The 55,182-nt window shown below is 72.0% G+C and carries 55 protein-coding genes (2 of these 55 only partly in view); 17 read left to right on the top strand and 38 right to left on the bottom strand.

The features are described 5' to 3' along the window. From ACIQ8J_RS10355 to ACIQ8J_RS10345, 3 genes are all read right to left on the bottom strand, one after another. Positions 1 to 90, bottom strand: the 5' end (the start) of a protein-coding gene (locus ACIQ8J_RS10355) for a TetR/AcrR family transcriptional regulator (RefSeq protein WP_403266102.1). It extends 462 nt beyond the left edge of the window; only the first 90 of its 552 coding nucleotides appear in the window; it begins with the start codon at positions 88 to 90; its stop codon lies off the left edge, out of view. A 69-nt stretch (positions 91 to 159) separates the two neighbouring features. Next, a complete protein-coding gene (argH, locus tag ACIQ8J_RS10350) occupies positions 160 to 1,587 on the bottom strand; it encodes an argininosuccinate lyase (protein WP_403266100.1) in 1,428 nt (475 codons plus the stop codon). Positions 1,588 to 1,691: 104 nt separating this feature from the next. Next, positions 1,692 to 2,888 (bottom strand): argininosuccinate synthase, encoded by a 1,197-nt coding sequence (locus tag ACIQ8J_RS10345; protein WP_403266097.1) that lies wholly within the window; start codon positions 2,886 to 2,888, stop codon positions 1,692 to 1,694. A gap of 163 nt (positions 2,889 to 3,051) precedes the next feature. Between ACIQ8J_RS10345 and ACIQ8J_RS10340 the strand changes: the two genes are divergently transcribed. Next, entirely contained in the window at positions 3,052 to 3,639 is a 588-nt protein-coding gene (locus ACIQ8J_RS10340) for a pyridoxamine 5'-phosphate oxidase family protein (RefSeq protein ID WP_403266094.1), read from the top strand. 93 nt (positions 3,640 to 3,732) lie between these two features. Beyond that, positions 3,733 to 4,422 carry a L,D-transpeptidase gene (locus tag ACIQ8J_RS10335; protein ID WP_403266092.1) on the top strand — a complete coding sequence of 230 codons (690 nt, stop codon included), beginning with the start codon at positions 3,733 to 3,735 and terminating at the stop codon, positions 4,420 to 4,422. Positions 4,423 to 4,471: 49 nt separating this feature from the next. Here the strand turns inward: ACIQ8J_RS10335 and ACIQ8J_RS10330 are convergent, their stop codons facing one another. The 7 genes from ACIQ8J_RS10330 to ACIQ8J_RS10300 form a co-directional block, all read right to left on the bottom strand. After that, positions 4,472 to 5,014 (bottom strand): arginine repressor, encoded by a 543-nt coding sequence (locus ACIQ8J_RS10330; protein WP_403266090.1) that lies wholly within the window; start codon positions 5,012 to 5,014, stop codon positions 4,472 to 4,474. A 7-nt stretch (positions 5,015 to 5,021) separates the two neighbouring features. Next, positions 5,022 to 6,179, bottom strand: a complete 1,158-nt coding sequence (locus ACIQ8J_RS10325; protein ID WP_403266603.1) for an acetylornithine transaminase — start codon at positions 6,177 to 6,179, stop codon at positions 5,022 to 5,024. Between the two features lie 35 nt (positions 6,180 to 6,214). Continuing rightward, positions 6,215 to 7,117, bottom strand: a complete 903-nt coding sequence (gene argB, locus ACIQ8J_RS10320; RefSeq protein ID WP_403266087.1) for an acetylglutamate kinase — start codon at positions 7,115 to 7,117, stop codon at positions 6,215 to 6,217. Continuing rightward, the gene (gene argJ, locus ACIQ8J_RS10315) at positions 7,114 to 8,271 is read right to left on the bottom strand and encodes a bifunctional glutamate N-acetyltransferase/amino-acid acetyltransferase ArgJ (protein ID WP_403266084.1); all 1,158 of its coding nucleotides are present in this window, start codon (positions 8,269 to 8,271) and stop codon (positions 7,114 to 7,116) included. Before argJ ends, argB begins: the two co-directional genes overlap by 4 nt. Further along, complete coding sequence (gene argC / locus ACIQ8J_RS10310) at positions 8,268 to 9,299, bottom strand: N-acetyl-gamma-glutamyl-phosphate reductase (RefSeq protein WP_403266081.1); 1,032 nt, start codon at positions 9,297 to 9,299, stop codon at positions 8,268 to 8,270. The genes argJ and argC overlap by 4 nt, the downstream gene beginning before the upstream one ends. An 85-nt stretch (positions 9,300 to 9,384) precedes the next feature. After that, on the bottom strand, positions 9,385 to 10,626 hold the full coding sequence (locus tag ACIQ8J_RS10305; RefSeq protein ID WP_403266079.1) for an RNA polymerase sigma factor: 1,242 nt from the start codon (positions 10,624 to 10,626) through the stop codon (positions 9,385 to 9,387). After that, positions 10,626 to 10,991, bottom strand: coding sequence for a YciI family protein (locus ACIQ8J_RS10300; RefSeq protein ID WP_403266076.1), 366 nt, complete (start codon positions 10,989 to 10,991; stop codon positions 10,626 to 10,628). Before ACIQ8J_RS10300 ends, ACIQ8J_RS10305 begins: the two co-directional genes overlap by 1 nt. Before the next feature lie 243 nt (positions 10,992 to 11,234). Between ACIQ8J_RS10300 and ACIQ8J_RS10295 the strand changes: the two genes are divergently transcribed. Together ACIQ8J_RS10295 and ACIQ8J_RS10290 are read left to right on the top strand one after the other, a co-directional pair. Next, the gene (locus ACIQ8J_RS10295; protein ID WP_403266073.1) at positions 11,235 to 12,065 is read left to right on the top strand and encodes an SDR family NAD(P)-dependent oxidoreductase; all 831 of its coding nucleotides are present in this window, start codon (positions 11,235 to 11,237) and stop codon (positions 12,063 to 12,065) included. A 51-nt stretch (positions 12,066 to 12,116) separates the two neighbouring features. Further along, positions 12,117 to 12,674, top strand: coding sequence for a sugar O-acetyltransferase (locus ACIQ8J_RS10290; protein ID WP_403266070.1), 558 nt, complete (start codon positions 12,117 to 12,119; stop codon positions 12,672 to 12,674). 28 nt (positions 12,675 to 12,702) lie between these two features. Here ACIQ8J_RS10290 and ACIQ8J_RS10285 read toward each other — a convergent pair whose 3' ends face one another. Further along, positions 12,703 to 13,134 (bottom strand): GNAT family N-acetyltransferase, encoded by a 432-nt coding sequence (locus tag ACIQ8J_RS10285; protein ID WP_403266068.1) that lies wholly within the window; start codon positions 13,132 to 13,134, stop codon positions 12,703 to 12,705. Between the two features lie 158 nt (positions 13,135 to 13,292). Next, on the bottom strand, positions 13,293 to 14,729 hold the full coding sequence (locus ACIQ8J_RS10280; RefSeq protein ID WP_403266065.1) for a PLP-dependent aminotransferase family protein: 1,437 nt from the start codon (positions 14,727 to 14,729) through the stop codon (positions 13,293 to 13,295). On the opposite strand from ACIQ8J_RS10280, the gene ACIQ8J_RS10275 reads away from it, so the two are divergent. Continuing rightward, on the top strand, positions 14,728 to 15,648 hold the full coding sequence (locus ACIQ8J_RS10275) for a DMT family transporter (RefSeq protein WP_403266063.1): 921 nt from the start codon (positions 14,728 to 14,730) through the stop codon (positions 15,646 to 15,648). The genes ACIQ8J_RS10280 and ACIQ8J_RS10275 overlap by 2 nt on opposite strands. Positions 15,649 to 15,686: 38 nt before the next feature. Next, positions 15,687 to 15,881, top strand: coding sequence for a DUF1918 domain-containing protein (locus tag ACIQ8J_RS10270; protein ID WP_403266061.1), 195 nt, complete (start codon positions 15,687 to 15,689; stop codon positions 15,879 to 15,881). Between the two features lie 39 nt (positions 15,882 to 15,920). Here the strand turns inward: ACIQ8J_RS10270 and ACIQ8J_RS10265 are convergent, their stop codons facing one another. Then, complete coding sequence (locus ACIQ8J_RS10265; protein WP_403266058.1) at positions 15,921 to 17,183, bottom strand: glycoside hydrolase family 10 protein; 1,263 nt, start codon at positions 17,181 to 17,183, stop codon at positions 15,921 to 15,923. A 164-nt stretch (positions 17,184 to 17,347) separates the two neighbouring features. On the opposite strand from ACIQ8J_RS10265, the gene ACIQ8J_RS10260 reads away from it, so the two are divergent. Together ACIQ8J_RS10260 and ACIQ8J_RS10255 are read left to right on the top strand one after the other, a co-directional pair. Beyond that, a complete protein-coding gene (locus ACIQ8J_RS10260) occupies positions 17,348 to 18,208 on the top strand; it encodes a 3-hydroxybutyryl-CoA dehydrogenase (RefSeq protein ID WP_399051219.1) in 861 nt (286 codons plus the stop codon). Between the two features lie 190 nt (positions 18,209 to 18,398). Further along, complete coding sequence (locus ACIQ8J_RS10255; protein ID WP_403266055.1) at positions 18,399 to 18,656, top strand: hypothetical protein; 258 nt, start codon at positions 18,399 to 18,401, stop codon at positions 18,654 to 18,656. A gap of 19 nt (positions 18,657 to 18,675) precedes the next feature. Here ACIQ8J_RS10255 and ACIQ8J_RS10250 read toward each other — a convergent pair whose 3' ends face one another. The 10 genes from ACIQ8J_RS10250 to infC form a co-directional block, all read right to left on the bottom strand. Continuing rightward, positions 18,676 to 19,212, bottom strand: coding sequence for an NUDIX domain-containing protein (locus tag ACIQ8J_RS10250; protein ID WP_329466143.1), 537 nt, complete (start codon positions 19,210 to 19,212; stop codon positions 18,676 to 18,678). Positions 19,213 to 19,263: 51 nt separating this feature from the next. After that, on the bottom strand, positions 19,264 to 20,604 hold the full coding sequence (locus tag ACIQ8J_RS10245; RefSeq protein ID WP_403266052.1) for a transcriptional regulator: 1,341 nt from the start codon (positions 20,602 to 20,604) through the stop codon (positions 19,264 to 19,266). 248 nt (positions 20,605 to 20,852) lie between these two features. Continuing rightward, on the bottom strand, positions 20,853 to 21,920 hold the full coding sequence (locus ACIQ8J_RS10240) for a PP2C family protein-serine/threonine phosphatase (RefSeq protein WP_403266049.1): 1,068 nt from the start codon (positions 21,918 to 21,920) through the stop codon (positions 20,853 to 20,855). Positions 21,921 to 22,128: 208 nt separating this feature from the next. Continuing rightward, positions 22,129 to 24,657, bottom strand: a complete 2,529-nt coding sequence (gene pheT / locus ACIQ8J_RS10235) for a phenylalanine--tRNA ligase subunit beta (RefSeq protein WP_403266047.1) — start codon at positions 24,655 to 24,657, stop codon at positions 22,129 to 22,131. Further along, the gene (gene pheS, locus ACIQ8J_RS10230) at positions 24,657 to 25,808 is read right to left on the bottom strand and encodes a phenylalanine--tRNA ligase subunit alpha (protein WP_403266045.1); all 1,152 of its coding nucleotides are present in this window, start codon (positions 25,806 to 25,808) and stop codon (positions 24,657 to 24,659) included. The genes pheT and pheS overlap by 1 nt, the downstream gene beginning before the upstream one ends. Before the next feature lie 174 nt (positions 25,809 to 25,982). Then, a complete protein-coding gene (locus tag ACIQ8J_RS10225) occupies positions 25,983 to 27,095 on the bottom strand; it encodes an ATP-binding protein (protein WP_403266042.1) in 1,113 nt (370 codons plus the stop codon). A gap of 66 nt (positions 27,096 to 27,161) precedes the next feature. Beyond that, positions 27,162 to 28,016 (bottom strand): TrmH family RNA methyltransferase, encoded by an 855-nt coding sequence (locus ACIQ8J_RS10220; RefSeq protein WP_403266040.1) that lies wholly within the window; start codon positions 28,014 to 28,016, stop codon positions 27,162 to 27,164. Positions 28,017 to 28,115: 99 nt separating this feature from the next. Beyond that, positions 28,116 to 28,502: a 50S ribosomal protein L20 gene (rplT, locus tag ACIQ8J_RS10215; RefSeq protein WP_114037952.1), complete on the bottom strand. Its 387-nt coding sequence runs from the start codon at positions 28,500 to 28,502 to the stop codon at positions 28,116 to 28,118. A 104-nt stretch (positions 28,503 to 28,606) separates the two neighbouring features. Further along, positions 28,607 to 28,801 (bottom strand): 50S ribosomal protein L35, encoded by a 195-nt coding sequence (gene rpmI / locus ACIQ8J_RS10210; protein ID WP_403266036.1) that lies wholly within the window; start codon positions 28,799 to 28,801, stop codon positions 28,607 to 28,609. A gap of 102 nt (positions 28,802 to 28,903) precedes the next feature. Beyond that, positions 28,904 to 29,587 carry a translation initiation factor IF-3 gene (gene infC, locus ACIQ8J_RS10205; protein WP_403266601.1) on the bottom strand — a complete coding sequence of 228 codons (684 nt, stop codon included), beginning with the start codon at positions 29,585 to 29,587 and terminating at the stop codon, positions 28,904 to 28,906. Between the two features lie 348 nt (positions 29,588 to 29,935). Between infC and ACIQ8J_RS10200 the strand changes: the two genes are divergently transcribed. Continuing rightward, positions 29,936 to 30,295 carry a DUF1844 domain-containing protein gene (locus ACIQ8J_RS10200; RefSeq protein ID WP_403266033.1) on the top strand — a complete coding sequence of 120 codons (360 nt, stop codon included), beginning with the start codon at positions 29,936 to 29,938 and terminating at the stop codon, positions 30,293 to 30,295. A 29-nt stretch (positions 30,296 to 30,324) separates the two neighbouring features. Here the strand turns inward: ACIQ8J_RS10200 and ACIQ8J_RS10195 are convergent, their stop codons facing one another. Genes ACIQ8J_RS10195 through ACIQ8J_RS10185 form a run of 3 tightly spaced genes read right to left on the bottom strand, consistent with a single transcriptional unit; the run spans position 30,325 to position 33,357 of the window. Continuing rightward, on the bottom strand, positions 30,325 to 31,053 hold the full coding sequence (locus tag ACIQ8J_RS10195) for an SseB family protein (protein WP_403266030.1): 729 nt from the start codon (positions 31,051 to 31,053) through the stop codon (positions 30,325 to 30,327). A 58-nt stretch (positions 31,054 to 31,111) separates the two neighbouring features. Beyond that, on the bottom strand, positions 31,112 to 32,305 hold the full coding sequence (gene mycP, locus ACIQ8J_RS10190; protein ID WP_403266028.1) for a type VII secretion-associated serine protease mycosin: 1,194 nt from the start codon (positions 32,303 to 32,305) through the stop codon (positions 31,112 to 31,114). Further along, positions 32,302 to 33,357, bottom strand: coding sequence for a hypothetical protein (locus ACIQ8J_RS10185; RefSeq protein ID WP_403266025.1), 1,056 nt, complete (start codon positions 33,355 to 33,357; stop codon positions 32,302 to 32,304). The genes mycP and ACIQ8J_RS10185 overlap by 4 nt, the downstream gene beginning before the upstream one ends. Before the next feature lie 162 nt (positions 33,358 to 33,519). On the opposite strand from ACIQ8J_RS10185, the gene ACIQ8J_RS10180 reads away from it, so the two are divergent. Continuing rightward, on the top strand, positions 33,520 to 34,722 hold the full coding sequence (locus tag ACIQ8J_RS10180) for an amino acid deaminase/aldolase (protein ID WP_403266022.1): 1,203 nt from the start codon (positions 33,520 to 33,522) through the stop codon (positions 34,720 to 34,722). A gap of 1 nt (position 34,723) precedes the next feature. Here the strand turns inward: ACIQ8J_RS10180 and ACIQ8J_RS10175 are convergent, their stop codons facing one another. The 5 genes from ACIQ8J_RS10175 to ACIQ8J_RS10155 form a co-directional block, all read right to left on the bottom strand. Then, positions 34,724 to 35,659 (bottom strand): DUF2510 domain-containing protein, encoded by a 936-nt coding sequence (locus tag ACIQ8J_RS10175; RefSeq protein WP_403266020.1) that lies wholly within the window; start codon positions 35,657 to 35,659, stop codon positions 34,724 to 34,726. A 22-nt stretch (positions 35,660 to 35,681) separates the two neighbouring features. After that, positions 35,682 to 36,911: an HAD family hydrolase gene (locus ACIQ8J_RS10170; protein WP_403266598.1), complete on the bottom strand. Its 1,230-nt coding sequence runs from the start codon at positions 36,909 to 36,911 to the stop codon at positions 35,682 to 35,684. A 165-nt stretch (positions 36,912 to 37,076) separates the two neighbouring features. Continuing rightward, on the bottom strand, positions 37,077 to 37,859 hold the full coding sequence (locus ACIQ8J_RS10165; protein ID WP_403266019.1) for a 3-oxoacyl-ACP reductase: 783 nt from the start codon (positions 37,857 to 37,859) through the stop codon (positions 37,077 to 37,079). Between the two features lie 5 nt (positions 37,860 to 37,864). Then, positions 37,865 to 39,235, bottom strand: a complete 1,371-nt coding sequence (locus tag ACIQ8J_RS10160) for an aldehyde dehydrogenase family protein (protein ID WP_403266016.1) — start codon at positions 39,233 to 39,235, stop codon at positions 37,865 to 37,867. Positions 39,236 to 39,243: 8 nt separating this feature from the next. Then, entirely contained in the window at positions 39,244 to 40,608 is a 1,365-nt protein-coding gene (locus tag ACIQ8J_RS10155; RefSeq protein WP_403266013.1) for a glutamine synthetase family protein, read from the bottom strand. 77 nt (positions 40,609 to 40,685) lie between these two features. Between ACIQ8J_RS10155 and ACIQ8J_RS10150 the strand changes: the two genes are divergently transcribed. The 4 genes from ACIQ8J_RS10150 to ACIQ8J_RS10135 all read left to right on the top strand — a co-directional run bounded on the left by ACIQ8J_RS10150 (position 40,686) and on the right by ACIQ8J_RS10135 (position 44,743). After that, positions 40,686 to 41,441: a FadR/GntR family transcriptional regulator gene (locus tag ACIQ8J_RS10150; protein ID WP_403266010.1), complete on the top strand. Its 756-nt coding sequence runs from the start codon at positions 40,686 to 40,688 to the stop codon at positions 41,439 to 41,441. A 138-nt stretch (positions 41,442 to 41,579) separates the two neighbouring features. Beyond that, the gene (gene eat, locus ACIQ8J_RS10145) at positions 41,580 to 43,031 is read left to right on the top strand and encodes an ethanolamine permease (RefSeq protein ID WP_403266007.1); all 1,452 of its coding nucleotides are present in this window, start codon (positions 41,580 to 41,582) and stop codon (positions 43,029 to 43,031) included. Between the two features lie 29 nt (positions 43,032 to 43,060). Next, a complete protein-coding gene (locus ACIQ8J_RS10140; RefSeq protein ID WP_403266004.1) occupies positions 43,061 to 43,747 on the top strand; it encodes a gamma-glutamyl-gamma-aminobutyrate hydrolase family protein in 687 nt (228 codons plus the stop codon). Positions 43,748 to 44,059: 312 nt separating this feature from the next. Then, entirely contained in the window at positions 44,060 to 44,743 is a 684-nt protein-coding gene (locus tag ACIQ8J_RS10135; RefSeq protein WP_403266001.1) for a GNAT family N-acetyltransferase, read from the top strand. 20 nt (positions 44,744 to 44,763) lie between these two features. Here the strand turns inward: ACIQ8J_RS10135 and ACIQ8J_RS10130 are convergent, their stop codons facing one another. After that, a complete protein-coding gene (locus ACIQ8J_RS10130) occupies positions 44,764 to 45,693 on the bottom strand; it encodes a LysR family transcriptional regulator (RefSeq protein ID WP_403265998.1) in 930 nt (309 codons plus the stop codon). Between the two features lie 70 nt (positions 45,694 to 45,763). Between ACIQ8J_RS10130 and ACIQ8J_RS10125 the strand changes: the two genes are divergently transcribed. Next, positions 45,764 to 46,876, top strand: a complete 1,113-nt coding sequence (locus tag ACIQ8J_RS10125) for a TDT family transporter (protein WP_403265996.1) — start codon at positions 45,764 to 45,766, stop codon at positions 46,874 to 46,876. Between the two features lie 5 nt (positions 46,877 to 46,881). On the opposite strand, the gene ACIQ8J_RS10120 is transcribed toward ACIQ8J_RS10125, so the two are convergent. The 4 genes from ACIQ8J_RS10120 to ACIQ8J_RS10105 form a co-directional block, all read right to left on the bottom strand. Next, positions 46,882 to 47,595 (bottom strand): helical backbone metal receptor, encoded by a 714-nt coding sequence (locus ACIQ8J_RS10120; protein ID WP_403265993.1) that lies wholly within the window; start codon positions 47,593 to 47,595, stop codon positions 46,882 to 46,884. Further along, positions 47,595 to 48,149, bottom strand: a complete 555-nt coding sequence (locus tag ACIQ8J_RS10115) for a helix-turn-helix domain-containing protein (RefSeq protein WP_403265989.1) — start codon at positions 48,147 to 48,149, stop codon at positions 47,595 to 47,597. The genes ACIQ8J_RS10120 and ACIQ8J_RS10115 overlap by 1 nt, the downstream gene beginning before the upstream one ends. Before the next feature lie 204 nt (positions 48,150 to 48,353). Beyond that, positions 48,354 to 50,153 carry an ABC transporter permease/substrate binding protein gene (locus ACIQ8J_RS10110; protein ID WP_403265987.1) on the bottom strand — a complete coding sequence of 600 codons (1,800 nt, stop codon included), beginning with the start codon at positions 50,151 to 50,153 and terminating at the stop codon, positions 48,354 to 48,356. Continuing rightward, on the bottom strand, positions 50,146 to 51,213 hold the full coding sequence (locus ACIQ8J_RS10105) for a glycine betaine/L-proline ABC transporter ATP-binding protein (RefSeq protein WP_403265984.1): 1,068 nt from the start codon (positions 51,211 to 51,213) through the stop codon (positions 50,146 to 50,148). The genes ACIQ8J_RS10110 and ACIQ8J_RS10105 overlap by 8 nt, the downstream gene beginning before the upstream one ends. Positions 51,214 to 51,445: 232 nt before the next feature. On the opposite strand from ACIQ8J_RS10105, the gene ACIQ8J_RS10100 reads away from it, so the two are divergent. Both ACIQ8J_RS10100 and ACIQ8J_RS10095 read left to right on the top strand, forming a co-directional pair. Next, on the top strand, positions 51,446 to 52,354 hold the full coding sequence (locus ACIQ8J_RS10100; protein ID WP_403266596.1) for a 5'-3' exonuclease H3TH domain-containing protein: 909 nt from the start codon (positions 51,446 to 51,448) through the stop codon (positions 52,352 to 52,354). A 49-nt stretch (positions 52,355 to 52,403) separates the two neighbouring features. Continuing rightward, positions 52,404 to 53,249, top strand: a complete 846-nt coding sequence (locus tag ACIQ8J_RS10095; RefSeq protein WP_403265981.1) for a siderophore-interacting protein — start codon at positions 52,404 to 52,406, stop codon at positions 53,247 to 53,249. A 408-nt stretch (positions 53,250 to 53,657) separates the two neighbouring features. Here ACIQ8J_RS10095 and ACIQ8J_RS10090 read toward each other — a convergent pair whose 3' ends face one another. Together ACIQ8J_RS10090 and ACIQ8J_RS10085 are read right to left on the bottom strand one after the other, a co-directional pair. Further along, positions 53,658 to 54,467 carry an ABC transporter permease gene (locus ACIQ8J_RS10090; RefSeq protein ID WP_403265979.1) on the bottom strand — a complete coding sequence of 270 codons (810 nt, stop codon included), beginning with the start codon at positions 54,465 to 54,467 and terminating at the stop codon, positions 53,658 to 53,660. Next, positions 54,464 to 55,182, bottom strand: the 3' portion of a protein-coding gene (locus tag ACIQ8J_RS10085; protein WP_403265977.1) for an ATP-binding cassette domain-containing protein. It continues 337 nt past the right edge of the window; only the last 719 of its 1,056 coding nucleotides appear in the window; its start codon lies beyond the right edge, outside the window — the gene reads right to left on this strand; its stop codon occupies positions 54,464 to 54,466. The genes ACIQ8J_RS10090 and ACIQ8J_RS10085 overlap by 4 nt, the downstream gene beginning before the upstream one ends.

Below are 55,182 nucleotides of genomic sequence, written 5' to 3'. Positions count from 1 at the left end.
GGCGCGGGCGACCTCGTCCATGGTGGCGGTGGCTTTGCGGGTGAGCAGGGCGGCTGCGGTGCGGAGCACCTGGTCTCGGTCCACGGTCATGAGACAACCATAGCCATGGTGAGACACAAATGTCTCACCATGGCTATGGGGCGCCGGGAGCCGGGGCGGCTACTTCTTGGCGGTCGCCCAGGCGTGCTGGACCGTCAAGTCGGCCTTGATTTCCGCCAGTTGGACGGCCACCGCTGAGGGGGCGGTGCCGCCACGGCCGTCACGGGAGGCGAGCGCGCCCGCAACGTCGAGGACCGTACGGACCTCCGGCGTCAGGTGCTCGGAGATCTTCGCGAACTGCTCGTCGGTGAGCTGGTCCAGCTCGATGCCGTGCGCCTCGCACTCCTTGACGCACTCCCCCGCGACCTCGTGCGCGACCCGGAACGGCACGCCCTGCTTGACCAGCCACTCGGCGATGTCGGTGGCGAGCGAGAACCCTGCCGGGGCGAGCTCCTCCATCCGCTCCCGGTTGACGGTGAGCGTGGCCATCATGCCGGTGAAGGCGGGCAGCAGGACCTCCAGCTGGTCGCAGGAGTCGAAGACGGGCTCCTTGTCCTCCTGGAGGTCCCGGTTGTACGCGAGCGGCAGCGCCTTCAGGGTCGCGAGCAGGCCCGTCAGGTTGCCGATCAGGCGCCCGGACTTGCCGCGCGCCAGCTCCGCGATGTCCGGGTTCTTCTTCTGCGGCATGATCGACGAACCGGTGGAGAAGGCGTCGTGCAGGGTCACGAAGGAGAACTCCTTCGTGTTCCAGATGATGACCTCCTCGGCGATCCGCGACAGGTTCACGCCGATCATCGCGGTGATGAAGGCGAACTCGGCGACGAAGTCCCGCGAGGCGGTGCCGTCGATGGAGTTGCCGGCCGAGCCGCGCTCGAAGCCCAGGTCGGCGGCGACCGCCTCCGGGTCGAGCCCGAGCGAGGAGCCCGCGAGCGCGCCGGAACCGTACGGCGACACGGCGGTCCGCTCGTCCCACTGGCGCAGGCGCTCGGCGTCCCGGGACAGGGACTGGACGTGGGCCAGCACATGGTGGGCGAAGAGGACCGGCTGGGCGTGCTGGAGGTGCGTGCGGCCCGGCATGGCGACGTCCGCGTGCGCCTCGGCGAGACCGACCAGCGCGTCCTGGAGCTCGGCGATCAGGCCGCCGATGATCCGGGCGTGGTCGCGCAGGTACATCCGGAAGAGCGTGGCCACCTGGTCGTTGCGGGACCGGCCGGCCCGCAGCTTGCCGCCGAGGTCGGGGCCGAGGCGCTCAAGGAGGCCCCGCTCCAGGGCGGTGTGCACGTCCTCGTCGGCGATGGTGCCCACGAAGGAGCCGTCGGCGACGTCCCCTTCGAGCCGGTCCAGGCCCGCGATCATCCGCTGGAGCTCGTCGGCCGTGAGCAGCCCCGCCTTGTGGAGCACGCGGGCGTGGGCGCGGGAGCCCGCGATGTCGTACGGCGCGAGCCGCCAGTCGAAGTGGACCGACGCGGACAGCTTCGCCAGCGCCTCGGCGGGCCCGTCGGCGAAGCGGCCGCCCCAGAGCCGGACGTCACCGTTGTTGCTGCTCACAGCTATTGCTCCTCAAGCCTGTGGATGTGCGGTCGCCTCCCCGCCGCGGAGGAACGGGGAGGCGACACGTATAACGAGTCGTTGTTGCGCGAGGTCCCGTCGGGCTATGCCCGCAATTGACGCTGTGCGGCGATCTTCGAGGACAGGCCGAAGATCTCGATGAAGCCCTGCGCCTTGGACTGGTCGAAGGTGTCGCCCGAGTCGTAGGTCGCCAGGTTGAAGTCGTACAGCGACTCCTTGGACTTCCGGCCGGTCACGACGGCCCGGCCGCCGTGCAGGGTCATCCGGATGTCGCCGGTGACGTGCTGGTTGGCCTCGTTGATGAAGCCGTCCAGGGCGCGCTTGAGCGGGGAGAACCACAGGCCGTCGTAGACCAGCTCGCCCCAGCGCTGCTCGACCTGCCGCTTGTAGCGGGCCAGTTCGCGCTCGACGGTGACGTTCTCCAGCTCCTGGTGGGCGGTGATCAGCGCGATCGCGCCCGGCGCCTCGTACACCTCGCGGGACTTGATGCCGACGAGCCGGTCCTCGACCATGTCGATCCGGCCGATGCCCTGGGCGCCGGCCCGCTCGTTGAGCTGCTGGACCGCCTGGAGGACGGTGACGGGCACGCCGTCGATGGCGACGGGCACGCCCTCCTTGAAGGAGATGACGACCTCGTCGGCCTCGCGCGGGGTGGCCGGGTTCGCGGTGTACTCGTAGATGTCCTCGATCGGCGCGTTCCAGATGTCCTCCAGGAAGCCGGTCTCGACGGCCCGCCCGAAGACGTTCTGGTCGATGGAGTACGGCGACTTCCTGGTGGTCGCGATCGGGAGGTTCTTCTCCTCGCAGAAGGCGATCGCCTTGTCCCGGGTCATCGCGTAGTCACGCACCGGGGCGATGCACTTCAGGTCGGGGCCGAGCGCGGAGATGCCGGCCTCGAAGCGGACCTGGTCGTTGCCCTTGCCGGTGCAGCCGTGGGCCACGATCGAGGCGTCGTGCTTCTTGGCGGCGGCCACCAGGTGCTTGACGATGGCCGGCCGCGAGAGGGCCGAGACCAGCGGGTAGCGGTCCATGTAGAGGGCGTTGGCCTTGATCGCCGGGAGGCAGTACTCGTCGGCGAACTCGTCCTTCGCGTCGGCGACTTCGGCTTCCACGGCACCGCAGGCGAGTGCGCGCTTGCGGATGACGTCCAGGTCCTCGCCACCCTGGCCGACGTCCACGGCGACAGCGATGACCTCGGCGCCCGTCTCCTCGGCGATCCAGCCGATGGCGACGGAGGTGTCCAGACCGCCCGAGTAGGCGAGTACGACGCGCTCGGTCACTTGATTCTCCTTACCCCGCATGCACTGATGGGCATAACTATGCAATAGTCCGTATGTTTTGTCAATGCGCTCGGGGCGGCTCCGGGACGCGGGCCGCCCACCCGGGCCCCAGAGCCCGGAATCCGCCTGCCGGTCCGGCCCCTCACGACGCATAATCCAGGCCATGGGAAAGACCTACGAACGCATAGACGGACGACTCAGGACCTTCATCGAGGAGCAGCACATCTTCTTCACCGCGACCGCTCCGCTCGACGGCGAGGGGACCATCAACCTCTCCCCCAAGGGCCTGGGCGGTTCCTTCGCGGTTCTCGACGACAAGACCGTGGCCTATCTCGACTTCGCCGGCAGCAACGCCGAGACGATCGCCCACCTCCGCGAGAACGGCCGCATCACCCTGATGTGGTGCGCCTTCCAGGGGCCGCCGAACATCGTGCGGGTGCACGGCAGGGGCGAGCCCGTCTTCCGCGACGACCCGCGCTTCGAGGAGCTGCTCGCCCGCTTCACCGGCATCGACCCGACGCCGCACGGCCTGCGCGCCATCGTCGTCGTCACCGCCGAGCTCGTCCGCGACACCTGCGGATACGCCGTGCCCACCATGTCGTACGACGAGGACCGCGACCTGCACGCCAAGCGCTTCGCGCGCGAGGACGACGAGAGCCTGAGCGCGTACTTCGCTAAGAAGGAGCACGTCGCCACCAGCATCGACGGACTGCCGGGGCTGCCGCTCCCGCTCCCCCGCCGCATCGCCTGACCGCCCGGTCGCCCCGGGCCCGGATCCCGCATACGGAGCAACCCGGGCCGGGTCGACCGGCCCGGCAGGGCGGCGGCGCATACGGTCCGGAGCATGCGTATCGCCGCTCTGCTCCTCGCGTCCCTGCTGATCCCGATGACCGCGCCCGCGCACACCGAGCCGCTGCCCGAGCGGATGGCCCGCACCGGTGGCGGCAGTCAGCTCCTGACCGCCGAGGCGCCCGCCGCCGGGGCCACCACGGGCCGGCTCACCTGGTGGGACCGGCGCCGCGGGCGCTGGGTGGCGGTGGGCTCGGCGCCGGCCAGGTTCGGCGCGAACGGCCTGGCCGAGGGCGACCGGCGCACCCAGGGCACCGACACCACACCGACCGGCCTGTACCCGCTCCCGTACGCCTTCGGGGTCGCGGCCGCCCCGCCCGGCACCTGGTATCCCTACCGGCGTGCGACGGACCGCTCCTGGTGGTGCCAGGACAACGCGTCCCGCGCGTACAACCGCTGGGTGGAGGGCCTGCCCGCGGACTGCCGGGCCACGGAGTCCGAGCATCTGACGGCGTACGCGAGCCAGTACGCCCACGCCCTGGTCATCGGCTTCAACTACCACCACCGGGTGCGCGGCCGGGGCGCCGGGATCTTCCTGCATGTCAACGGGCGCGGCGCGACGGCCGGTTGCGTGTCGGTGCCCGCCGAGGCGATGGCGCGGGTGCTCGCCTGGGTGAGACCCTGGCGGCGCCCGCACATCGCGATCGGCACGGCCGGCGGCCCGACCGCGATCACTCGTTACTGAATCCGTGCGCAGCGGGCCAGTTGGGGGACTGGAACCCCCAACTGCCTTGCTAGCGCGACTCGTTCTGGGCGAGGCGCAGCAGATGGTCGGCCAGCGCCTGGCCGCCCGACGGGTCGCGGCTGATCAGCATCAGCGTGTCGTCGCCCGCGATCGTGCCGAGGATGTCGTGCAGTTCGGCCTGGTCGATGGCCGAGGCGAGGAACTGCGCGGCTCCCGGCGGGGTGCGCAGGACCACCAGATTGGCGGAGGCCTCGGCGGAGATGAGCAGCTCCGCGGAGAGCCTGCGCATCCGCTCCTCCTTCGCCGACTCCCCCAGCGGCGCCTTCGGCGTGCGGAAGCCGCCCTCGCTGGGCACCGCGTAGATCAGCTCGCCCCCGGTGTTGCGGATCTTCACCGCGCCGAGCTCGTCGAGGTCGCGGGAGAGCGTCGCCTGGGTGACGCTCAGCCCGTCGTCCGCGAGCAGCTTGGCGAGCTGGCTCTGGGACCGCACCGGCTGCCGGTTGAGGATGTCCACGATCCGGCGGTGGCGGGCGGTGCGGGTCTGCGGTACGGCGGGGCCGCCCGGCTCGGAGTCCTGCGCCTCGTCGGTCATCGTCGTCTCATTCTCCGGATCGTCCGTCCCCGCCTGCTGCTTCGAGAACGCCGGGCAGCGCCCCGAGGAAAGCGTCCACCTCCGCGTCACCGATGATCAGCGGCGGCATGAGCCGTACGACATCGGGGGCGGGCGCGTTGACCAGGAAGCCGGCGTCCTGAGCCGCCTGCTGCACCTGAGGTGCGAGGGGCTCGTTGAGCACGATACCCAGCAGCAGCCCCGCACCACGGACGTGGGAGACCAGCGGGTGGGCCAGCGCCTCGATTCCGCCGCGCAGCTTCTCGCCGATCCGCTTGACCCGGTCGAGCACTCCGTCGGCGGAGAGCGTGTCGATCACGGCGAGACCGGCGGCGCAGGCGACCGGGTTCCCGCCGAAGGTGGTGCCGTGCATCCCGGGCTTGAAGAGGTCGGCCGCCGCGCCGAACGCGACGGTCGCACCGATCGGCAGACCGCCGCCGAGGCCCTTGGCGAGCGTGACGATGTCGGGGTCGACGCCCTCGTGCCGCTGGTACTCGAACCAGGCGCCGGTCCGGCCGATGCCGGTCTGCACCTCGTCCAGGACGAGCAGCGTGCCGGTCGCGCGGGTGATCTCCCGGGCGGCCTTGAGGTAGCCGGCCGGCGGGACGACGACGCCGCTCTCGCCCTGAATGGGCTCGATGATCACCAGCGCGGTCTCTTCGGTCACCGCGGCCCGCAGCGCCTCGGCGTCCCCGAACGGTACGTGGGTGACGTCGCCGGGCAGCGGCCGGAACGGCTCCTGCTTCTTGGGCTGGCCGGTGAGCGCGAGCGCGCCCATCGTCCGGCCGTGGAAGCCGCCGTCGGTGGCGACCATGTGGGTGCGCCCGGTCAGCCGGCCGATCTTGAAGGCGGCTTCGTTGGCCTCGGCGCCGGAGTTGCAGAAGTAGACGCGTCCGGGCCGGCCGAAGAGCTGGAGCAGCCGTTCGGCGAGCGCCACCGGCGGCTCGGCGACGAACAGGTTCGAGACGTGGCCGAGCGAGGCGATCTGCCGGGTGACGGCCTGCACGACGGCGGGGTGGGCGTGGCCGAGCGCGTTGACCGCGATGCCGCCCACGAAGTCGGCGTACTCGGCGCCGTCCGCGTCCCAGACCGTGGCGCCCGCGCCGCGCACCAGCGACAGCTTCGGGGTGCCGTAGTTGTCCGCCATGACGTGCTGCCAGCGCTCTGCGAGTTCCTGGTTGGTCACCGCGCTCCGCCTTGTCCGTCGGGCACGACCATCGTGCCGATGCCTTCGTCGGTGAAGATCTCCAGCAGGATCGAGTGCTGCACCCGTCCGTCGATGACGCGCGCGGTGTTGACCCCGTTGCGCACGGCGAACAGGCAGCCCTCCATCTTGGGGACCATGCCGCTGGAGAGTTCGGGCAGCAGCTTCTCCAGCTGAGAGGCCGTCAGTTTGCTGATCACGTCGTCGCTGTTGGGCCAGTCCTCGTACAGGCCCTCGACGTCGGTGAGGACCATCAGGGTCTCGGCGCCCAGCGCAGCCGCAAGTGCCGCAGCCGCCGTATCAGCATTGACGTTGTAGACATGTCCGTCGTCCTGGGAGCGGGCGATCGAGGAGATGACCGGGATCCGGCCGTCGTCCAGGAGCGCCTGGATGGCGCCCGGGTCGATCGCGGTGATCTGGCCGACCCGGCCGATGTCGACCAGTTCGCCGTCGATCTCGGGGCGGTGCTGGGTGGCGGTGATGGTGTGGGCGTCCTCGCCGGTCATGCCGACGGCGAGCGGACCGTGCTGGTTGAGCAGCCCGACCAGTTCGCGCTGCACCTGCCCGGCGAGCACCATGCGGACCACGTCCATGGCCTCGGGCGTGGTGACCCTGAGGCCCGCCTTGAACTCGCTGACCAGGCCCTGCTTGTCGAGCTGGGCGCTGATCTGCGGTCCGCCGCCGTGCACGACGACGGGCTTGAGGCCGGACTGGCGCAGGAACACCACGTCCTGGGCGAAGGCGGCCTTCAGCTCCTCGTCGATCATGGCGTTGCCGCCGAATTTGATGACCACGGTCTTGCCGTGGTGGCGGGTCAGCCAGGGCAGCGCCTCGATGAGGATCTGCGCCTTGGGCAGTGCGGTGTGCTTGCGAGTGCTCATGAGCTGTACGCGCTGTTCTCGTGGACGTAGTCGGCGGTGAGGTCGTTGGCCCAGATGACGACGGGCTCGCAGGCGCCGGCGGCGAGGTCGGCGGTGATCCTGACCTCGCGGTAGCGCATGTCGACCAGGTCGCGGTCCTCGCCGACGGAGCCGTTCTTGCAGACCCAGACGCCGTTGATGGCGACGTTCAACCGGTCGGGGTCGAAGGCGGCCTTGGTGGTGCCGATGGCGGAGAGCACCCGGCCCCAGTTGGGGTCCTCGCCGTGGATGGCGCACTTGAGGAGGTTGTTGCGGGCGATGGACCGCCCGACCTCGACGGCGTCGTCCTCGTCGGCGGCGTTGATCACCTCGATGCGGATGTCCTTCGACGCGCCCTCCGCGTCGCCGATGAGCTGGCGGGCCAGATCGTCGCAGACGGTCCGTACGGCCTCGGCGAACTCGGCGTATTCCGGGGTGACTTGGGAGGCGCCCGACGCGAGCAGCAGGACCGTGTCGTTGGTGGACATGCAGCCGTCGGAGTCGACCCGGTCGAAGGTGGTGCGGGTCGCGTCGCGCAGCGCCTTGTCGAGGGTGGCCGCGTCCAGGTCGGCGTCGGTGGTGAGCACCACGAGCATGGTGGCGAGCCCGGGGGCGAGCATGCCCGCACCCTTGGCCATGCCGCCGACCGTCCAGCCGTCCCTGGTGACCACGCTCGTCTTGTGCACGGTGTCGGTGGTCTTGATGGCGATGGCGGCCTTCACGCCGCCGTGCGGGGAGAGTTCGGCGGCCGCCTGCTCGATGCCGGGGAGCAGCTTGTCCATCGGGAGCAGCACGCCGATGAGCCCGGTGGACGCGACGGCCACCTCGCCCGCGCTGTGCCCTTCGAGCACCTCGGCGACCTTCTCGGCGGTGGCGTGGGTGTCCTGGAAGCCCTTGGGGCCCGTACAGGCGTTGGCGCCACCGGAGTTGAGGACGACCGCGCCGACCGCGCCGCCCTTGAGCACCTGCTCGGACCACAGGACCGGGGCCGCCTTGACGCGGTTGGAGGTGAAGACGCCCGCGGCGGCGCGGCGGGGCCCGGTGTTGACCACGAGGGCCAGGTCCGGGTTGCCGTTCTGCTTGATCCCGGCGGCGATGCCCGCCGCCGTGAACCCCTTGGCTGCCGTCACGCTCACGGCGCAACTCCGATCGTCGTAAGGCCCGTCGACTCGTCGAGTCCCAGGGCGATGTTCATGCTCTGCACCGCGCCGCCGGCGGTGCCCTTCGTGAGGTTGTCGATGGCGCTGATGGCGATGACGCGCCCCGCGCTCTCGTCGTACGTCACCTGCACCTGAACGGAGTTGGACCCGTACACGGAGGCGGTGGCGGGCCACTGCCCCTCGGGGAGCAGGTGCACGAACGGCTCGTCCGCGAAGGCCTTCTGGTACGCGGCCCGTACGCTCTCGGCGGTGACGCCGCGCTTCGCCTTCGCGGAACAGGTGGCGAGGATGCCGCGGGACATGGGCGCGAGGGTGGGCGTGAAGGAGACGGTGACGGCCTCGCCCGCCACGGCGCCGAGGTTCTGGATCATCTCGGGGGTGTGCCGGTGCCCGCCGCCGACTCCGTACGGCGACATGGAGCCCATGACCTCGCTGCCGAGCAGGTGCGGCTTGAGGGCCTTGCCCGCGCCGGAGGTACCGGTGGCGGCGACGATCACGGCATCGGGCTCCACGAGTCCGCTCTGGTACGCGGGGAAGAGCGCGAGGGAGACGGCGGTCGGGTAGCAGCCGGGGACGGCGATGCGCCGGGCCGACTCCAACGCGGCGCGCCCGCCCGGCAGTTCGGGCAGTCCGTACGGCCACGACCCGGCATGCGCCGAACCGTAGAACTTCTCCCAGTCGGCCCGGTCGCGCAACCGGAAGTCGGCCCCCATGTCGACCACGAGGACGTCGTCGCCGAGTTGCTCGGCGACCGCCGCGGACTGCCCGTGCGGCAGCGCCAGGAAGACGACGTCGTGCCCGGCAAGCACCTCGGCGGTGGTCGGCTCCAGGATGCGCCCGGCCAGCGGCACGAGATGCGGCTGAAGCGTGCCGAGCGGCTGCCCGGCGTTGGAGTTCGCGGTCAGCGCCCCGATCTCGACCCCGGGATGCCCGAGCAGCAGGCGCAGCAGCTCCCCGCCCGCATACCCACTGGCCCCCGCTACTGCCGCACGTACCGCCGCCATCGAATCCATCCTCCTCGGTGATGGCATGACTATACGCAGCAATGCAGTTTTATGCAAAGGTTTGCGGTGCGGACCCCGGCCGATGTCAGCTCCCGTCGCCGCCCAGCTCCCCCAGCCTCCGCTCCAGGAAGGCCCGCTCGGCCGCGTTCCGCGTCCGGTCGAGCGCCCGCTCGTACGCCCGGGACGCCTCCTCGCTCCGGCCCAGGCGGCGCAGCAGGTCCGCCCGGGTGGCGTGGAAGAGGTGGTACGGGTCCAGGTCGAGCGCGTCGACCAGGGCGAGGGCCTCGGCCGGGCCCTCGGTCTCGGCCACCGCGACGGCCCGGTTCAGGGCCACCACCGGCGTCGGAGCGAGGGCGAGCAACTGGTCGTACAGCCGCCGGATCTGGTGCCAGTCCGTCGCCGCCGCCGTCGGGGCGTCGCTGTGCACGGCGTTGATCGCGGCCAGGATCTGGTACGGGCCCGGCCGGTTGCGGCGCAGGCAGCGGCGCACCAACTCCTGTCCCTGCGCGATGAGTTCGTGGTTCCAGCGGGTGCGGTCCTGGTCCGCGAGGAGCACGAGCCGGCCGTCCGGGGTCGCGCGGGCGGCCCGGCGCGACTCGGTGAGCAGCATCAGCGCGAGCAGACCGAGGGCCTCGGGCTCGTCCGGCATGAGCTCCGCCAGGAGCCGGCCCAGGCGCAGGGCCTCCGCGCAGAGGTCGTCCCGTACGAGGCGCTCGCCCGAGCTCGCCGCGTACCCCTCGTTGAAGATCAGGCAGACGACGGCGAGCACCGCGCTGAGCCGGTCCGGGAGGTCCGCCTCGTGCGGGACGCGGTACGGGATGCGGGCGTCGCGGATCTTGCCCTTGGCCCGCACCAGGCGCTGGGCCATCGTCGGCTCGGGCACCAGGAACGCGCGGGCGATCTCCGCGGTGGTGAGCCCGCCCAACAGCCGCAGGGTCAGGGCGACTTGGGCGGTCGGGGCGAGTGAGGGGTGGCAGCAGGTGAAGATCAGCCGGAGCCGGTCGTCGCGCACGGGGCCCTCCTCGGCGGGGTCGTCGGCGGCGTACGACTGGGCCCGCCGGGCGGCCTCGGCCTGCCGCTCCGCTCGGGTCGCCTCCCTGCGCAGGCGGTCGACGGCCCGGCGGCGGGCGGTGGTGATGATCCAGCCGGCCGGGCTCGGCGGCGGCCCGTCCTCGGGCCACCGGGCCACCGCCGTCGCGAACGCGTCCTGCACGGCCTCCTCGGCGAGGTCGATGTCGCCGAGGGCGCGGACCAGTACGGCCACCGCGCGGCCGTACTCCGCGCGGAAGACGGCCTCGATCGCGGCCTCCCCCAGGGGCTCGCCCATCAGTCCTCGGCTTGGCCGTGGAAGGGCCGCACCTCGATGGGGAGCGTCGTCGCGCGGTGGGCCCGGCGGCCCCATTCCAGCGCGGCGTCGAGATCGGGCGCCTTCACGATGCACAGCCCGCCGAGGTACTCCTTGCTCTCGATGTAGGGGCCGTCGGTGGTGAGCACGTCGCCGTTCTTCGCGCGGAGCACGGTGGCCGTGCTCGGGGCGGCGAGCCCCCCGGCGAACACCCAGGCCCCGGCGTCCTTCAGCTCCTGGTGGAACACCTCCAGGTTCGCCACGATGCGCGCCATCTCCTGAGGCGCGGGCGGGGTCCCGTCGGCGGGCTGGAGCACGCTGAGCAGATAGTGCTTCGAGTTCGTCATCGCTGTTCGTCTCCTCGGACGGTGGCGCCCCGTCGGGGCGGCCTTCACTCCCTATACGAACGGGCGCGCGCCGAATCGACACGGGACGCGGCCGCGCGGCGATATTTTTCTGCGCCCGGACCGGCTTTCTGCCACGGATCCGATGACTTTCCGGCGCGGGCGCGGTCTGCACGAGCAGTACGGGGCCGTACGAGCCGTACGGACAGGTACCGAGCCGTAGGACCACCGAGTCGGGAGACGCACATGACGACGGACAGCAGCGCCGGGCAGACGGCCGCGACCGGGCCCCTCGCGGGCCGGAACGCCGTGATCTACGGGGCCGGGGGCTCGATCGGTTCGGCCGTCGCGCGAACCTTCGCCCGCGACGGCGCCCGGGTCTTCCTGACCGGCCGGACGCGGCAGAGCCTCGACCGGGTCGCCTCGGAGATCACCGCGGCGGGCGGCCGGGCCGAGGTGGCGGTCGTGGACGCGCTCGACGAGAAGGCGGTCGAGGAGCACGCCCGGCAGGTGGTCGGGCGGGCGGGCAGCCTCGACGTCTCGTTCAATCTGATCGGGCGGGGCGACGTGCAGGGCGTCGCGCTCACCGACCTGCCCACGGCGGACTTCCTGCGCCCCATCACGAACGGCATCACCTCCGGCTTCATCACGGCCAGGACGGCGGCCCGGCACATGGCAGAGCAGGGCTCCGGCGTCATCCTGGCGCTGAACAGCGGCTCGGGCCGGGCCGGCAGCCCGATGATGGGCGGCACGGGTCCGGCGGACGCCACGCTCGACGTGCTCGTCCGCAACCTCGCGATGGAGATGGGGCCGCGCGGCGTACGAGTGGTGGGGATCTGGACCGCGGGCCTGCCCGAAACCCTCTCCCGCGAGAAGCTGAACGCCGTCAACGACCAACTCCAGCTGGACGAGGCCGGGTTCGAGGCGCTCCTCGGCCAACTCGCCGCCATGCGCATGCTGCGCCGCAGCCCCAAGCTCTCGGAGATCGCCGAGACCGCGGCCTTCCTCGCGTCGGACCGGGCCGGAGCCATCACGGCCACCTTCGTGAACGTGACGGGCGGGATCTTCGCCGACTGACCGACCGGCGGATGTCGTACGGTTCCGGGCAACCGAGCTGGGAGGACACCCGTGGGTGAGAACAAGCGGCTGATGCTGGCCGGCGAGTGGTACGTCCCCGACGACCCCGAACTCCGCGACGACACCGAGCGCCGCATCGAGCTGTGCGCCGCCTACAACGCGGCCGCTGCGGCACCGCCCGCCGACCGGCACAAGATCCTGGCGGAACTCCTGGGTTCGGTGGACGCATCCGTACGCATCAGAGCACCGTTCCAGTGCGACTTCGGCTACAACATCAGCATCGGCGCCGGTACGTTCGTGAACTTCGGCGGGGTCTTCCTCGACACCGGCCGGATCACGGTCGGCGCCGATGTTCAGATCGGCCCGAACGTCCAACTCCTCACGCCCACCCACGAGTTGGACGCCGAGCGGCGACGGGCGGGCTGGGAGAAGGCCGAGCCCGTCACCATCGGGGACAACGTGTGGCTGGGCGGCGGGGTGATCGTCTGCCCCGGCGTGACGATCGGCGCCAACACGGTGGTGGGCGCGGGCGCCGTCGTCACGAGGGACCTGCCACCGAACGTTCTGGCCGTCGGCAATCCGGCCCGGGTCGTCCGCGCACTGCCCTGAGCCGGAGAGGGAAGCGGGTGGCACGGGGCTACTGCACGCCCAGCGCCATCCACTTGTCCGTCGTTTCCAGCGCGCGGAATCCGATCTTCTCGTAGACGCCGTGGGCGTCCGCCGTGGCGAGCAGGATCCGGCGCAGCCCGTCCGGCTCCAGCTGGTCCCGGACGGCGCTCACCAACGCGGTGCCGAGCCCCTTGCCGCGGGCGGCGGGGTCGACGTACACATCGCAGAGCCAGGCGAAGGTGGCGTGGTCGGTGACGATCCGCGCATAGGCGAGCTGCTCGCCCGAAGTCCGGTCGTACGCCCCGAAGTTGAGGGATCCGGCGATGGCGGCATCCTGCTTCGCACGACTGCGGCCGAGCGCCCAGTAGGCGTCGGTGGAGAGCCAGTGGTGGACCCGGGCCGGGTCGAGGCGCGCGGGGTCGCTGGAGATCACGTACTCACGGAAGATCACATCGCTCATACCGGGAGCCTCGCAGGCGGCGATCCGATTGTCAGTGGCGGATGCCACGCTGTCCTCATGAATCCAGCCGCGACGGACCACCGCTGCCCCACCGGAACTGCTCGACGGCACCGAGTTCCGATGCGCCCTCTATCCCACATGTCCCGCATATCCCGCCCCTAGCCCAGCACTTCATCCAGTGCCGTGCGCAGCCTGCGTACCCCCTCGGTGATCTCCGTGCGGCCCGTCACGCCCGCGAAGCTGAGGCGGATGTGGGCGGCGGGGGGTTCGGCGCTGAAGTAGGGGCGGCCGGGGGTGACGGCGACGCCCGCGCGCAGGGCGGCGGAGAGGAAGGCGGGCTCGGGGGCGCCGTCGGGCAGGCGGAACCAGAGGTGGTAGCCGCCGGACGGGACGTGGGGCAGGGCGAGTTCGGGGAGGTGGTGCAGGACAGCGGCGGCCAGGGTGTCCCGGCGTGCCGTCAACTCGGCGGAGACGGCACGCAGATGGCGGCTCCAGGCCGGGGAGCCGACGAGTTCGAGGGCGGTCTCCTGAAGGGGGCGCGGGACGAAGAACGAGTCGACGACCTGGATGGCGCGCAGCCGTTCCCGTACGGGCCCGCGGGCGGCGAGCGCGCCGACCCGCAGGCTCGGCGAGGTCGCCTTGGTGAGGGAGGAGACGTGCACGACGACGCCGTCGGGGTCGTCGGCGGCGAGCGGGGCGGGCAGCGGGGGTGCGTCCTCGTGGACGAGTCTGCGGCCGAAGTCGTCCTCCACGACGAACGCGCCGAAGGAGTGGGCGATGCGGACCACTTCGCGGCCGCGGTCCGGGGCGAGGAGGGCACCGGTCGGGTTCTGGAAGAGGGGCTGGCAGATGAAGACGCGGGCGCCGGTGGCCCGGAAGGCCCGGGAGAGGAGTTCGGGGCGCACCCCGTCGCGGTCGACCGGCACCGGCACGGGGCGCAGGCCCGCCGCGCGGGCGATGGCCAGCATGCCGGGATAGGTGGGTGATTCGACCAGGACGGGTGCGCCGGGCGCGGCGAGCGCGCGCAGGGTGGTGGTCAGCGCGGTCTGGCCGCCAGCGGTGATCAGCACATCGGCGGCGGTGACGGTGCCGCCGATCTCGCGGGCGAACCACTCGCGCAGCTCGGTGAGCCCGTCGACGGGCGGTCGGCCCCAGGCGCCGGGGCGGCGACCGGCCCGTGCGAGGGCCGCGGCCATGGCCTGCTCGGGCCGCAGCCCGGGGTCGAGGTAGCCGCCGCTGAAGTCGATGACACCGGTCGGCGGCATGGTGAGGCTGACCAGGACTCCACCCGCGTCGACCGCGCGCGGCGCCGGATCGGTGGCGCCGTCGGCGCTGAGCGCGACCTCCTGCCAGGAGGTGTCACCGGGTCGCGCGGTGACCGTGCGCGGCTCCGCGCGGTAGGCGCCCGCGCCGGGGCGGGTGACGACCAGGCCCTCGGCGACGAGCCGGGCGAGCGCGCGCGAGACCGTCACCGGGGAGACCCGGTAGCGCTCGACCAGGACCCGGCTCGACGGCAGCTTTCCGCCCACCGAGTAGCGGCCGAGCTCGGCCCGCAGGGATTCTGCCAATTCGGCCACACTGCTACGCTCATGCATGACAGCACAGGATAGCGCTACTCCCCTTACGTCGATAGCGGTCAGCAGCGGCGGCAGTCCGGCCCTGCCGCGCGGGACGGTGCTCGCCGCACTCGGCGTGGTCTCCTTCTCGCTCACCTTCCCCGCCACCGCCTGGGGCCTGGAGAGCTTCGGGCCCTGGTCGCTGGTGTCGCTCCGGATCGCGCTGTCCGCACTGATCGCCGGTGCGCTGCTGCTCGGCCGGCGGGTGCCGTTCCCCGACCGGGCGCACTGGCCCGGCCTCGCGGTGGTCGCGGGCGGCTCACTGGTCGGGTTCCCGCTGCTCACGACGATCGCGTTGCAGACCTCCACGACCTCGCACGCCGCCGTGGTGATCGGGCTGCTGCCGCTGGCCACCGCGGCGCTGGGCGCGGTGCGCACCCGGCGGCGGCCGTCGCGGGCGTTCTGGCTGGCCGCGCTGGCCGGGGCCGCGGTGGTGGCGGTGTTCACGGTGCAGCAGAGCGGCGGCGCCCTGTCCACCAGCGATGTGTACCTGTTCGCCGCACTGCTCGTCTGCGCCGCCGCCTACGTCGAGGGCGGCAGGCTGGCCGCGGTCATGCCGGGCTGGCAGGTGGTCGGCTGGGCGCTGGTGCTGTGTCTGCCGCTCGCCCTGGCCGGGGCCGCGATGGCGCTCGCGTACGAGCCCTGGCGGCTCACCGCGCACGGAGTGACCGGGCTGCTCTGGGTGGCCGCGGGCTCCAACTTCTTCGGCCTCTACGTCTGGTACCGCGGCCTCGCGGCGATCGGCGTGCCGAAGGCCAGCCAGCTCCAATTGGCCCAGCCGCTGCTCACCCTCGTCTGGTCGGTGCTGCTGCTCGGCGAGCGCCTGTCCCCGGCCGCCCCGCTCGCGGCCGTCGGGGTCCTGGTGTGCATCGCGGTGACCCAGCGGGCCAGATCCTGAGCGGTGGCGACTTCCGCGCACCGTCCTAGACTGGCCGCATGCGAGCAAGCGTGGGCGACCGAATCCTTGTACACGGCAGGACCGTCGGCCAGCACGACCGGCAGGCCGAGGTCATCGAAGTGCTGGGCCCCGACGGCAGCCCCCCGTTCCGCGTGCGGTTCGAGGACGGGCACGAAACCCTGATGTCACCGGGCCCGGACACGGTGGTGCGCCACATCGCCGAGGACGCGTAGCGGCGTACGGCCCCGGGCCCCTCAGTGACCCCGGGCCCCTCAGTGGCCCCGGGCCGCGTAGTGGTCGGCGACGACGCGGGCCATGGCTCCGGCGCTGTCCTGGGTGACCTCCTTCGCGGCGAAGAAGCAGTGGCCGCGCACCGAGGAGTACCGGTGCGCCAGGGTCAGATGACGGGACAGCTCCGCCGGGTCCTGCCAGGCCTCGGGCTGCTCCGGGTCTCCGGCCTTGTACAGCGCCTCCCCGATGTACAGGTCGACGCCGGTGCCCCGGGCGACCGCGTCCCACCAGGGCACCAGAACGGCGTAGTCGGCCGCGTCGAATCCGATGTTCCAGTAGAGCTGCGGGCAGATGTAGTCGAGCAGGCCCTCGCGCACCCACTTGCGCGTGTCGGCGTACAGATCGTCGTAGGTCTGCGCACCGGCCCGGGTCGCGGAGCCGCGATCGTCGCTCGCCGCGTTGCGCCACACCCCGAACGGGCTGATCCCGAACCGCACCCGGCCGTTGATCTCCTTGATCCGGGCGGCGGTCTCGCTCACCAGCCGGTCGATGTTGTGGCGCCGCCACGCGTCGCGGTCCGGGAAGCCGGCACCGTACCGTTCGAAGGCCTCGTCGTCGTCGAAGCTCTGGCCCGCCACCGGATAGGGGTAGAAGTAGTCGTCCCAGTGCACGCCGTCGATGTCGTAGCGGCGTACCGCGTCCAGCATGGCGTCCTGGACGAAGCGGCGGACCTCGGGCAGGCCCGGGTTGTAGTAGAGCTTCCCGCCGTACGGGACGACCCAGTCGGGGTGGCGGCGCGCGGGGTGCGTCGGGACCAGCCGCGTCGGATCGGTGTGGTTGGCGACCCGGTACGGGTTGAACCAGGCGTGCAGTTCGAGGCCGCGCCGGTGCGCGGCGACGACGGCGGTGCCCAGCGGGTCCCAGCCGGGGTCCTCGCCCTGCACGCCGGTGAGCCACTCGGACCAGGGCTCGTACGGGGACGGCCAGAGCGCGTCGGCGGTCGGGCGGACCTGGAGGACCACCGCGTTGAGCCGCCGCTCGACCGCCCTGTCGAGATGGGCGAGGAGTTCGGCGCGCTGGGCGGTGGCATCGAGGCCCGGCTCGGAGGGCCAGTCCCGGTTGGCGGTCGTCGCCAGCCACACGCCCCGGAACTCCCGCTCCGGTCCCCTCCTCCGGGCCACATCCCGTACAGCCTGTTCAAGGCTTTCGTCCCGGTCCGCGGCGAGCGCCCCGCCGGCTGTGATCAGCCCGCTCAGCGCTCCCGCCGTGCCCGCCACAAAGCCCCGCCGAGTGATTCGTCCCACGTTCACACCCCTCGCTCCGGTCGGATGTCCCAGGTGTACCGGACGGCATGCCCGCCCCGGCCCCTCATGCACTCGCGCGTCCGGAGTAACGTCAAGGGCCGAAGGCGGGCGCCGGAATCACACGGGGGACCCGCCGGGGACCGCAGTAGAGCGAAAGGCACGATGTGACCGACATCGAACGCGTCGGAATTGTGGGCTGTGGCCAGATGGGCGCGGGCATCGCGGAGGTGTGCGCCCGCAGCGGCCTGGACGTCATGGTCGCCGAGACCACCGGCGAGGCCCTGGAGATCGGCCGTACCCGGCTCCACAACTCCCTCTCGAAGGCCGCCGAACGCGGCAAGATCACCGAGGAGGAGCGCGACGCGACGCTCGGCCGGCTGAGCTTCACCACCGACCTCGGCGAGTTCGCCGACCGCGATCTCGTGATCGAGGCCGTCGTGGAGAACGAGCAGGTCAAGACGGAGATCTTCCAGATCCTCGACCAGGTGGTGACCCGCCCGGACGCGATCTTGGCATCCAACACCTCCTCCATCCCGCTGGTGAAGCTCGCGGTCGCGACCTCGCGCCCCGACCAGGTCATCGGCATCCACTTCTTCAACCCGGCCCCGGTGCAGAAGCTGGTCGAGCTGATTCCCGCGCTCACCACCTCCGAGGGCACCATCAGCCGGGCCCAGGCCCTGGTCGAGAAGGTGCTCGGCAAGCACGCGATCCGCGCCCAGGACCGCTCGGGCTTCGTGGTCAACGCGCTGCTCATCCCGTATCTGCTCTCGGCGATCCGGATGTTCGAGTCGGGCATCGCGAGCCGCGAGGACATCGACAACGGCATGGAGCTGGGCTGCGCCCACCCGATGGGCCCGCTGAAGCTCTCCGACCTCATCGGCCTGGACACGGTCGCCTCGGTCGCGGACTCGATGTACGACGAGTTCAAGGAGCCGCTGTACGCCGCTCCCCCGCTGCTCCAGCGCATGGTGGACGCGGGCCGCCTCGGCCGCAAGACCGGGTCCGGTTTCTACTCGTACGCCTGAGTAAGCGGCGTACGCCTGCTCCGCGGCTGTACGCCCGAAAGGCCTGGGCCGGGCTCGTTCCGCGCACACCGGGTGTGCGGAACGAGCCCGCATATGCCCATCGCACACTCTCCCGTCCCTGGAACACGGCTAGTTGACTCGAAGCCAACACATCAATGGCACGTCCGGAGCAGGACTAAGGAGTCACGCCGTGTCCACCGACCCGGGACATCCGACGACCGTCGACGAACTCGCGGAGTTACGCCGCTGCTTGGACGTCGGCCTGACCCGCATGGACGGGCAGCACGCGCTGCTCGCCCAGCGGGGCGAGCAGACGGAGCATGAACTGACCGATCTCGTGGTACGGGTGGCGGCCCTCGAACACCTGAGGTGGCCGCTCCCCGCCGTCACCGTGCTGAGCGCCGTCGGCGCACTCTCGCTCGCCGTGTGGCAGGCCCTCGGGCACTAGCGTCGGCGCTCTTCGGCGGTCAGCCGTCGGCGAGCCGCAGATGGTGCAGGAGCAGGAGGCCGGCCGCCATGTTGGCGGCCGGGACCTCCCCCCGGGCGACCATGTCGGGCACCAGCTTGAGCGGTATCCACTCGCGTCGGGACGACTCGAAGTCGTCCTCGGGGTGGCCGATGTACTCGGCCGACTCGGACCAGAACAGATGGTGCCGGGCGTCGATGAGCCCGTTGGCGGGCTCGACGGTGAGCAGGGGCTTGAGCGGCCCCGGCCGCCAGCCCGTCTCCTCCTCCATTTCGCGGGCGGCGGCGGCTTCGATGTCCTCGCCGTCCTCGACCACTCCGGCGGCCAGCTCCCAGCCCCAGCTGTCGGTGATGAAGCGGTGCCGCCAGAGCAGCAGCACCTCGTTGGCCTCGTTGACGACGGTTGCCACGGCCACCGGCCGCAGCCGGATCAGGAAGTGGTCCAGGTGCCGCCCGTCCGGGAGCTCCACGTCCGCGAGGTTGACCCGAAACCAGCGATTTTCATACACAGTTTGTTCGCTCAGGTTCGTCCACTGCACGTTTCTGCCACCTTCCGACAAGTAGATGGCAATATCGCAGCAGGCTGATGGTCAGAGGGGAACGCGAAGCGCCCCGTCGATCAGCTCGGCGGCTTCCTCGGCGCCGGCGCAACCGCTCTCGACCAGGTGCTCGCGCACCAGGCGCAGCCGGTCACGCAATCGCTGCGACTCCATCCCCCGGGCCCGCTCCGCCATTTCGACCGCGGTGGCCACGGCCCGGTCCGCGTCGCCCTGTCGCAGCTCGATCTGCGCGAGCATCGCAAGGCGGTGCACCCTGCCCCTGTCGTGGGAGGGCTCGTCGGCCGCCAGCGCCGCCTGTTCGCGCGCGGCCGTCAGATCGCCGAGGCTGAGCAGCGCCTCCGCCACCTGGACGTTGACCAGGCCCGGCTGGACGTAGCCGGTCTCGGCCGGTTCCTGGCCCGGCCTGATCCGCCCGGCCGCCGACTCGGCGCTCCTGATCGAGGACAGCGCGCTCTGCCCGTCCCCCAGATGCGCGTACGCCTTGGCCTGCATGGCGTGCAGATCGGCCGCCAGCGCCGGGCTCAGCCGGCTGCCCGCCGCCCGCAGGGCCGCCTCCGCGAAGGCGACCGCCTGGCGGTGGTCCCGCATGAACAGCGACTGGTTGACGAGCAGCGCGATGACGTACGCCCCAAGTCCCCTGTCCCCGCTGGCCTTTGCCAGCCGCAGCGCCTGGTGGAAGTAGCGCTGGGCGAGCCCCTGGGCGTTGGAGTCGTACGCGCAGATGCCCGCGATGGCCACCAACCCCCCGGTGGCGCGGTGGAGTTGGCGTCCGGTGGCGTCCGTGTAGCCCCCGCGCAGCAGGGGGGCGGTCTCCGCGTTGAGGAAGCCGACGATGCGGGAGCGGGTCGCGATGCCGCCCGCCTTGCGGTACATCAGCTCGTAGTGCTCGCGCGCCGCCCGCAGCATCTCGATGTCGGACTCGCCCACCGCGGTCTGGCCGTTGCGGGACACGTCGGTGTCCTCCGGCGGGTTCTCCCACTCCCACACGGGCATGACGGCCGGGGTGCCGGTGACGGCCGGGGCGTCGAGTATGTGCGTGCGCTGCTGTTCGTCCGAGCGCCACAGGGCGGTGGCCCGCTCCACGAAGCCGGCGAGCGGCGAGCCGTGCGCGGGGACCGGCTCCCCCGGCACCCCGAGGCCCACGTCGTCGAGGGTGACCCGGCGGCGCAGCCGGCCGGCGAGCACCTCACAGATGAGGTCGGGCACCTGGCCGCGCGGCCGCTGGCCCTTCAACCACCGGGCCACCGCGGTGTGTTCGTATCTGAGTACGAGGCCTCTGGCCCGGCCCGCCTGGTTCACCCGGGCCGCGAGCCCGGCGTGCGAGATTCCCGCCTCGTCCACCAGCGCGTCGAGCAGGGTATTGGGCTGCATGAGGCCCTCCGTTGGCTCGGTTCGGCCAGCGTAATGGAGCCCGGTTCACACGGGGTGTGAACCGAGTACCCGCATTTATGCGCCGCGCTCTCTGCCCGGGAGCGCCCCCAGTCGATTGACTCGGAACCGCCTCTTCTTGAGGCGGCCGGGCCGCCGGCTCCCCCTCGTACAGTGCGGCGGCCCGCACCCGGCGCCGTCCGCCCTGTCCACGCTGCCCGGCACTCCCGGCAGGGCGACGGCGCCCCACATCAGTGGCCGACCCGGGCCGCCTCGCCGCCCGTTGACTGGACGGGCACGCGGACCCGGTCGTTGCGCAGGACCAGGAGGGCCACATCGTCCGAGAGCCGTCCACCGGTGTGACGCAGCAGCGCGCGCTGCACCTCGTCCACCACCCGCCGGGGCGACACCGGCGAGGGGCGGGCCGCGGTGGCGAGCGCCTCGCGCAGCGCGAAGAAGCGCCCGGCGGCGTCCCGGGCGTCCTCGGCGCCGTCGGTGTGCAGACAGAGCGCCTCGCCGGGCAGCAGCCGGGTGCAGCGCAGCAGGGGCAGTTCGGCCGGGAGCGGAAAGAGCCCGAGCGGCGGCAGCGGGTCGCCGGGCGTGAGGGGTTCGGCGCCGCGGCTGAGCCGATGGGGCCAGGGATGACCGCAGTTGAGGGCGTGCACATCGCCGCTGGGACCGATCTCCAGGAGCAGTACGGTGACGAACTCCTCGGCGAGCGGGCTCTCCGGCTCGCCGCCGCCCGCCGACGGGTGCTCGCCGCGGCAGCGCTCCCGCAGATGCCGGGCCAGCGTCCGGTCCAACCGCCGTAGAACACCCGCGAGTTGGGGCTCGTCGTGGGCGGCCTCGCGGAAGCTGCCGAGGACGGCGGCGACCGCGCCGATCGCCCCGAGTCCGTGGCCGCGCACATCGCCCATCACGACACGCACTCCGTACGGGGTGGACATCACCTCGTACAGGTCGCCCCCGACCGAGGCCCCGCGGCTCGCGGAGAGCTGCCCGGCGGCGAGCACGATCCCGTCGAGCCGTGGGGGCGGCGGCCTCAGCAGCACCCGCTGGGTGATCTCGGCGATCTGCCGGATCCGCCGCAACTCCGCGGCCGCCGCGCTCCGTACCGCGTTGGCGAGCCAGAGCACGGCTACCAGAAAGGCGAGGCAGGTGGTGATCCGCAGGCCCATGCCGTCGTCGCCGGCCAGCGGACAGGTCAGCTCCCAGACGACCACCAGGACGAGCCAGCCGGCCGGGAGGACGAGGGCGAGGGCCCGCCGGGAGCGGAGTGCGGCGGCACAGGCCCAGGTCCATCCCGGTGTACGGATCATGCCGTAGGCCCCCCTCGGGAGTGTGCCGGTGGGTCATGGCCGGGGCCGGCCCGCACGGCCGGATTGATTCTGTCGATCGTCCGTACTGTCTTGCGCGGTTCGACCGGACTTCCACCCGAACGAGTGAGAGGCCTCGGCTCGTTCCGGACACACGGCAGGGGCGCACCGGGAGTCCCGGTGCGCCCCTGCCGGCGGATCCTGCCGAGGGCTACGCCCCGCGCAGCACCGCGCCCACGTGCTCGGCCGCGAGGGCCACCGCCGCGTCGCGGGCGGCCGAGGCCTCCTCGACGGTCAGGGTGCGGTCGGCGGCGCGGAACCGCAGCGCGTACGCCAGCGACTTCTTGCCCTCGCCGGCCTGCTCGCCGCTGTAGACATCGAACAGCCGGATGGATTCCAGGAGTTCACCGGCGCCGATGCGCAGCGAGTTCTCCACCGCGGCGGCCGGGACGTCCGCGTCGACGACGAGCGCCACGTCCTGGGTGGCCACCGGGAAGGCGGAGATCTTCGGCGCCTGCACGGTGCCCTCGCCGGCCCGCTCGATGAGGTCCAGGTCGAGCTCCATCGCGCAGGTGCGGGCGGGCAGGCCGAACGCCTTGACGACGCGCGGGTGCAGCTCGCCGGCGTGCCCGACGAGGGTCTTCACACCCTCGGGGAACACATACAGCTCGGCGCAGCGGCCCGGGTGCCAGGGGCCGTACCGGCCCTGGTCCACGGCGAGTTCGAGCCCCGCCTCGCGGGCCACGGTCCGGGCGGCCTCGACCGCGTCGGCCCAGTCCGCCGGGCGGCCCTTGCCCCACCAGCCGGCCTGCTCGCGGGCACCGGCGATGACGACGGCGGCGTGCCGCGGCTGCACCGGCAGCACGGCGTCAAGGCCGGCGATCTCCTCGTCGGTGGGACGGCGGTCGACGGGCAGGCGGGCGGCGACGCCCGGGTGCTCGGACGGGTGGAAGACCAGACCCGTCTCGAAGAGCGCCAGGTCGTGGCTGCCACGGCCGTCGTTGCGGCGCAGCGCGGCGAGCAGCCCCGGCAGGAGCGTGGTGCGCAGCGCCGGCTCCTCGTCGCTGAGCGGGTTGACCAGCTTCACCGCGCGGCGGTTCGGGTCGTCCGCTTCGAGCCCGAGCTGGTCGAAGACCGACTCGGCGACGAACGGGTAGCTCGGCGCCTCGGTGTACCCGGCCCCGGCGAGCGCGCGGCCGACCCGGCGGTGCAGGCGCTGCCGCTCGGTCAGGCCCCGGCCGGCCGGCGGCTTGGGCAGGGTGGCGGGAAGGTTGGCGTAGCCCTCCAGGCGGATGACCTCTTCGGCCAGGTCGTTCGGCTCGGTGAGGTCGGGGCGCCAGGACGGCACGGTGACGACGAGCTCGTCCTGCCCGTACGCGTCGCAGCCGACCTCCTGGAGGCGGCGTACGACGGTCTCGCGGCCGTACTCGATGCCCGCGACGCGGTCCGGGTGGTCCGCGTGCATGGCGATGGTGCGCGGCGCGGACGGCGAGACGACCTCGGTGACGCCGGCCTCGGCCGTGCCGCCCGCGAGCAGCACGAGCAGGTCGACGGTCCGCTGGGCGGCGGCCGCCGCGGCCTGCGGGTCGACCCCGCGCTCGAAGCGCTTGGACGCCTCGGAGGACAGCTTGTGGCGGCGTGCGCTGCGGGCGATGGCGACCGCGTCGAAGTGCGCGGCCTCGATGACGACGTCGGTGGTGCCCTTGACCGCTCCGGTCTCGGGGTCCGTGACGGAGTCGGCGATCTCGGTGTTGGCTCCGCCCATCACACCGGCGAGGCCGATGGGGCCCCGGCTGTCGGTGATGACGAGGTCGGCGGCGTCGAGCTTGCGCTTGGTGCCGTCGAGCGTGGTGAGGAGCTCGCCCGCCTCGGCGCGGCGGACCCCGATGGGCCCGTCGACCAGGGTGCGGTCGTAGGCGTGCAGCGGCTGGCCGAGCTCGATCATCACGTAGTTGGTGACGTCGACGGCGAGCGAGATCGGGCGCATCCCGGCCTTCTGCAGCCGGCGCTGGAGCCAGATCGGGGAGCGCGCCTCGGGGTCGAGGCCGGTCACGGTGCGCGCGGTGAAGCGGTCGCAGCCGATCGGGTCGGCGATCTTCACCGGGTAGCCGTACGAGTTGGGCGCGGGCACGTCGAGCAGCGCCGGGTCGCGCAGCGGCAGACCGTAGGCGATCGCGGTCTCGCGGGCGACGCCGCGCATCGACAGGCAGTCGCCGCGGTTGGCGGTGACGGCGATGTCGAGGACCTCGTCGACGAGTTCGAGCAGCGCGATGGCGTCGGTGCCGACCTCGTGCTCCGGGGGCAGCACGATGATGCCGCCGGTGGTGTCCGGGCCCATGCCGAGCTCGTCGCTGGAGCAGATCATGCCGTGCGAGGTCCGGCCGTACGTCTTGCGGGCGGCGATCGCGAAGTCGCCGGGCAGCACGGCGCCGGGCAGCACCACGACGACCTTGTCGCCGACGGCGAAGTTGCGGGCGCCGCAGACGATCTCCTGGGGCTCGCCGGTGCCGTTGGCCATGCCGACGTCGACGGTGCAGAAGCGGATGGGCTTCTTGAAGCCGTCCAGCTCCTCGATGGTGAGGACCTTGCCGACCACCAGGGGGCCCTTGAGGCCTGCGCCGAGCTGCTCGACCGTCTCGACCTCAAGACCGGCATCGACGAGCTTGGCCTGCACGTCGCGGCCGGTCTCGGTGGCCGGCAGGTCGACGTACTCCCGCAGCCAGGAAAGCGGGACCCGCATCAGATCTCCATCCCGAACGGCCGGGTGAACCGGACGTCACCCTCGACCATGTCTCGCATGTCTTCGACGTTGTGGCGGAACATCAGCATTCGTTCGATGCCGAAGCCGAAGGCGAATCCGCTGTACTTCTCGGGGTCCACTCCGCAGGCGGTGAGCACCTTCGGGTTGACCATGCCGCAGCCGCCGAGCTCGATCCAGCCCTCGGAGGAGCAGGTGCGGCAGGGCCGGTCCGGGTTGCCGACGGACTCGCCGCGGCAGACGTAGCAGACCATGTCCATCTCGGCGGACGGCTCGGTGAACGGGAAGAAGTTCGGCCGCAGCCGGGTCGTCATGTCCTCGCCGAAGAGCGCCTTGACCATGTGGTCGAGGGTGCCCTTGAGGTCGGCCATGGTGAGGCCCTCGTCGACGGCGAGCAGTTCGACCTGGTGGAAGACCGGGCTGTGCGTGGCGTCGAGTTCGTCGGTGCGGTAGACCCGGCCGGGGCAGATCACGTACACCGGCGGCTCGCGGTCGAGCATCGAGCGGATCTGCACGGGCGAGGTGTGCGTGCGCAGCACGACGCCGGAGTTGGCGGAGCTTCCCCCAAGGCCTTCGGCCTGGGAGGTGCCCCCAGGGCCCTGGACGAAGAACGTGTCGTGCTCGGTGCGGGCCGGGTGGTCCGGGCCGATGTTGAGCGCGTCGAAGGTGAACCACTCGGCCTCGGCCTGCGGACCCTCGGCGACCTCGTAGCCCATGGCCACGAAGACGTCCTCGATGCGCTCGGAGAGCGTGGTCAGCGGGTGGCGGGCGCCGGCCGGTACCCGGTCGTACGGCAGTGTGACGTCCACCGCCTCCTCGACCAGGACCCGGGCGTCGCGCTCGTCCTCCAGCTCGGCCTGGCGGGCGGCCAGGGCCTTGGAGACGGCGCCGCGGGCCATGCCCACGAGCTTGCCGGCCGCTGCCTTGGCCTGCGGCGGCAGCGCGCCGATCTCGCGGTTGGCGAGCGAGAGGGGCGAGGTGCCTCCGGTGTGCGCGGTCTTCGCCTGGGCGAGCGCTTCGAGGTCACCGGCGGCCGCGAAGGCGGCGAGCGCCTCGTCCCGCATGCGCTCGATCTCTTCCGGTTTCAGCGCCTCGACCTCAACAGGGTCGTACGACTTATTGGGTGCCGACATCTCTTCCCGTGCTTCCGATTGTCCCCCAGCTAACGCTGGGAGGTGCCCCCAGGCCGGGGGTCCCCGCGACCGCGACAGCGATACGGCGATAGCGCGCGGACACAAACGCGCCAAAGGTCGAGTCTAACGGGGTGAAGGAATGCGAGTGCGCCCGTGGGCGGCTCGGGGGGCGATCTACTGGAGATACGCCGGAGCGCCGACGGGCAGGATGAATCGGAACTGGGCGCCGCCGCCGGGCCCGCGCCCCACGGTGATGGTGCCGCCGTGCGCTTCGACGATGCCCTTGACGATGTACAGGCCGAGGCCGGTCCCGCCGCGCTTGCTGCCCCGCCAGAAGCGGGTGAAGACACGGCCCATCGACTCCTCGGGGATGCCTGGGCCTTCGTCGCTCACGGTGACGGCCGTTCCCTTCTCGTCGTGCTCTTCGATGCGGACGGGTGCTGGTGCCACCTCAATGGTGACGGTTCCCTCGCCGTGGCGCACCGCGTTTTCGAGCAGGTTGCCGAGCACCTGGTCGATCTTGTCCGGGTCCGCCCAGAGATCGGGCAGCGGGCGCTGGACGCGGACCAGGAAGCGGTCCGGGGACTGGCCGGAGGCGACATGGGCCTGGATGTGGCGGCCGACGGCGGCCGAGGCGTCGACGGGCTGGCGGCGCACTTCGAGGCGCCCGGAGTCGATGCGCGAGATGTCGAGGAGCTCGGCGATGAGCCGGGTGACCCGGTTGGCGTCGGCGTCGACGGTCTCCAGCATGAGCCGCTTCTGGTCGTCCGTGAACCGCTCCCACTTGGCGAGCAGCGTCGCGGTGAAGCCCTTCACGGAGGTGAGCGGGGAGCGCAGTTCGTGGGCGACGGTGGCGATGAGCTCGGCGTGGGAGCGTTCGGTGCGCCGCCGGGCCTCGGTCGAGCGCAGGCTGACCACGACCCGCCGGACCGGACCGGTGGGGTGCTCGCGCACGTACCGCGCGGAGACCAGCACTTCGCGGCCCCCGGGCAGCAGCAGATTGCGTTCGGGCTGGCCGACCCGGATGGCGAGTCCGCCGTACGGATCGGTGAGCTGCCACCAGCGGCGGCCCTTGAGGTCCTCCAGGGGCAGCGCCCGCTCCAGCGGGAGGCCGAGCGCTTCGTGCTTGGCGACGGCCGTGATCCGCACCGCGGCGGCGTTGAAGCAGACCACCTGCCCCTTCTCGTCGGCGACCACGATGCCGTCGGGCAGGTCGTCGGGGTCGAAGCCGGGGGCGTCAGGACGGTCGGAAGGGCACAGCGTGGTGCTGTTGCCGGTGCTGCTCATGCCGACAGCCATCCCCGTATCCCACCTCTCCGAAGCGCTGAGTGGGCCCCCGAGCCCGCAACACTACTAGTACGAGGTGACGGAGCGGCACCCTCCCGCAGCACGCTGCGCACGAGCGGAGGCGTAGAGGCACACGGCGGCGGCGGTCGCGAGGTTGAGGCTCTCGGCCTTGCCGTGGATGGGCACCCGCACCACGGCGTCCGCGAGTGCCCGGGTCTCCTCGGGCAGGCCCCAGGCCTCGTTGCCGAAGATCCACGCGGTGGGCCCGCCCATGGTGCCGGCGTCGAGCTCCGCGTCGAGGTCGTCATCGCCCGCGCCGTCGGCCGCCAGGATGCGCACGCCCGCGTCCCGCAGCCCCTGGACGGCCTGCTCGACGGGTACGCCCACGGCGACCGGCAGATGGAAGAGCGAACCGACCGAAGCGCGCACGGACTTGGGGTTGTAGAGGTCGACGGAGGCGTCGGTGAGGACGACCGCGTCGGCGCCGGCGGCGTCCGCGCAGCGCAGTACGGTGCCGGCGTTCCCGGGGTCGCGGACGTGCGCGAGCACCGCGACCAGTTTCGGCTTCGCCCGGAGGATCTCCTCGAACGGCGAGTCGAGGAAGCGGCAGACGCCGACCAGGCCCTGCGGGGTGACGGTCTGGGAGACCTCGGCGAGCACCTCGTCGTCGGCGTAGTGGACGCGGGCGCCGGCGCCCAGCGCGGCGGCCACGATGTCGGCGTACCGCTCGGCGGCCTCGACGGTGGTGAACAGCTCGATCAGGGTGGCCTCGCCGCCGCTGCGGTGCTCGACGGCCTCGCGCACGGCCTGCGGTCCCTCGGCGATGAACCGGCGTTCCTTGCCCCGGAAGTTGCGCCGGGCGAGCCGGCGTGCGGCGGCGACGCGCGGGGAACGCGGGGAGATCAGCTCGGGGGTGCCCATGGGTCGGCGGCTCTCATTTCGTACGTAGCGAGGGGGGAACGCAGCGGACCCGCAGGCGGGAGCCTGCGGGTCCGGGCAATGCCAGGGAAGGCGCCTTGATCAGGCGGCGGCCTTCGGGGCGTTGACGTCGCTCGGGAGGGCCTTCTGGGCAACCTCGACGAGCGCGGCGAACGCGTTGGCGTCGTTGACCGCGAGCTCGGCCAGGATCTTGCGGTCCACCTCGATGTTGGCGGCCTTCAGACCCTGGATGAGGCGGTTGTACGTCATGCCGTTCTGGCGGGCAGCGGCGTTGATGCGCTGGATCCACAGCTGACGGAAGTCGCCCTTGCGCTTCTTGCGGTCGTTGTAGTTGTAGACCAGCGAGTGGGTGACCTGCTCCTTGGCCTTGCGGTACAGGCGCGAACGCTGACCGCGGTAGCCGGAGGCCGCCTCGAGGATCGCCCGGCGCTTCTTGTGGGCGTTGACTGCCCGCTTGACGCGTGCCACTTGTTAACTCCTTGTAGCGGGGCCGTGGTTGGACTCACACGACCCGAAATCGAATAGGTCCCGGTCTCGACGTTCCGTCTCCGGTGACCGGAGGCGGAGGAACGTCACTTGCCGAGAAGCTTCTTGATCTTCTTGGCGTCGCCCGGGGCCATCTCGGCGTTGCCGGAGAGGCGACGCGTCAGCTTGGACGACTTGTGCTCGAGCAGGTGGCGCTTGCCGGCGCGCTCACGGAGCACCTTGCCGGAGCCGGTGATCTTGAAGCGCTTGCTGGCACCGCTGTGCGACTTGTTCTTCGGCATAGCGCCGTTATCTCCTCGTCAGTGGCGCTCCCAGCCGGTCCGGGGACCGGCGCTCGGGAGCGTCATGTGTATCGGTTGACATCCGGAACGGCTGTCCCGGAATCAGGCCTCGGCGGGGTGCTCCTCGGCCACGGCTTCGGCGACGGGCGCCTCGGTCGCGGTCTCGGTCTCGTCCGCCGGAGCCGACTGACCCTGGCGCTCCGCCTTGCGGGCCGCCTGGGCCTCGCGGGCTTCGGCCATCGCCTCGGTCTTCTTCTTGTGCGGACCGAGGACCATGATCATGTTTCGGCCGTCCTGCTTCGGGCTGGACTCGACGAAGCCGAGCTCCTCCACGTCCGAAGCGAGGCGCTGGAGCAGTCGGTAGCCGAGTTCCGGCCGGGACTGCTCGCGACCACGGAACATGATCGTGATCTTGACCTTGTCGCCCTGCTTGAGGAACCGGACGACGTGACCCTTCTTGGTGTCATAGTCGTGCGGGTCGATCTTCGGCCGGAGCTTCATCTCCTTGATGACCGTGTGCGCCTGGTTCTTGCGCGCCTCACGGGCCTTCATGGCCGACTCGTACTTGAACTTCCCGTAGTCCATGAGCTTGCACACGGGCGGACGGGCGGTCGCCGCCACCTCGACCAGGTCGAGGTCGTACTCCTGTGCGAGCTCCAGGGCCTTGGCAAGCGGAACGATTCCGACCTGCTCGCCACTGGGGCCGACAAGTCGCACCTCGGGCACGCGAATCCGGTCGTTGATGCGGGGCTCGGCGCTGATGGATCCTCCTCGGTAGCACCACACAGCTGTCCGGCAGACAGCCGCGTACGTCTGTATGACGTGACCAACCGTCACGGAGAACGAAAAATGCCCCGGACGGACACAGGCGGGGCTCCAAGAAAACCGGAACACCGCCGCGGTCCACCGCGGGGCGCACATCGGGCGGCTCCATCGTCCGTACGGAACGATGGTGGCCACCTGACCGGATGACCCGCCGCCCCGGAGGGTGGTCGGGTGGGAGATCGGAGCCTCCACTTGTGGGCCGGGCACACGTGCCTGGCCGGTCGTTACACAAGGTTAGCAGCAACCGGACAGGGCGGCTAATCGAGTGTGCGGGAGGCGCGGTGGCCCGCACCGCATATCGTGTGGGGCATGACTGAAACGCCCCTGAATGAGACCGCAGACTTCGACACCATGGCCCGCGACATCGCGGAGGTTCCCGCCGTCGAGGTGATCGTGACGGTCGCCGTGAACCTGATGAGCGCCGCCGCCGTGAAGCTCGGGCTGACCGAGGAGGGCGATCAGTACAAGGACCTCGACGAGGCCCGCAAGCTGGTGCACGCCCTGGCCGGTCTGCTCGACGCCGGGGCCACCGAGATCTCGTCCTTCCACGCGGCCCCGCTGCGTGACGGCCTCAAGTCCCTCCAGCTGGCCTTCCGCGAGGCGTCAATCGTGCCGGACGAGCCGGGCCAGGGTCCGGGCGAGAAGTACACGGGCGCCGTCTTCGGCTGAGCCCCGTCACCGACGGGCCGCTCCTCCCCTCAGCGGGTGAAGAGCGGCTCGTTCGGCTGCGGGGCCTGCGGCGGCAGCAGCGCGAGGTCGAGGCCCCGTACAAGCCGGGCCCGCAGGGTCTCGTCGGCGGCGATCAGCTCCGCGACCCGGCGCGCGGCGTCGGCCGGCGCCTCCCCGTCGGCGAGGACCAGGGCGAGCGTGCCGTCCGCGCTGCCGGGGCCGAGGTGGGCGCGCAGCACCGCGGGAACGGCCGCCACGGCGGAGCGCACCGCTTCGAGCACCGACGGGTCCTCCAGCGGGTCCGTGCCGGCGCGGCCCTCCGCGAGGGCGAGCAGGGCCGCGCCCTTCAGTTCGTACGCGACCGGGCCCGCGAGGTCGATGACCACGGTGTCGGCCTTCTCGTGCACGGCGGCCGCCAGGGCCTGGTGCAGCGGGACGGCGACCGGCCGGGCCGCGGGATCCCAGCGGGCGAGCGCCTCGATGGAGGTGAACGCGGGCAGCGCCGTGCGGTCGCCCGCCTTCAGGGTGGGGACGGCCATGTCGCTGGTCTTCTCGCGCTTGAGGCCGTGTTCGTCGATCTCGCTCTCGCCGAGCATCGCGACCACGGGGACGAGCAGCCTGGCCGTCCGCAGCGCGGCGAGCACCCGCGGCTCGGCCGATCGGTCCTGGGCCCAGGCGGCCAGCGCCTCGGTCAGTTCGGGGGCGGCAGTGCCGTCGTCGTCGGAGAAACCGGAATCCGGAATGTTCTTGAGCGCCACGGCACGAGCCTAACCGGGGGCGGTACCGGGTCCGGCACGGCCTTCGGGGAGGGCTGCCTCAGAGCCACTCGCGCGGGGTCTTGACCCGGGTGGAGCGCCAGAGGACGAAGCCCGCGGTCAGCAGCAGGATGCCGCCGCCCGCGGAGACGGGGGCCAGCCAGTTCGCCGGGGCCTCGGCGGAGACGGGGGCGTCCGGGCCGCTGCCGAAGTAGGTCTTGCCGTACCCCGTGGACTCGGAGCGCAGCCCGGCGGGCTTCAGCTTGGCGGCGGCGGTGAGGGCGGCGGCCGGGTCGACCATGCCGTAGCCGCGGGCGTCGTCGCGGCCGCCTCGGGGGGCGTCGCGGGCGGTGTCGGCGAGCAGCTTCTTGATCTGCGCGGGGGTGAGCCCGGGGTTGGCGGAGCGCACGAGGGCGACGGCGCCGGAGACGAACGCGGAGGCGGCGCTGGTGCCCCAGCCCTCGTAGTACTTGCGGTCGGGGTCGGCGATGACCACGTCCACGCCGGGCGCGCTGACGGTGGCGTACCAGCGGCGGGTGGAGAAGGAGGCGTGGGTGCCGTTCTTGTCGACGGCGGCCACCGCGATGACGCCGGGGTAGGCGGCCGGGTAGGAGATGTGGTCGCCCTGGTCGCCGCCGTTGCCCGCGGAGGCCACGACGACGGCGCCCTTGCCGAGCGCGTACTGGATCGCGGCGTCCTCGGCGGGTTCGGGGTGCGCGGATTCGCTGTCGTCGCCGAGCGAGAGGTTGATGACGCCGGCGCCGTTGTCGGCGGCCCGGCGGATGCCGTCGGCCAGCGCGCCGCCCTTGGTCTCACGGGCCTGTTTGCGGGCCGGGTCGGTGGATTCGAGGATGACCCGGACCGGCAGGATCCTGGCCTCGGGGGCGACGCCGAGCACCCCGGACTCGTTGTCGGCGCCGTGTCCGTGGCCCGCGATGATGCCGGCCATGGCGGTGCCGTGCCGGGCCCAGTCGCGGCTGCCCTGGCTCGCGCCGAAGCCGATGAGGTCGGTGCCGGGCAGGACCTGTCCGGCGAGGTCGGGATGGCTGCCGTCGACCCCGGTGTCGAGGACGGCCACCGTGACGCCCCTGCCCTTGCTCGTACGCCACGCCTGCTGGGTGTGCATGGCGCCCAGCTCCCACTGGCGGTCGCGGATGCCGTCGGCGCGGGCCGGGGCGGCGGTCAGCAGCAGGGTGAGCGCGGCGGCCGACGTGAGTGCGGCGGTGCGGCGCAGCCGGACGGCGGGCTTGGTCATCGAGCGGGCTCCGGGGTGGCGGCGGCCTTCTTGCGCAGGCCGCGTTCGACGTTGTCCGCGATGCCCTCGGCCTCGAAGCCCAGGCCGGCCTCGGCGACGGGGCCGGTCGCGCCGACGGTGGTGGCCTGTTCGGCGGACTGGGGCGCGGTGACCGGTCGGCCGTCGGCGAATCCGGAGACTGCGGTGACGACGACGGGGGCGTCGGTGAGAACCCGTACGGTCCAGCTCGCCCGCTGCTTGTCGCCGAAGGCGGCGGCCTCGGTGTCCTTGACGGAGAAGGTACGCGGCATCAGATCGCCGCGGTCGCCGAGCTTCTCCTGGACGAACCGGTTCTCCAGAGCGGTCATCGCGGCCGGTTCGGCCTGGGTGAAGACCAGGCCGACGGTGGTCACGCTGCTGGCGGTCGCGTCGGTGTAGGTGGCGCGCACCATGCGGGCGCAGCCGACCGGTTCGAGGACTTTCAGGAGCAGCGGGTCGAGGGCGCCCGCGCAGTCGCCGTCGGGCGCGACACCGATCCGGATCCAGTCGCGGTCGGCGCCGCCGGGTCCCGCGCCGGTGCCCTTGATGGTGGGGGGGAAGAGGGTGTCGACCGGCACGCTGTGCCACAGGTCGCGGGCGGCGGCGTAGTTGCTGCGGGCGGCGGGCCCGGCGGAGTCGCCGCCCAGCCAGGTACCCGCAGCGGCCCCGCCGATGAGCCCGGTGCCGAGGACCACGCAGGCGGCGGCCGCGGCCACGCGTCCGGGGCGCCGGGAGGGCACCGGCCGCAGCCCGGTGGGCTCGTCGGAGAGGGGTTCCGGGGGCAGCAGCGGCTGCGGCGGGGTGGCGGGCAGCGGGGGTATGACGGGGGGCGGCGGGGCCGAAGTCACGTACGGTCCGGGGGTGTTCGGCAGGACCGGGCCCGGGTCGATCAGGTCCAGGGCCGAGCGCAGCCGGCCCGCGGCGTCCCCGGGGACCCGCGGCGCGGGGGCCTGCGCGAGGTCGTCGGACGGCTCGGGTTCCGGTGCGGGCGGCGGCGGTTGAGGGGTGCCGGGGCGTCGTGCGTCGGTGGTCATCCGCCCCCCTCGTACCCCTCTTGCCGTCCGGTTCAGCCCGTTGCCGCTCGGGCGTCACTCTACGGGCTGATCCTGTGCGGGCCGAGACCGGTCCGGACGCCCGCGGCATCTGCCCCGATCGTCCCCCTACCTTGTGGTAACCGGTTCTGGCAGGCTTCCGCCATGACACCCCGAGCCGCTGACCGCGCCCGGTACGACCGGGCGACCGCTCATCTCGATGCGCCCGTCGCGATCGTCGATCTGGAGGCGTTCGACGCCAACGCGGACGATCTGGTCCGCCGGGCCGCCGGAAAGCCGGTACGGGTCGCCAGCAAGTCGGTGCGGTGCCGGGCTCTGCTGGAGCGGGTGCTCGCGCGGCCCGGGTTCGCCGGCCTGATGTCCTTCACGCTCGCCGAGTCGGTGTGGCTGGCGCGGGCCGGGTTCGACGACGTACTGCTCGCGTATCCGTCGGCGGACCGGGCCTCCTTCGCCGAGCTGACCTCGGACCCCAAGCTGGCGGGGGCCGTCACCGTGATGATCGACGACCCGGCGCAGCTGGACCTCGTGGACCGGGCGCGGGAGCGTGCCGGTCTGGAGGTACGGGTCTGTCTGGAGCTGGACACCTCGCTCCATCTCCTCGGCGGCCGGGTGCGGGTCGGCGCGCGCCGCTCCCCGCTGCGCACCCCCGCCCAACTCGCCGCCCTGGCCCGCTCGGTGGCCCGGCGGCCGGGTTTCCGGCTGGTGGGTCTGATGGCGTACGAGGGTCATGTGGCGGGGGTCGGGGACACGGTGGCCGGGCGCCCGGTGCGGTCGCGGGCGATCCGGCTGATGCAGGCGGCGGCCCGCGGGGAGCTGGCGGCGCGGCGCGCCGAGGTGGTGCGCGCGGTGCGGGCGGTGGTGCCGGACCTGGAGTTCGTCAACGGCGGCGGCACCGGCAGCGTCCAGCACACGGCGGCCGAGGCGGCGGTGACCGAGATCGCGGCGGGGTCGGGGCTGTATGTGCCGCGGCTCTTCGACAACTACACGTCGTTCAGCGGGCGTCCGGCCGCGCTGTTCGCCCAGCCGGTGGTGCGCCGGCCGGGCGTGGGAGTGGTGACCGTGCTCGGCGGCGGATACCCGGCGTCAGGCGCGCCCGGTGCGGACCGGCTGCCGGTGCCGTATCTGCCGGAGGGGCTGCGCTACGACCCGCAGGAGGGCGCGGGCGAGGTGCAGACGCCGCTGCTCGGCTCCCCCGCCGACGATCTGCTGATCGGCGACAAGGTGTGGTTCCGGCACGCGAAGGCGGGCGAACTGTGCGAGCGCTTCGAGGAGTTGCAGCTCGTCGAGGGCGACCGGGTGACGGCGACCGTGCCGACGTACCGGGGCGAGGGCCGTACGATCCTGTAGCTCAGCCGGGCGGCGGGGCGAGGCTGCTGCCGACGCCGCCGTTCTGGCCGCCGCCGATGGGCGCGATGCCGCGGGTGATGGTGTCCATGAGGCTGAGCGGCGGCCCGGCGGAGCCCGCGTCGAAGGCGAACCGGGCGATGACCATCGCCTCGCTGCCGACGGTCGAGGGGAAGGCGAGCGACTCTACGTAACCGCCGGGCCCCGCACCGGTCTTGACCTCCCAGCGCACCAGGTATCCGGTGCGGCCGTTCACCACCACGGAGCCGGACTTCACTTCGCGGTGCGAGGTGATGCCGTTGTAGAGGCGGGTGCCGACCGGGTCGCGGTCGTAGGCGGCGTTGGCCGCGTCGCCGATGTCGTTCTTGGCGATGGCCTCGGCGGTCTTGAGGTCGGTCGAGGCGGCCGTGGCGGTGCTGACCCTGGCGTGCGGGCAGAAGCCGGAGGCGCCGGGGCAGTTGTAGGTGTCCTTCGTCTGCATGGTGACGAGCCCGCCGACCATGTCGTCGGTCTTCTCCCAGCCGTCCGGGATCGGCAGGGTGATGCCGTCGAGCTGGTCGACCAGGGTGTGCGGATCCGCGGACGGCGCCGAACTCGCCTTCTGCGGCGGCGAGTTGGTGGCGCTGCCCGACGCGGTTCCCGTGGCGCCGCCCGCCGTCTTCGGCGTCGCGTCGTCGCCCTTGCCGAGGACGACGACCCCGCCGACGATCGCGGCGACCAGGACCACGGCCGCCGCGCCGATCGCCACCAGCGGGCCGCGCCGCCGTACGGGCGGGGCGACGACGGTGACCGGCTGCGGCGGAGCGACCGGCTGCGCCGGGCCGAACGCCTGCCCGCCCGGCGCTCTGGTGTGGGCGGTCCACGCGGTGCCGTCCCACCACCGTTCGGCACCGGGCGCGCCCGGGTCCGGGTACCAGCCGGGCGGTGTCGTCATGGTCATGGCCACACCCTAGAACCCGGCCTCAACCCCCGTACACCGTGTCCCGCTGGTCCGGGACGACCGAGCCGTCCCCGCGCCGGACCGGGGCGGGGGTGCCGTCGTGGCCGGTGTAGCCGGTGGTGGAGCACGGGTACGGGGCCGTCTGCTGCTGCTTGGGCTCGATGAACATCGGGTTCACGATCCAGCGGCCGTCGTGGTCGTCGTACGCCCGGCACATCAGCTCGTTCTTGTTGCGGTTCAGGGCGAGCCGCAGGCCGGTCGCGTCGCGCAGGAACGAGACGTCGGTGTCGGAGTCGCCGGCCGCGAACACCTGCCGCCTGTCGGCCGGTTGGACCCGCTCGGCCGCCGCACCCCGTACGCCGAGGATCTCCTGGTTGATCCAGCAGCGCTTGCCGTCGATGTAGGTGATCACCGAGTCGTCGCCGTCCTTCGCCGAGCCGCAGCCCTTGAGGTGCGAGGTGATGCGGCCGTGCTCGGTGGTGGAGCGGATGCCGATGGCGTGGTCGGGGTCGACGCCCGCGCCGCGCGCCCACACGTCCACGACCGGCTCGGGCGAGGCCGAGGTGATCCAGACGTCGAAGCCCGCCTTCCGGAGCGTACGGATCAGATCGCGCTGCTGGTCGTAGTAGCGCACCCACGCGGTGGCCTTGGTGTTGCTGCCGACCGTCTGCACGGCGTCGGCGGGGGCGGCCAGGTTCTCGGTGCGGGCCGCCGTCGCGAAGGACGTGACCTGGGCCGGCGTCCAGCCGTGCAGGAGCTGGGCGAGCCAGGCGTACGAGGGCTCGATGGTGCGGCGGTCGTACCCGGCGAAGGCCGCCGCGCCCTTGCTGGTCCTGCCCGCGCCGTAGACCGCGAGGATCTCGTCGGCGCACTGGGTGTCGGTGCCGGTGGGGAGGGTCTTGGAGGGACCGGCCGGGCAGGACGCGGCGAGCGCGGTCGCGGCGTCGCCGGTCAGGTAGCGGCTGGTGGTGTGCCAGTCGCCGCCCGCCGGGCGCTGGATCTTCGCGTTGCGCAGCAGCCAGTACATCGTCGCGTCGCCGACGTCGTTCTTGACGACGGTGTTGTCCCAGTCGAAGACGGCGACCGGCTTCTTGCCGTGCCGGGCGCCCGCGCCGCACGTGCCGTAGGTGTCGATCAGCTCCTGGAGCCGGGCCTGGTTGTCCCCGTACCAGCCTTGGGAGATGGTCAGCCGGGGGCAGTGGGCCGGCCGGGCCTCGGCGGGCTGGGCGGCGACGAGACCGGTGGCGGCCATCGAGAGGACCGCGGCGAGGACCGGCAGCCGGCGGGCGATGCTGGACGTGGACACGCTGAGGGACTCCTGTCGTGGGGAAGATCATCACGGACGGTAGACAGAACAGCCGGGCGTCGTGCGACGCCCGGCTGCCTTGCGCATGGACCAGAGGTGAACAGCGGGTGTTTAGAGGGGAGTTACGTACGCCCCCGAGATCCCGCCGTCCACCAGGAAGTCGGTGGCGTTGATGAACGACGAGTCGTCGCTGGCGAGGAAGGCGACCGCGGCCGCGATCTCGTCGGCCTCGGCGAACCGGCCCGCCGGGATGTGCACCAGGCGGCGCGCGGCGCGCTCCGGGTCGCTGGCGAACAGCTCCTGGAGGAGCGGGGTGTTGACCGGTCCCGGGCACAGCGCGTTGACGCGGATGCCCTCGCGGGCGAACTGCACGCCCAGCTCGCGCGACATCGCGAGCACACCGCCCTTGGAGGCGGTGTACGAGATCTGCGAGGTGGCCGCGCCCATGATGGCCACGAACGAGGCGGTGTTGATGATGGAGCCCCGGCCCTGGCGCTGCATGTAGGGCAGCGCGGCCTTGCAGCACAGGTAGACGGAGGTGAGGTTGACCTCCTGGACCTTGCGCCAGGCGTCGAGCCCGGTGGTGAGGATGGAGTCGTCCTCGGGCGGCGAGATGCCGGCGTTGTTGAACGCGACGTCGACGCTGCCGTAGGTGTCGAAAGCCGTCTTGAAGAGCGCCTCGACCTGTTCCTGGTCGGTGACGTCGACCTTGACGAAGGTGCCGCCGACGGCTTCGGCGGCGGCCTTGCCGGCCGTCTCGTCGATGTCGCCGCAGACGACGTTGGCGCCCTCCGCGGCGAGCCGCCGGGCGGTGGCGAGGCCGATGCCGCTGCCGGCGCCGGTGATGACGGCGGTGCGGCCGACCAGGCGGCGGCAGATGATCTCGTCGGTCATGGGGTTCAGGCCTCCGTGCTGATGAAGACGTTCTTGGTTTCGGTGAAAGCGGTGAGCGCGTCGGGACCGAGCTCCCGGCCGAGGCCGGACTGCCGGTAGCCGCCGAAGGGGGTCGAATAGCGCACGCTGGAATGGGAGTTGACCGAGAGGTTGCCCGCGGCGACGCCCCGCGATACCCGCAGCGCGCGGCCGACGTCCCGGGTCCAGATCGAACCGGAGAGCCCGTACTCGGTGGCATTGGCGAGCCGCACCGCGTCCGCCTCGTCCTCGAAGGGGAGCACGACGGCGACCGGCCCGAAGACCTCATCGACGGCGGCCGGGGCGTCGGCGTCGAGGCCGGTCAGAACAGTCGGCGGGAACCAGAAGCCGGGCCCCTCGGGCGCGCTGCCGCGGATGCCGGGCGCGCTCGCGGGTACGTACGAGCGGACGCGCTGGAGCTGGACCTGGGAGATCAGCGGGCCCATCCGGGTCTTCTCGTCGGACGGGTCGCCGACCACGATCTCCTGGATGGCGGGGGCGAGCAGTTCCAGGAAGCGGTCGTACGCGGTGCGCTGGACCAGGATGCGGGTGCGGGCGCAGCAGTCCTGGCCGGAGTTGTCCAGGAAGGACATGGGCGTGGCCGCGGCCGCCGCCTCGATGTCGGCGTCGGCGAAGACGATGTTGGGGCTCTTGCCGCCGAGTTCCAGGGTCACCCGCTTCACGCGGTCGGCGCACTTGGCCATGATCCGCTTGCCGACCCGGGTCGACCCGGTGAAGACGATCTTCGCGACGCCGGGGTGCTCCACGAGCGCGTCGCCCGCGATCGTGCCCGCACCCGGGAGCACCTGGAAGAGTCCTTCGGGCAGCCCCGCTTCCAGGGCGAGTTCGGCCAGGCGCAGCGCCGTGAGGGGAGTGGTCTCGGCGGGCTTGAGGATCACCGCGTTCCCCGCGGCCAGGGCGGGGGCGGTGCCCCAGGCGGCGATCGGCATCGGGAAGTTCCAGGGGGCGATCACGCCGATGACGCCGAGCGGTTCGAGGATGGTGATGTCGAGGCCGCCCGCGACCGGGATCTGACGGCCGCTCAGCCGCTCCACTCCCCCGGCGGAGAAGTCGAGCAGATCGCGCACGTTGCCCGCTTCCCAGCGGGCGTTGCCGATGGTGTGGCCGGCCTCGCGGACCTCCAACCGGGCCAGTTCCTCGACGTGTTGGTCGACGGTGGCCGCGAACCGGCGGAGCAGCCGGGCCCGGTCGGCGGGCGCCGCGGCCGCCCAGCCGCGCTGGGCGGCATGGGCCCGTACCACCGCCGCGTCGACGTCGGCGGCGGTGGCGCCGGGGACGGTGGCGATCACCTCTTCGGTGGCCGGGTTGAGTACCTGCAGCTCGTACGCAGTGGACAAGTCGTTCCTCACAGGCGTTCGAAGGAGCGGCGGAGCTCCCAGTCGGTCACCGCGGCGTCGAACGCGTCGAGCTCGACCCGCGCCATGTTGCGGTAGTGCGCGACGACTTCGTCCCCGAAGGCGGCCTTGGCGATGGGGCTGTTCTCCCACAGCTCGGCGGCCTCGCGCAGGGTGGTGGGGACATGGGCGTAGTCGCCGGTGTAAGCGTTTCCGGTGCAGGCTTCGGGCAGTTCGAGCCGGTGCTCGATGCCGTACAGGCCGGCCGCGACGAGTCCGGCGACGGCGAGGTGCGGGTTGACGTCGCCGCCCGGCAGGCGGTTCTCGAAGCGGGTGGAGGGGCCGTGGCCGACCACCCGCAGCGCGCAGGTGCGGTTGTCGTGGCCCCAGGCGACGGCGGTGGGCGCGAAGGAGCCCGGCTGGAAGCGCTTGTAGGAGTTGATGTTCGGCGCGTACAGCAGGGAGAAGTCGCGCAGCGCGGCCAGCTGGCCCGCCAGGAAGTGGCGCATGACCGGCGACATGCCTCCGGGGCCGTCCCCCGCCATCACGTTGCGGCCGTCCTCGTCGGTGAGCGAGAGGTGGATGTGACAGGAGTTGCCCTCGCGCTGGTCGTACTTGGCCATGAAGGTGAGCGAGACGCCCTCCTGGGCGGCGATCTCCTTGGCACCCGTCTTGTAGACGGCGTGCTGGTCGCAGGTGACCAGGGCCTCGTCGTAGCGGAAGACGATCTCGTGCTGGCCGGGATTGCACTCGCCCTTGGCGGACTCGACGGTCAGGCCCGCGGCCTGCATCTCGTTGCGGATGCGGCGCAGCAGCGGCTCGATGCGGCCGGTGCCGAGCACCGAGTAGTCGATGTTGTACTGGTTGGCCGGGGTGAGGCCCTTGTACCCGGCGTCCCAGGCCTGCTCGTAGCTGTCCTTGAACACGATGAATTCGAGTTCGGTGCCGACCTGGGCGGTGTAGCCGAGCTCCGCGAGCCGCTCCAGCTGGCGGCGCAGGATCTGGCGGGGGGCCGCGACGACCGGCGAGCCGTCGTTCCAGCCCAGGTCGGCGATGAGCATCGCGGTGCCCTCGTTCCACGGGACGCGGCGCAGCGTCGCCGGGTCCGCGTGCATGGCGAAGTCGCCGTAGCCGCGCTCCCAGGAGGACATCGCGTACCCGTCGACGGTGTTCATCTCGGTGTCGACGGCGAGCAGGTAGTTGCAGCCTTCGGTGCCGTGCGCCAGGACTTCGTCGAGGAAGAACCCGGCCGCGAAGCGCTTGCCCTGGAGTCGCCCTTGCATATCGGGGAAGGCAAGAACGACAGTGTCGATCTCAGCGCTCGCGACGAGGGCGCGCAGCTCCTCGATCGAGAGCGGGGGTGTGCGGTCTGCCACGGGATGCTCCTCCTTGGGTCAGCCGAGAGCCATAAGGTATGGGGTAAGACCATTGATTGGGAAGGGGAATCCACGACGTGGCGAAGAAGATCGACTCGGCGGCCGGCGCGGACGGCAGGACGCCGGACGCCCTCGTCCCCGTACTGCGGACCGTACGGGCCGGGAACGGCTTCGAGGAAGCGCTGGAGCAGATTCTCCAACTGCTGCGCCTGGGACTCGTACCGCCGGGTGAACGACTGCCCTCCGAGCGGGAGTTGGCGGAGCGCATGGGGATCAGCCGGGTCACCCTGCGCGAGGTGCTCAAGGTGCTCCAGGACCAGGGCCTGGTGGAGAGCCGGCGCGGCAGGTACGGCGGCACGTTCGTGCTGCCCAGAGCCACCGAGGGGGGCGGCGAGGTCGAACTGCGCCGCCGCGTCGCCTCGGTGGACGTGGAGGACATCCTGCGCTTCCGGGAGGTCCTGGAGGTCGGCGCGGCCGGGCTGTGCGCGGCGCACGGGCTCTCCGAGGACGGCGCCGGGCGGCTGCGGGCCGCGCTCGCCGCGACCCATGACGCCGAGCTCACCGACTACCGCCGCCAGGACACCCTGCTCCACCTCACCCTGGCCGAGCTCTCCGGATCGCCGACGCTCACCGCCCAGTACGCGGCCGTGCGGGCCACCGTCAACGACCTCCTGGACTGCATCCCGCTCCTGGTCCGCAACCTGGAGCACTCGCAGCACCAGCACACCGCGCTGGTCGAGGCGGTGCTCGACGGCGACGCGGACGGAGCGCGGGAAGTGATGCGGGAGCACTGCGGGGGCACGGCCGCACTGCTGCGCGGCTTCCTGACCTGAGTCACCAGGACCTCGTTCACCGGCGATTTCCGTAACCGCGGTTTTACGTACACCCCTTGCGCTGGACCCTGCCCTCCAGCAAAGGTATGCAGCCGAACCATTGACCTGATCTCCCTTGACGATCATCTGGAGCGGCTCATGGCCGAGGGCACCGACGTCCGCACCGCACCATCCGCGTCCGCCGAGGACGACTACCTGCACCGGCGCACCCTGCGCCGCGGCAGCGCAGGCTGGCTGCTGCTCACCGGCCTCGGCGTCGCCTATGTGGTGTCGGGCGACTTCTCCGGCTGGAACATCGGCCTCTCCAAGGGCGGCTTCGGCGGACTCGCCGCCGCCACCGTCCTGATGGGCGTCATGTACGCCTGTCTCGTCTTCTCGCTGGCCGAACTCTCCGCCATCCTGCCCACCGCGGGCGGCGGTTACGGCTTCGCGCGCCGGGCCCTCGGCACCTGGGGCGGCTTCCTGACCGGCACCGCGATCCTCATCGAGTACATCCTGGCGCCCGCCGCGATCTCGCTCTTCATCGGCGACTACGTCCAGTCGCTCGGCCTGTTCGGCCTGACCTCCGGCTGGCCCGTCTACCTCGCCTGCTTCGCGGTCTTCATCGGGATCCATCTGTGGGGCGTCGGCGAGGCCCTGCGCTTCAGCCTGGTGGTCACCGCGATCGCCGTGGCCGCCCTGCTGGTCTTCGCCGTCGGCGCCTTCACCGACTTCGACGCGGCCCGGCTCAACGACATCCCGGTCGACGCCTCGGCGCTGGGGTCCAACTCGTGGCTGCCGTTCGGCGTGCTCGGCATCTGGGCCGCCTTCCCCTTCGGCATGTGGTTCTTCCTCGGCGTCGAGGGGGTGCCGCTGGCGGCCGAGGAGGCCAAGGACCCGGTGCGGTCCATGCCGCGCGCGCTGGCCATCTCGCTGTCGATCCTCGTGCTGCTCGCCGTGGTGACCTTCTTCGCCGCGACCGGGGCGCACGGCTCCGAGGCGATCAAGGGCGCGGGCAACCCGCTGGTCGTCGCGCTCCAGGGCGACGGCGGCCCGACCGCGCTGAGCCGCTTCGTCAACTACGCGGGCCTCGCGGGCCTGGTGGCGTCCTTCTTCTCGCTGATCTTCGCGGGCTCGCGCCAGCTCTTCGCCCTGTCCCGGGCCGGCTACCTGCCCCGCTTCCTGTCCCTGACCAGCCGCCGCAAGTCGCCGTACCTGGGCCTGCTGATCCCCGGCGCGATCGGTTTCGCGCTCGCCGCCTGGAGCGGCAACGGCGGCCGGATGCTGAACGTCGCGGTGTTCGGCGCCACCATCTCCTACGCCCTGATGGCGCTCTCGCACATGGTGCTGCGGCGCCGCGAGCCGGGCCTGGCGCGGCCCTACCGGACGCCCGGCGGGGTGCTGACCTCGGCGGTCGCCTTCGTCCTCGCGCTGTCCGCGCTGGTGGCGACGTTCCTGGTGGACAAGGACGCCGCGTTCATCGCCCTGGGCGTCTACGCGATCGCACTGGCCTACTTCGCCTTCTACAGTCGCCACCGACTGGTCGCCCACGCGCCCGAGGAGGAGTTCGCCGCCCTGGCCGCCGCCGAGGCCGAACTCGCCCGGGACTGAACACCGCCCAACGAACGGAGATCGCCGCCGTGTCCAAGCCGCTCATCGGCCTCAGTACGTACCAGGAGCCCGCCCGGTGGGGCGTGTGGGAGCTGCCCGCCGCCCTGCTGCCCGCCGCCTATCCCCGGCTTGTCCGGGCGGCGGGCGGACTCGCCGCGCTGCTGCCGCCCGACGACGACCCGGCGGCCGCGGCCGAGGTCGTGGCGCGCCTGGACGGCCTGGTCATCGCGGGCGGGGCCGATGTCGAGCCGGTCCGGTACGGGGCTGAGCCGTCGCCCCGTACCGGTCCTCCCGCCCGGGACCGGGACGCGTGGGAGCTCGCCCTGATCGACGCGGCACTGGCCTCGGGCACCCCGCTGCTCGGCATCTGCCGGGGTCTCCAGCTCATCAACGTCGCGCTGGGCGGCACGCTGGTCCAGCATCTGGAGGGGCACACCAACGGGCGGGGCGTGTTCGGCTCGCACACCGTCAAGCCGGTGCCGGGCACGCTGTACGCGTCACTGGTGCCCGAGGCATCCGACGTGCCGACGCACCACCACCAGTGCGTGGACCGGCTCGGCAGCGGTCTGGTGGCCTCGGCCCATGCCGAGGACGGCACGGTGGAGGCGGCCGAACTGCCCGGCCCCGGCTGGGTCCTCGGCGTTCAGTGGCATCCCGAGATGGGCACGGACGCACGCGTGGCCCAAGGGCTCGTACGGGCCGCGTCGACACGCTGAAGCCCCAGCTCAGACCAGTCGCGACGGCCTCGGACCTGCTCGGGTCCGGGGCCGTACGACACGCCCGGAAATCCTCACCCCTGCGAGGGGGTGACGATTCGGCGATCATCCGGGTATCTTCCTCTCGCCGCCCTTCACCGGGCGGATTCCCCGAGACTCCTCGCCTTCACCTGGCCGCTCGTTCCTCTTCGCGCACTCGTTCCTTCCTTGGCCATTTCACGGACACATCCTGACCGGGTGTCTCCGTGTTCCCCGCTTCCTCCGCCCACCGGTGGGGAGGCTCCGCCGCGCCCCGAAGGACCTGAAGGCCCCGTGCCCGCACCCGTCATCCTGTCGGGCCGTTCCGTACGGCTCGAACCGCTCACCGCGTCCCACGCTCCGGCCCTGGCCGCCGCCGCGGCGGCCGACCGGACCTCGTACGCCTTCACGCCGGTACCGCACGGACTCGAATCGGCGCATTCCTACATCCAGAGCGCCCTGGCCGACCAGGAGGCCGGCCGGTCCCTGGTGTTCGCGACCGTGCGGGCCGGGGACGGACTGGTCGTCGGCTCGACCCGGTTCTGCGAGCTCGACTACTGGGACGGGCCCGTGGTGTGGCCGCCCGCGCCGCGCGGGCCGCTGACAGGCGCCGCCGACGCGGTCCCGGACGCGGCCGAGATCGGCGCCACCTGGCTCTCCGCGCACGCCCAGGGCACCGGCATCAACACCGAGGCCAAGCTGCTGATGTTCCAGCACGCCTTCGACACCTGGCGGGTGCGCCGGATCTCGCTGCGCGCCGACGCCCGCAACACCCGCTCGCGGGCCGCGATCGAACGCCTCGGCGCGGTGTGCGAGGGGGTGCGCCGGGTCCACACCCGGGGCCTGGACGGACTCGTGCGGGGGACGGCGTTCTACTCGGTCCTCGACGAGGAGTGGCCGGTGGTGCGGCACACCATCGAGCAGCGCCTGGCCCGCGCCCGCCAGGAGGCGAACGGCCTCCGCCTCGTGCCTGCCTGACGCGGCGTCAGGTCCTTGCGTCAGGTGATGCGCGTCAGGGAGAGCAGGTCGCGGGCGGGCCCCGCGGGCAGCGGTCCCTGGCGCCACACCGCGCGCAGATCGCGCCGCAGCCGTACGCCCTCGACCGGGATCCTCACCAGGCGGCGGGCCGCCAGCTCCTCCCCCAGGGCGAGTTCGCTGAGCACCGAGGGGCCCGCGCCGCTGAGGACGGCCGCCTTCACCGCGGTGGTGGAGGCGAGTTCGAGGAGCGGTTCGGCGAGACCGCCGTGGGCGGCGAGCGCGGCGTCCAGGACCTGGCGGGTGCCCGAGCCCCGCTCGCGCAGGATGAGCGGGGTCGCGGCCAGTTCCGCGGGGGCGAGCGGGTTCCGTCTGCGGGCCCACGGGTGCGAGGGGGCCGTGACCACGACCAGGCGGTCGTGGCCGATGACGGCGGAGTCCAGGCCCGCGGGCACGCCGAGGCCCTCCACGAAGCCGAGTTCGGCCTCGTCGGCGAGCAGCCGCTCCGCGACCACGGTAGAGTTCCCGGCGCTGAGCGACACCGCCGTGCCGGGGCGCTCCGCGCGCAGCGCGATCAGCCAGCCCGGCAGCAGGTACTCGGCGATCGTCATGCTCGCGGCGACCCGCAGCCGCGAGTCCCGGCGGCCCCGCAGCGCCTGCGCGCCCGCGTCGAACGCCTCGGCCGCCTCCACCACCCGCCGCGCCCAGTCCGTCACGAGGACGCCCTCGGCGGTGAGCCGGGATCCGCGCGGGGAGCGGTCGACGAGCGCGACGCCCAGCAGCCGCTCCATCGAGCGGACGCGGCTGCTCGCGGCGGGCTGGGTGATGCCGAGGTCGCGGGCCGCCCGCCCCAGGCTGCCGTGCCGGGCGACCGCGAGCAGCAGCTCCATCGCGCCCAGGTCCGGCACCCGGTGGGCCAGTGGGTTGGTGTCCTCAGGACCGCTCAAGCTCATAAACCCAGCTTATGGGCTCATAGCCCCGGCAGGCGTGGCGGGGGACGTTGACCGGGACGAAGCTGGATTCATGGCCACCATCGCACAACCGCGTCCCCGCACCCAGACCCCCGCCGCCGTGCGGCGCCCCGCCCTTCGCCAGCTCGGCCCGAACTGGTACGCGGCGGTCATGGGCACCGCCATCATCGCCAACGCGGGTGCCGGTCTGCCGTTCCGCATCCCGGGCCTGCCGGTGATCTGGGCGCTCTCCCTGGCCATGCTCGTGGTGCTGCTCGGCGCCCGTGCCGGGCACTGGCTGCACCACCGCGACCAGGCCCGCGCGCATCTCCTCGACCCCACCGTCGCGCCCTTCTACGGCTGCCTGTCGATGGCGTTCCTGGCCGTCGGCATAGGCACCCTGACCGTCGGCACCGACGTGATCGGCGAGAGCGCGGCCGTCCCGCTGACCTGGGTGCTGTACGGCGTGGGCACCCTGATCGGCCTGGCCGCCACCGTGGCCGTCCCGTACCTGATGGTCGTCCGCCATGACGTGGCACCCGGCAGCGCCTCCCCGGTCTGGCTGCTCCCCGTGGTCGCGCCGATGGTCTCGGCCACCCTCGGCCCGCTGCTCGTCCCCCACCTGCCGGCCGGCCAGGCCCGCGAGGCGCTGCTGCTCGGCTCGTACGCGATGTTCGGCATGAGCCTGCTCGCCACCCTGGTCATCCTGCCCGCGGTGTTCTCGCGCCTGATCCACCGGGGTGCGCTGCCCCTCTTCCTCACCCCCACCCTGTTCCTGGTGCTCGGCCCGCTCGGCCAGTCCACCACCGCCGTGAACAAGCTGGCCGATGTGGCTCCCGGCGCGATCGCCGCCACGTACGCGAACGGAATGGGCGCCTTCGGCGTGCTGTACGGCGTGCCGGTGATGGGCTTCGCGCTGATGTGGCTGGCGCTCGCGGCGGCCATGGCGGTCCGGGCGGCCCGGAACGGGATGCGCTTCGCCATGACCTTCTGGGCCTTCACCTTCCCCGTCGGCACCTGTGTCACCGGCGCCGAGGGCCTCGCCCGCCACACCGGGCTCGACGCCTTCAACTGGCTGGCGGTCGCCCTGTACGCGCTGCTTGTGGCGGCCTGGCTGGTGGCCGGATTCCACACCGTACGGGGCCTGCTCAACGGCACGCTGCTCGCGGCGCCCGTGAAGAAGTAGGTCCCTCAGCCGCTGGTCCCGAGCGCCGCGCCGAGTACGGCCGGCGCTTGGGCCAGTGACGGCCCGTACCAGGTGAGGTGGCGCCCGGAGAGGAGTGCGGCGGGCAGGCCGGGGAAGGCTTCCGGGCCGTCCTCGCGCGTGAAACGGTACGGCTCGTCGGGCAGCACCACCAGATCGGCTCCGGCCGCGTTCAGCTCGTCGATGCCGATGCGGGGGTAGCGCTCGGCGTGGCCGGCGTAGAGATTGCGCACCCCGAGCCGGGCGAGCAGGTCGCCCGCGAAGGTGTCGCGGCCCAGCACCATCCAGGGGCGCCGCCAGACCGGCACGACGGCCCGCCGTTCTCCGCCCGCCCGCACCCCGGCCCACGCCGTCTCGGCCGCGTCGAGCCAGCCCGGCCTGGCCAGACCGCAGCCGTCGACCAGGACCCGTTCCAGCTCGGCGAACGCCTGCGGCAGCGAGCGGACCTCGGTGACCAGGACGTCGAGCCCGGCCGCGCGCAGGGCCGCCAGATCGGCGGCCCGGTTCTCCTCCTCGTTGGCGACGACCAGATCCGGGGCGAGCGCCCTGATCTTTTCCACGTCCGGGTTCTTGGTGCCTCCGATGCGTACGGCATCGAGCCCGGCGGGGTGGCTGCACCAGTCGGTCGCTCCCACCAGGAGTCCGGGTGCGGTGACCGCGACCGCTTCCGTCAGGGACGGGACGAGGGAGACCACCCTCATCAGTGGCGGGTCTCCTCGATGGCCTCGATGTGGTCGGCGACGGCCACGATCAGGATCCGGGTGCCGGGCAGGGCGGCCCGCCAGCGGTGCCGGACCCCGCCGGACAGGCAGAGCGTGTCGCCGCGCTCCAGCCGGTAGGCGCGGCCCTCGGCCTCGACCTCGGCGGCGCCGTCGACCACGTACATCAACTCGTCGTTGCGGTGCTGGAATTCGCGCCCGGTGTCCTGCTCGCCGGTGAACTCCATGGCGTGCAGCTGGTGGTGGCCGCGCAGCAGGGACCGTACCCCGGGGGCGTCCGCTTCGGGCTCGGCGCGCACCACGTCGACGGTGCGGGTGCAGTCGGCGGCGTCGTACAGGTCGCCGACCGTGGTGTTGAGGGCGAGGGCCACGCGCTGGAGGGAGCGGGCGCTGGGGCGGGCGCGCTCGTTCTCGATCTGGCTGAGGAAGGGCACGGACAGGCCGCTGCGCTCGGCGACCACGGCGAGGGTGAGGCCCAGGCTGCGGCGCAGGCGCCGCACCGCCACCCCCACCCGAAGAGTTTCCTTGTCGTCCATCTCCCGGGCTCCCTCCCTGTCACTCGCTCCGCGTCCGCACCTGCTGCGTTCCCTGCACCCTACGCAGCTTCGGCTCCCGAGGGGACCGTCACGCCAAGATCACCAAGGGTACCGTCCGAGATCAGGCCGGATTTCGACGTTTCGCAGCCGCGGCCGGAAGACCGGCCGCGGCTGCGGAAACGGGTGGTGCGAGGGGGTCTCCCGTCAGGAGACCGGGGTCCACTTGTCGGCCAGGCCGGGGTTCTCCTTCAGCCAGGCACGGACGGCGTCCTGCTCCTTGCCCTTGCCGGTCGACTGGATCTTCGCCTCAAGGCTGGTGAGCTGCTTCTCGTCCATCGTGAAGTTCTTCAGCCACTTCCCGACCTCGGCGTTGTCGGCGCCGAAGCCCTTGCGGGCCAGGGTGTGCACGCCGTCGCCCTTGCCCCAGACGCCCTGGGGGTCCTTGAGCTTCTTCAGGTCGTAGGTGTTGTACGCCCAGTGCGGCGACCAGAGCGGAACCACGATGGGCTCCTTCTTGGCGTACGCCCGCTTCAGCTCGGCCAGCATGCCCGGCGTGGAGCCGTCGACGACCTTGTACTCGCCGTCCAGGCCGTACTCCTTGAGGATCTTGTCCTTCAGGATCCCGGTCTCGCCGGCGCTCGGCTCGATGCCGACGATGCGGTTCTGGAACTCGGCGCCCTTGCCCTTGAGGTCCGCCAGCGAGTCGACGCCCTTGACATAGGAGGGCACCGACAGCTCCAGGGAGGTTGGCCCGTACCAGGAGCCCAGGTCCGCCAGCTTGTCCTTGTACTTCGCCCAGTACTGGGCGTGGGTGGTGGGCAGCCAGGAGTCGGTCTCGAAGTCGATCTGGCCGCCGGCCATGCCGGTGTAGAGTGCGCCGGCCTCGTACTGCCGGGCGTCGACCGTGAATCCGCGCCGCTCCAGGAGCTCCTTCCACAGGAAGGTGGAGGCGACGCCCTCGTCCCACGGGATGTAGCCGATCGAGATCTTCTTGCCCTTGCCCACGTCCTTGGCGCCCGTGGCGGTGGCCGTGTCCGAGGAGCCGAACATGCCCATGCCACCCGCGACGAGCGCGAGGACGACCACGCCGACGACCGCGACGGCGGGCTGCGGGCGGTAGTTCCAGATCCTGAGTCCGCCGGTGGCGGCCTTCGCCTTGGCGAGCGCGCGGCGGCCGAGCGGCGAGACCTGACGGCTCAGCGCTCCGCTCATCCGGTCCAGGTACATGGCGAGGACCACGATGGAGATGCCGGCCTCGAAGCCGAGGCCGATGTCGACGTTGCCGATGGCCCGGTAGACGGCGCCGCCGAGTCCGCCGCCGCCCGCCATGCCCGCGATGACGACCATCGAGAGGCTGAGCATGATCACCTGGTTGATGCCCGCCATGATGGTGGGCAGGGCCAGCGGCAGCTGCACCCGCAGCAGCGTATTGCGCGGCGTGGTGCCGAACGCCTCGGCCGCCTCGACGAGTTCGCCGTCGACCTGGCGGATGCCGAGCTCCGTCATCCGTACGCCCGGAGGCAGCGAGAAGACGATGGTGGCGATGATGCCGGGGACGACGCCCACGCCGAAGAAGATGATGCCGGGGATCAGATAGACCATCGCCGGCATGGTCTGCATGAAGTCGAGGACCGGCCGCAGGACGGCGCTCACGGCCTTGGAGCGCGAGGCCCAGATGCCGAGCGGGATCGCGATGACCAGCGTCACGATCGCCGCGACGAGCACGAGCGAGAGCGTCGACATCGTGTCGTCCCACAGCTGGATCGAGTCGATCAGCGCGAAACCGGCGAAGGTGAGGACACCGGCGAGGAGTCCGCGCAGCCACCAGGCGACGACGGCGAGGATGCCCGCGAAGAGCAGCGGCTGCGGCCAGTCGAGCACCGCGTTGATGCCGTCGTACATGCCGTTGACGACCTGCGTGACGGCGTCGAACAGCCAGGAGAAGTGGTGCTGGAGGAAGTTGACGGCGCTGTCGACCCAGTCGCCGAGGTGGAGCCTAGGCATGCGTGGCCACCTCCCGCATCGAGCAGGCGACCGGGCCCTGCTTGTCGTCCCCGAGGAAGGCGATGAGCCGCTCCTGCGGTACGACGCCGAGCAGCGAGCCGTCGGAGTCCTTCACGGCGACCGGGTGCGGGACCCGGGCGGCCACGGTGCACACATCGGCGACGGGGGTGCCGGGCAGCACCGTCTCGCAGTCGCAGTCGCCCGCGTCGGGCCGGTGCGGGGCGGTCATCACGGACAGCGCGGTGAGCACCCGGGAGCGGTCGACGTCCTGGATGAAGGAGGACACGTAGTCGTTGGCGGGGGTGAGCAGGATGTCCTCGGCGGTGCCGAGCTGGACGATCCGGCCGTCGCGCATCACGGCGATGCCGTCGCCGAGCCGCATGGCCTCGTTGAGGTCGTGGGTGATGAACACGATCGTCTTCTTGAGGCGCTTTTGGAGTTCGAGGAGCTGGTCCTGCATGTCGCGCCGGATCAGCGGGTCGAGGGCGCTGAACGACTCGTCCATCAGGAGCAGGTCGGCGTCGGTGGCCAGCGCGCGGGCCAGGCCCACGCGCTGCTGCATGCCGCCGGAGAGTTCGTCGGGCCAGGAGTCGCCCCAGCCGGCCAAGCCGGTCAGCTCCAGGGCCTCGGCGGCGCGCTTCTCGCGCTCGGCGCGCGGCACGCCCTGCACTTCCAGGCCGTACGCGGCGTTCTCCAGGACGCTGCGGTGCGGGAACAGCGCGAAGTGCTGGAACACCATGCTGATCTTGGTGGAGCGGACGGCGCGCAGCTCACGGGCGGACAGGCTGGTCAGGTCCTGGCCGTCGAACAGGACGCGGCCCGCGGTGGGCTCAAGCAGTCCGTTGAGCATGCGGAGCAGAGTCGACTTTCCGGATCCGGAGAGACCCATGACGACGAAGATCTGGCCGGGATCGACCGTGAACGATGCGTCGATCACCGCCGCGGTCGTCCCGTCCGCCCGCAGCTCGTCGCGGTCGGCGCCGCCTTCGAGCATGCGGACGGCTTCGTCGGGTCGTCTGCCGAACACTTTGTAGAGCTGCTCGGCTTGCAGCCTGGACACATACACCTCACGGGTTGAACTGAAACGGCCCGCATCCCCCGTGCGCGGGCCGTGGAGCGGCGCGGATTCGGTCCGTCGCCCGAGCAGATGGTTGAAATGCACACTTGGGTCCGCTCCGGCGTCGCGCCTGCCCTGCTTTACGGGGAGCAAACACAACAGTGACCCAGTTCACGCAGGCCACGAGGTGAGTGTCAGTGGGGTGCGGCATCATCGGGGTGTGACGCGACGCCTGCTGCTCCTCGACACCGCCTCCCTCTACTTCCGGGCCTACTTCGGAGTCCCCGACACGGTCAGGGCCCCGGACGGCACACCGGTCAACGCCGTACGCGGCCTGCTCGACTTCATCGGCCGCCTGGTCCAGGACCACCGCCCCGACGAGCTGGTGGCCTGCATGGACGCGGACTGGCGGCCGCACTGGCGGGTCGAGCTGATCCCCTCCTACAAGGCGCACCGGGTGGCGCAGGAGACCGGGGCGGGCCTGCCCGACGAGGAGGAGGTCCCGGACACGCTGGCCCCGCAGGTGCCGGTGATCGAGGCCGTCCTGGACGCGCTGGGCATCGCCCGCGTCGGCGTCGCGGGCTACGAGGCGGACGACGTGATCGGCACGCTCTCCGCCCGCGCGTCCGGCCCCGTCGACATCGTCACCGGCGACCGCGACCTGTTCCAGCTGGTGGACGACGAGCGCGGGGTGCGGGTGCTCTACCCGCGCAAGGGCGTGGGCGACTGCGACCTGGTGGACGACGAGATGATCCGTACGAAGTACGGGGTGCGGCCCGATCAGTACGCGGACTTCGCGGCGCTGCGCGGCGACGCGAGCGACGGACTGCCGGGCGTGAAGGGCATCGGAGAGAAGACCGCCGCCCAGCTGATCACGGAGTACGGCGACCTGGCTGGTGTCCGCACGGCGGCCGCGGACCGCTTCTCCCGGCTGACCCCGGCCAAGCGCAGGGGAATCCTGGAGGCCTCGGACTATCTGGATGTCGCGCCGAAGGTGGTGCGGGTGGCGCTGGACGTGCCCCTGCCGGAGTTCGATGCCACGCTGCCCTCCGAGGCCCTCGATCCGGCCACGCTGGAAGAGCTGGTGGCCCGGTGGGGGCTCGGCGGGGCGGTGGGCCGGCTGCTCTCCACTCTCCACCACTGAAGTGCTAACTTAGGTAATCCTAACCAATACTGGATCAGGGGAGCGCACTGTGGCAGAACGCCCGTCTCGCACAACGCCCAAGGTCAACGAGGCGCGAGTGGTGCGCACCGAGCGCCTCACCCCGCACATGGTGCGGGTCGTCCTGGGTGGCGAGTCGCTGGCCGGGTTCGCCGTCGGCGAGCACACCGACCACTACATCAAGCTGCTGTTCCCGGCCGAGGGCGTGAGCTATCCGGAGCCCTTCGACATGGAGCGGATCCGCGCCGAGTTCCCGCGCGAGCAGTGGCCGAGCACCCGCGCCTACACCGTACGGGCCTGGGACGCGGCGCTCGGCGAGCTGACGGTGGACTTCGTGGTGCACGGCGACGAGGGCCTGGCGGGCCCCTGGGCCACCCGCGTCCAGGCCGGCGAGCCGGTGCGCTTCCTCGGCCCCGGCGGCGGTTACGCCCCGGATCCGGCGGCCGACTGGCATCTGCTCGCCGGTGACGAGAGCGCGCTGCCCGCGATCGCGGCGGCCATGGAGCGCATGCCCGCGGGCGCCGTGGTGCACGCCTACGTGGAGGTGGCCGGCCCCGAGGAGGAGCAGAAGATCACCACGCCGGACGGCACCACGGTGACGTGGCTGCACCGGGGCAAGTCCTCGGTGGGTTCCGAACTGGTCGGCGCGATCAGGGAGTTGGAGTTCCCGCCCGGCGATGTGCACGCCTTCGTGCACGGCGAGGCGGGCTTCGTGAAGGAGCTGCGCCGACTGCTCCGGATCGAGCGGAACGTACCGCGCGAGCGCCTGTCCATCTCCGGCTACTGGCGCCTCGGCCAGGACGACGACGCCTGGCGCGCGACGAAGCGGGAGTGGAACGCACAGGTGGAGCGCGAGCAGGAGGCCCCGGCCGCCTGAGGCACACACCCCCTGACGCTCTCCCGTCCGTGACCCCCGGCGCTCCCCCGCCGGGGGTTACGCCGTTCCGGGACGCCACTCCCCCCTCGGGGCCGCCCCCTCCGGGCCGTACATCCGGGCCGACGCGTCCTGGTGGGCCATCCGGCGCGCGGCGGCGAAGACCGCTTCGCCCAGGAGGGGCGCTCGTCCTGGGCGGCGCCGGGCTCGGCCTCCCGATGGCCCGCACACCCCGCCTGCGCGACCAGCGCGCCCTGCTGACCCGGCAGGCGCTGCGGGGCCGGCCGCTGATCCATCACGACGGGGCGACCCTCCGCCGCCGCCGGGATGATCGCCGCCGGAGCCGTAGTGGGCTCCAGGACCGCCCTGCGCCTGCCGGTTCGGCAGTGGGAGTGCGCGTACCAGCCGGGGCTACACCGACTTCTGGTACGAGCGGAACGTGCGGGTCGACAGCCAGACCGCGATGACGGCCAGCGCGAGAAGTGCGCCGCCGCGGCCGAGGACGACGCCCCAGTCGGGGCTCGCCGACATGGCCGAACGGCCCGCCACCATCCCCCAGTTGAGCGGGTTGAAGTCGGCGATGTGGCGCATCTGGGACGGCGCCATGAACGCCGAGGACAGGAAGGTCAGCGGCAGCAGCAGGAAGGTGTTGATGCCGATGATCGACTCGCGCTGGCGGACCAGCATGCCGAGCGCGTTGGAGAAGGCGCCGAAGACCGTGCCGAGCAGGATCGCGGCGACGGCGAGGATGAGCAGGCCGCCGAACCCGCCGGGATAGTCGGCGCCGCCGAGCTTGCCGAGCAGCAGGATGATCACCGTCTGGACGGCGATGCTGATGCCGTTCTGCACCACGTTGGCGTTCATCAGGGCGCTGCGGCTGACCGGCGTGGTGAGGAAGCGGTTGAGGGTGCCCCGCTCGATCTCCTCCAGGGTGCCCATGCCGGCCCACATGCTGGAGCCGAGCGCGCTCATCAGCACGATGCCGGGCACGAGGTAGTCCAGATAGGAGGTGGTGCCGAAGCCGCCGAGCTGGACGACCTTCTTGAAGAGGTTGCCGAAGAGGAACAGCCAGATCACCGGCTGGATCAGGGTGATCAGGAGATAGGCGGGCTGACGGAAGATCGCCATCAGCTGACGCTGCGTCATGTACCAGGTCTGGGCAAGGGCGTTGGAGCCCTTGAGGCCGCTGCTCGGGGTCCGGGTCACGGTGTCGGTGGTCATCGCGCATCTCCCGCGGTGGCGAGGACGGAGGCTTCGGCTGCCGCCTCGGCCTCGGAGTAGCGGCGTCCGGCATGGCGGAGGTAGACGTCGTCGAGGGAGGGGCGGGCGACGGTCGCCGCGGCGACGGAGGCTCCGGCCCGCTCCAGGGCGGCGAGCAGAACGGGGACGGCGGCCGCCCCGTCGTCGGCGCGGGCGCTGACCCGGCGGCCGTCGAGCAGCACTTCGTGCACCCCGGGCAGCCCGGTGAGCGCCTCGCGCAGCAGTGAGCGCTCGGTGACGGCCTCGCGCAGCTCCACGTGAACGGCGTCGCCGCGGAGTTCGCCCTTCAGTTCGTCGGGCGTGCCCTCCACGACGACCCGGCCGCGGTCGACGATCGCGATCCGCTCGGCGAGCCGGTCGGCCTCTTCGAGGTAGTGGGTGGTCAGCACGATGGTGAGCCCCTCGTCGCCGGCGAGGCTGGAGATCTCCTCCCACATCGCGGTGCGGGCCTCGGGGTCGAGCCCGGTGGTCGGCTCGTCCAGGAACAGCACCTCGGGCCGGTGCACCAGGCCGAGCGCCACGTCGAGGCGGCGTTGCATACCGCCCGAGTACCCCTTGACGATGCGCTTTCCGGCGTCGGCGAGGCCGAACCGCTCCAGGAGCTCGTCGACCCGGCGGCGGAGTGCCGCACCGGTCAGACCGTACAGCCGGCCCTGGAGCTGGAGGTTCTCGCGGC

It is taken from the genome of Streptomyces sp. NPDC094147 (assembly GCF_044764265.1).
Taxonomy (GTDB): domain Bacteria; phylum Actinomycetota; class Actinomycetes; order Streptomycetales; family Streptomycetaceae; genus Streptomyces.
The sequence above is the reverse complement of the archived record's forward strand: the minus strand, read 5'-3'. Positions and strand labels throughout refer to the sequence as shown.

Coding starts and splice junctions, on each gene's coding strand:
- ACIQ8J_RS10245 (WP_403266052.1), bottom strand. CDS start 20,604: ATGCAGCCCAATACCCTGCTCGACGCGCTGGTGGACGAGGCGGGAATC.
- ACIQ8J_RS10325 (WP_403266603.1), bottom strand. CDS start 6,179: ATGGCGGACAACTACGGCACCCCGAAGCTGTCGCTGGTGCGCGGCGCG.
- pheT (WP_403266047.1), bottom strand. CDS start 24,657: ATGCGGGTCCCGCTTTCCTGGCTGCGGGAGTACGTCGACCTGCCGGCC.
- ACIQ8J_RS10165 (WP_403266019.1), bottom strand. CDS start 37,859: ATGACCGACGAGATCATCTGCCGCCGCCTGGTCGGCCGCACCGCCGTC.
- ACIQ8J_RS10185 (WP_403266025.1), bottom strand. CDS start 33,357: ATGACCACCGACGCACGACGCCCCGGCACCCCTCAACCGCCGCCGCCC.
- ACIQ8J_RS10340 (WP_403266094.1), top strand. CDS start 3,052: ATGGGAAAGACCTACGAACGCATAGACGGACGACTCAGGACCTTCATC.
- pheS (WP_403266045.1), bottom strand. CDS start 25,808: ATGTCGGCACCCAATAAGTCGTACGACCCTGTTGAGGTCGAGGCGCTG.
- ACIQ8J_RS10300 (WP_403266076.1), bottom strand. CDS start 10,991: ATGACGAACTCGAAGCACTATCTGCTCAGCGTGCTCCAGCCCGCCGAC.
- ACIQ8J_RS10120 (WP_403265993.1), bottom strand. CDS start 47,595: ATGAGGGTGGTCTCCCTCGTCCCGTCCCTGACGGAAGCGGTCGCGGTC.
- ACIQ8J_RS10125 (WP_403265996.1), top strand. CDS start 45,764: ATGGCCACCATCGCACAACCGCGTCCCCGCACCCAGACCCCCGCCGCC.
- mycP (WP_403266028.1), bottom strand. CDS start 32,305: ATGACCAAGCCCGCCGTCCGGCTGCGCCGCACCGCCGCACTCACGTCG.
- ACIQ8J_RS10115 (WP_403265989.1), bottom strand. CDS start 48,149: ATGGACGACAAGGAAACTCTTCGGGTGGGGGTGGCGGTGCGGCGCCTG.
- eat (WP_403266007.1), top strand. CDS start 41,580: ATGGCCGAGGGCACCGACGTCCGCACCGCACCATCCGCGTCCGCCGAG.
- argC (WP_403266081.1), bottom strand. CDS start 9,299: ATGGCGGCGGTACGTGCGGCAGTAGCGGGGGCCAGTGGGTATGCGGGC.
- ACIQ8J_RS10305 (WP_403266079.1), bottom strand. CDS start 10,626: ATGGGCGAGCCCCTGGGGGAGGCCGCGATCGAGGCCGTCTTCCGCGCG.
- ACIQ8J_RS10130 (WP_403265998.1), bottom strand. CDS start 45,693: ATGAGCTTGAGCGGTCCTGAGGACACCAACCCACTGGCCCACCGGGTG.
- ACIQ8J_RS10280 (WP_403266065.1), bottom strand. CDS start 14,729: ATGCATGAGCGTAGCAGTGTGGCCGAATTGGCAGAATCCCTGCGGGCC.
- ACIQ8J_RS10200 (WP_403266033.1), top strand. CDS start 29,936: ATGACTGAAACGCCCCTGAATGAGACCGCAGACTTCGACACCATGGCC.
- ACIQ8J_RS10220 (WP_403266040.1), bottom strand. CDS start 28,016: ATGGGCACCCCCGAGCTGATCTCCCCGCGTTCCCCGCGCGTCGCCGCC.
- ACIQ8J_RS10225 (WP_403266042.1), bottom strand. CDS start 27,095: ATGAGCAGCACCGGCAACAGCACCACGCTGTGCCCTTCCGACCGTCCT.
- ACIQ8J_RS10270 (WP_403266061.1), top strand. CDS start 15,687: ATGCGAGCAAGCGTGGGCGACCGAATCCTTGTACACGGCAGGACCGTC.
- ACIQ8J_RS10090 (WP_403265979.1), bottom strand. CDS start 54,467: ATGACCACCGACACCGTGACCCGGACCCCGAGCAGCGGCCTCAAGGGC.
- ACIQ8J_RS10110 (WP_403265987.1), bottom strand. CDS start 50,153: ATGCCTAGGCTCCACCTCGGCGACTGGGTCGACAGCGCCGTCAACTTC.
- ACIQ8J_RS10240 (WP_403266049.1), bottom strand. CDS start 21,920: ATGATCCGTACACCGGGATGGACCTGGGCCTGTGCCGCCGCACTCCGC.
- ACIQ8J_RS10330 (WP_403266090.1), bottom strand. CDS start 5,014: ATGACCGACGAGGCGCAGGACTCCGAGCCGGGCGGCCCCGCCGTACCG.
- ACIQ8J_RS10180 (WP_403266022.1), top strand. CDS start 33,520: ATGACACCCCGAGCCGCTGACCGCGCCCGGTACGACCGGGCGACCGCT.
- argB (WP_403266087.1), bottom strand. CDS start 7,117: ATGAGCACTCGCAAGCACACCGCACTGCCCAAGGCGCAGATCCTCATC.
- ACIQ8J_RS10170 (WP_403266598.1), bottom strand. CDS start 36,911: ATGGCCGCCACCGGTCTCGTCGCCGCCCAGCCCGCCGAGGCCCGGCCG.
- ACIQ8J_RS10175 (WP_403266020.1), bottom strand. CDS start 35,659: ATGACCATGACGACACCGCCCGGCTGGTACCCGGACCCGGGCGCGCCC.
- rpmI (WP_403266036.1), bottom strand. CDS start 28,801: ATGCCGAAGAACAAGTCGCACAGCGGTGCCAGCAAGCGCTTCAAGATC.
- ACIQ8J_RS10295 (WP_403266073.1), top strand. CDS start 11,235: ATGACGACGGACAGCAGCGCCGGGCAGACGGCCGCGACCGGGCCCCTC.
- ACIQ8J_RS10285 (WP_403266068.1), bottom strand. CDS start 13,134: ATGAGCGATGTGATCTTCCGTGAGTACGTGATCTCCAGCGACCCCGCG.
- ACIQ8J_RS10335 (WP_403266092.1), top strand. CDS start 3,733: ATGCGTATCGCCGCTCTGCTCCTCGCGTCCCTGCTGATCCCGATGACC.
- ACIQ8J_RS10275 (WP_403266063.1), top strand. CDS start 14,728: ATGACAGCACAGGATAGCGCTACTCCCCTTACGTCGATAGCGGTCAGC.